Raw genomic sequence first — 57,671 nt, 5'->3', positions numbered from 1 at the left:
ATTATTAAATAAGGCTCAAGATGTAATTAAATGTCGCAAAGCTCAAATCGATTTATTAGATCAATTAACGCAAAGCATATTTTTCGAGATGTTTGGGGATCTGGAAACAAACCCTAATGGATGGGAATCTAAAAAGTTAAGTGAGATTTGTCAAAATTTAGATAGCAAGAGGGTTCCAATTACTTCATCAGAACGCAAAAAAGGTATTTATCCATATTATGGAGCTTCAGGTATCGTAGATTATGTTGATGATTATATTTTTGATGACGATTTATTACTAGTTTCAGAAGATGGAGCCAATCTGTTATCTAGAGTAACGCCAATAGCATTTGAAGTGAAGGGAAAAATTTGGGTTAATAATCATGCCCACGTATTGAAGTTTGAACATTTATCCACCCAGCGTTTTATTAAATATGTTATCAATTTACAAGATATTTCACATTTGATTACTGGATCTGCCCAACCTAAACTAAATCAAAAAAATTTAAATTCATTTATGGTTCCATATCCACCGCTAGAATTACAAAATGAGTTTTATGAAAAAGTGGAAAAAATTGAAGAACAAAGGAAGGTATTTGAATCTCAATGTCAGAAACTTATACAACCAATAATTTACAGTTAGTAGGCAACCATCTGGTTGTCTACTTTTAAAAATACTATTCAACCTACAAAGTGTTGATAATTTTCTAAAATCGGCTAAAAAAGGCAATAGGATGCCCGGGGCTTAAATTTTTATGGCTCTATAATATTTGGTGTTGGTGAGTATAAACCAGCACCAATTTTTTTGAACAAAAAAAATGAGACAGTGACAAAACTCTGGTAAAATGTAATCGCCAAAACACATTTTCCAAAGGAGTTGTGTCACATGTCTCACCATCATTCTATACGAAACCTACTCAATATAAAAGACAAAAATATCACATTTGATGAAAATTTTTGTTCTACCGAAACAATCAAAAAAGTAAAAGCGAAAGTCTTTCATGGGACGTTAACGTATCAACCAAAAGCTTGTTATGCTTGTGGACATGTCTTCGATGATCAAATCATTAAACACGGTTTTAAAACGTCTCTCATTAAAATGCCTAGCATTTCAGGTTTTCATACCTACTTAAAATTGCGTAAACAGCGTTATTTCTGTAAACATTGTCATTCCACGTTTACTTTAAAAACGAGCGTCGTGGCTAAAAACTGTTGTATTTCCAACAATACCAAAGTATCGATTGCTTTAAACGCCAAAGATAAAATATCCGAAAAAGATATTGCGATGAAACATAATGTTTCTCATGCCACTGTCAGTCGTGTCATTGACAGCTTTTATAGCTACTATCAACCAAATGTTCACTACCTTCCAAAGCATTTGTGTTTTGATGAGTTTAAATCAGTGAAATCCGCAGCTGGAGCGATGTCCTTTATTTTCTGCGACTCTGAAACGGGGGAGATTGTGGATATCGTGGAGGACCGGAGATTATCTGTCCTCAAAGAGTATTTCTTACGGTATTCCAAGAAGGCGAGAGATGCGGTAAAAACGATTGTCATCGATATGTATAGCCCTTATATTTCCTTAATCCAAGAAGTTTTCCCTAAAGCGGAAATCGTACTCGACAAATTCCATATCCTCCAACTATTTAGCAGAGCTTTAAACAAAACGCGCATCAACGTCATGAATCGGGATAAAAAGAATTACAATAAATTGAAAAAATACTGGAAGCTCCTTCTGAAAGATCAAACAAAACTTGATTATAAGAACTATACATATCATCGTTGCTTTAAAAAGCATATGTGTGAGGTGGAGATTCTCCACTATCTCATTGATTTAGATTCTGAATTAAAAGCGTCCTATGAGTTATACCAATACGTTCGACATTACATCAAAACCAAAGACTTTGAGCTCCTAAAGAAAACATTAGAGAATAAACAAAATATCGTTTCCAGCTATATGAAAACCGCCATCAAGACAATCAACAAATACATCAATTATGTCGAGAATACGCTAAAGTACGATTATAATAACGGCATTTTAGAGGGGATTAATAACAAAATCAAAGTGATTAAACGCATTTCTTTCGGTTATCGATCCTTCTATCACTTTAGAAACCGAATATTCATTACCCAAAACTTAGCGAAAATAAAAACAGCTTAGGGGAACCTCGAATTTCCCCTAAGCCATCCGATTACATATTACCAAATAATGTCACTAAAATTTATTCACCAACACCATTTGACAAAGAACCATTTTTATTTTTTTAAGCCCCTAATTTATTTACATTTAATAAACAAATAGGATATATTTATCCTATGTATTGTTTATAGACACCTTTTTTGGTTTAGGGGATACTTTGTTGAGGACAGACCATTCCTTCGTGGGTAGCTTCTCCCAAACCGAATAGGTGTCTTATTTCTTATAATCACTTTCATGATTTTTGTAAACATTCTCTCTCTTTTGATTGGACAATCTTCTAATAATAAGTGAACCATCCTATCTTTTAATTTTCCTATTAAGATATTTGTGTTTACTTGATAATCATGTTTTCGTCTTTTTTTCTTACTCTCCTCATTAATTGTTTCATTGGCATCATTTCTCAATAAACTGACCATATTCGATAAATATATTGATGCATAGAAATCTTGTTCAATTGCGATTTTCGAACTACCCGTGAAATTTTCTATTTCGATTTTATTTTTCACATCATTATATTCTGTTTCAATTCCCCAGCGTTTAAAATAAAGAGATTTAAACTCAGAGATATCAAACTCTTCCTCGGTTAAATTTGTGACAAGTATTTCTTCCGTGCCAGAATCCAGTGGGAATCTAACTACACGAGCAGTAATCACTTGTTTCCTATGTATTATATGAATGTTTTGATCAGCATCTTTCGCTTCGACAATTTCCTTTATCGTATTTTTTTGACATCGCATCACATATTTGATACCAAGGGCATCTAAATAGGCAATAAAATCTCTCGATGGATACCCTCGATCAAATAAAAAAAGATCATTTTTTAATCCAATTTGTACGAGTTCTTCAATCATATCCTTTGCACTATCTCGCTCAGCTACCTTATATGGATTGATTCTAGAAGTAATAATGATTCCATTCTCAAGATCGTAAATACAAGAGGCACTAGCTCTTGCATAACTTGTCTTATGATTTTTTCCATACCCAAAATAATTTCGAAGCTCCTCAGTATCAGGGATTTGGAGCACACTTCCATCGATTGCGCAAAGTCTAAATCCACGATAAGTTTTAAAGGAATTTTCTTCATAATACCAATTCACAATCGCTTTTGTAAGTTTTACAAAAGCGAGAGGAGAAATCTTTTTTCGTGCGGCTGAATAGCCTTGTTTGGAAATACTAATTTCTGATAAATTAAATTTGTCGAAAAAGTCGTCAAGTTCAATTTGGAGGCTCTTTTTAACAAAGTTTAAGCTAAATAGAATAGTATTTTTAAAATTTAACTTCTTTTCTTTTCGTGTAAAATACGTTTCTTTTGTCCGAGATTCAAGCATAAACATCACATCATTCAGCAACTTTCGAGTAATCTCAATTGCCCCTAAAAAAGTACTTTTTGTTTTCAAAAAAACCACCATCCTCGTTTTATTAACCAAAAATTGGATTCTAAAACGATTTTGGTGGCCTTTTTAAAATTACAAGAGGCTTATTACCTAATTTTATAAAAGTTAAATTAAATATTATTTTCCATTAAATGTAACGTTAAGTTGATGACATTGATTTGAATCTAGCTTACTAGAATTAGAAAATTTATATCAGGCATTGTTGCAAAAATCATTTAGAGGCGAATTATTTTCAGAAGAAGAATTGTCAATTATTTAATAAAAGGGAAGTGCCAACATGTCCAATTTTGGCTTTTTAAAAGATAAGAAACAGTATCAAAGTTTTGCAGAGGCTTGTTTTGAAGCAGAAAAAGGATTGGTTGTAAGCCCTGCTGTCAGCGCCATTCAATCTCGACGGGCATTGGAGCTTGCGGTGAAATGGGTTTATAGCTTTGACAGTGCGGTAAAAGTTCCTTATCAAGATAATCTATCCAGTTTAATTCATGATCGAGAATTTTTAGGGATTATTGATGATGACTTATTACCAATGATGAAGTATGTAGTGAAGCTCGGCAATCAAGCGGTTCATACGAATGCACCGATAACGCGTGATGAAGCGGTTTTGTCCCTACATCATCTATTCCAATTTGTTGCGTGGATTGATTACTGCTATTCCGATGAATTTACTGCAGGGGACTTTGATGAATCTTTACTTCCTGTTGGTGAAGAACAACAGGTTCGACCGAAAGAATTACAAGATTTATATGAACAATTAAGTGCAAAAGATCGCAAACTAGATGAAATTATCAAAGAAAATCAACATCTACGCAAACAAGTGACGGAAAAACGAATCCGTAATACAAAAGAATACGATTTCCATGTGGATGAACTCAATGAAATTGAAACAAGATTGAAATATATTGATTTAGATTTGAAACTTGCAGGTTGGGATTTGAATAAGGATATTTTACGAGAATATCCTGTTGTAGGTATGCCAAACAGCCAAGGCAAAGGATTTGTTGATTACGTATTATTCGGAGATAACGGTAAACCATTAGCTGTAGTTGAAGCAAAGCGCACATCAAAGGATCCGAAAATGGGTAGACAACAAGCGAAACTATACGCTGACTGTCTTGAACAAATGACAGGTACTCGCCCAGTGATTTTCTATACGAATGGTTTTGAAACGTTTATTTGGTGCGATCCTTATCCGCCACGAAAAGTTTCTGGCTTCTATAATAAAGAAGAATTAAGTTTATTAATAGAACGCCGTCAAATGAAACGGCCGTTTGATCAAGTTCAAATCAATGATTCAATTTCCAATCGTTATTATCAAAAAGAAGCAATTTTATCGGTTTGTGAAGCATTGTCTCGCAATCAAAGAAAAGCGCTTCTTGTGATGGCTACAGGTAGCGGGAAAACGAGAACGGCCATTTCCATAGTGGATGTGTTAACTCGTCACAATTGGGTGAAAAATATTCTCTTTTTAGCGGATCGGAAAGCATTAGTAAATCAAGCATATCGAAATTTTAACAAACTATTACCTAGCATACCGTTATGCAATCTATTAGATAACAAAGATAATCCGGAAGAAAGTCGCATTGTCTTTTCCACCTATCCAACGATGATGAACGCCATCGATGAGGCGAAACGAAAAGATGGGAAAAAATTATTTACGGTTGGACATTTTGATCTCATCATCATCGATGAATCACATCGAAGTATTTATAAAAAATACCGTAGTATATTTGAGTATTTTGATGGGATATTGCTCGGTTTGACTGCCACCCCAAAAGATGAAATCGATAAAAATACGTATGAAGTATTTGACCTGGAAAATGGTGTTCCAACTTACGCTTATGAACTTGAACAAGCTGTAAAAGACGGATTTTTAGTGGACTATCGAACAATTGAGACAAAGACGAAATTTTTAGAAGAAGGCATTCACTATGATGATTTGTCTGAAGAAGATAAGGAAAAATACGAAGAAACATTTGAGGAAGAAGAGTTTTTAGATGATATTGACAGTTCTGCCTTAAATGAATGGTTATTTAACGACCATACGATCGATATGGTATTACAAGATTTAATGGAAAAAGGCATTCGGGTGGAAGGAGGAGACAAGCTAGGTAAAACGATTATTTTTGCAAAAAATCATCGCCATGCGGAACGGATTGTGGAGCGTTTTGACGCATTATTTCCAGAATACGGTGGACAATTTGCAAGAGTAATTGATTACAGTATAAAATATGTTCAATCATTAATCGATGACTTTTCAGATAAAAATAAAATGCCACAAATTGCGGTGTCAGTTGATATGCTTGATACGGGTGTGGACATCCCTGAAGTAGTTAATCTTGTATTCTTTAAAAAAGTTCGTTCGAAAACTAAGTTTTGGCAAATGATTGGTCGTGGCACAAGGCCTTGTTCAGATTTAATAGGAATTGGGCAAGATAAAACCCATTTCTTAATCTTTGACTATTGTGGGAATTTTGAGTTTTTCCGTGAAAATCCAAAAGGAATGGAAACGCAAATCGGAAAAAGCCTAACGGAAAAACTATTTAATGTGAAAGTCGATATTATTCGTGCATTACAAGAAATTCAATATCAAACAGAAGAATATATCAGTCATCGAAATGAATTAGTCCATGAAGCAACTCGAGAAGTTATGGCCCTTGATAATGAAAACTTCCGAGTTCGTCAACATTTGCAGTACGTAGAAAAATTCAAGAATAAAGATAACTGGTTGTCGCTATCTGTTCTAGATACGAATGAAATTAAAGAACACATTTCACCAATTATTCTTCCAGTGCAAGATGATGAATTTGCTAAACGTTTCGATTTATTAATGTATACGATTGAATTGGCGAAATTACAATCAAATAATGCAACAAAACCGATTCGCAGTGTCATCCAAACGGCGGAAGCTTTATCGAAACTAGGTACGATTCCACAAGTCATGGAGCAAAAGTACATTATTGAGAAAGTCATGACGGAGGAGTTTTGGGAAAGTGCGGATATTTTTGAGTTAGATGCAGTACGTGAAGCACTGCGAGATTTAATTAAATTTATCGAAAAGGAAACACAAAAGATATATTATACAAATTTCCAAGATGAAGTCATTGATGTGAAAGAACATGGCTCAATGTTCTATGTAAATGATTTACAAAATTATCGGAAGAAAGTCGAACATTATTTGAACGAGCATAAAGATCAAATGGCCATTTATAAACTTTATCATAATAAACCATTAACAGCACAAGATGTGGAAAGACTAGAAGAAATACTATGGAAAGAACTTGGCACAAGGGAAGAGTATGAAAAAGATTTTGGAGACACACCGATTACAAAACTTGTTCGCCAAATTGTAGGTTTGGATCCGAAATCCGCTAACGAAGCATTTTCAGAATTTCTTTCTGATGAACGGTTAAACTTAAATCAAATTCGATTTGTGAAACATATTGTTGATTATGTCATTAAAAACGGAACGCTTGATAAAAAAGTTTTACAGCAGGAACCATTCAGATCTGTTGGAAGCATTGTCGATTTATTTAAAAATAATATGGATGATGCTAGAAAAATCATCAGCATTATTGACGAGATTAACCGCAATGCGGAAGAGATTGTAGGTGCATAGTCTGTCTCAGAGCGGTTTTTTTTCAGCAACTTTTATGATTCCAATACAATGTATATACAAAAGAAGAACGAATTCCATGTTGAATTCGTTCTTTCTTTTAGTGCGCCTGGCATGGGTGTAATCTATAGGGTGTAAGTCCCGAACTGTGAAGGCAGAAGTAACAGTTAGCTTAACGCAAGGGTGTCCGTGGTGACGCGGAATCTGAAGGAAGCGAGCGGCAAACTTCCGGTCTGAGGAACACGAACTTCATACAAGGCTAGGTATCATTGGATGAGTTTGCTCAACAAAACAAAGTCCTTTCTGCCGAAGGTGATACAGAGTAAATGAAGCAGATAGATGGAAGGAAAGATTACATTCTTACCCAGGGAGGTCTGATGGATACGTGAAGTACACTTCATAACCTACTTAGTGATAAGTAGCTGAACCGTCAGAAGTCAGCAGAGGTCATAGTATTAGTTGGTTTAGAACTACTAAGAAGGACCGAACAATTAAGAGAGAATAGCCCTTGGCATTCAGTGAGTCATGATGAACACAGAAAACGTAGTACCTCACTTGAGGAAGGAAGCGGTGAATCCCGTGGGAGACCTCTTGGAGGGTGGAGTGACCACTGGCATAAAGAGAACAGCTATTCACGGAAGTTATAAAGACTTGCGTCAATCATCTTAATTGAACCGCCGTATACGGAACCGTACGTACGGTGGTGTGAGAGGACGGGAGTTAATCGCTCCCTCCTACTCGATTGGTTGCAATTGGAGTGTTATTTCTGGTTGTTCTTAGATATCGCTACAGGAAACTAACGTACTGCATTCATTTATTGATCTAAAGCATATAGTCCTCGCTTAATTGGTTACAGAAACTTTTTTTCCCAATGCTGTCTCTTTTTATGATTTTTTATTGTAACCACGCTCTCCATAAGGTTGTAATTTTTCCAACCATTTTTCTTCAAGTTTGAGTAGTGCTTCTTTTTCGTTGTAATATGGGTCATCATCTTTCTTTTTTAATATTTCTAGAATTTCAAATGTGAAAGCATCTTTTCCATATTGGTTCCAATCTTTCTGAAGTTCTTTGTTTGTTGTATAGGTATTCATTTCGAGCATAAATTTTATTCCATTTAGTGTTTTGATATTTTTCGTACTTCCAATTAATATTTTGTTGTTGATTGTATTCTTAATTTGAAAAATCCCAGCTTCTACTTTTGTTTCTTTGAATTGTTGTTTGAGTGCTTTTTTTCGGTCCATATTTTTCACCTTCTGATTCGTTTATTTGTTTAACCAATAACTGCTTCCGTCAGATTTGCGATTTAAAAATCCGTAATCTACCAAATACCTTCTGATTAGAGCATAGTCCTCATAAATCCCTTTTAAAATCTCGTTTAATTCTTTTTCCTCATAATGGTTATCCGGTTTTAAACGATTCGCGATTTCTCTAAGAATGACGAGTCTTTGTTTTTCTTTATTAGGAAATTTCGTCAAAACCCCATTGGAAAAGTATTTTTGAATTATTTGCTCTTGCTCTTCTTGTGTAACGTTATATCGTTCATCTACCATTGTGGCTGTTTTATGCACTGGAACAAAAGCGGGTGCATGTTGATCTTTTTCCTTCAACAATTCCATTAAAGCTAGAAAAATCTTCGCCTGACGCTCTTTTTCTTTTAATGCAAAACGATGATGGCGAATTGTTGAGGTGCTTCCAATTCCCAGTTCTTTCTGAATTTCTTTATCGCTTTTCCCTTCATAAAAAAGAGATAATAATTTCTTTTGATGTTCTGTAAGACCCGTGAGTTTCTTATCCATTGAAAGTAGATAGTCAAATACGGAAATGTGTGTATTTTCAATATGAATTCGCATATATTTTTCAGCTTCATAAAGTCTATTTTCGTAAGGATAAATTATTCCTTTTTCAATTCTTTCTCCACATAAAAGACAAGTAAATGAATCTTTGTCTTGGATATAACCATTTTTCAAATCTTCTATTGAAGCATTCCAAAAAATTTTTGATAATTCCAATGTTCGTTGCACTTCCTATCTATTTTGAATAAAACAAACAAAAATTCATTTTGTTTATTATTTCATTGAATATTTTATATAAAAGTTTGAAATTGTTCAACTTATATACCAAACGTTTTATTGGATTGTTTGTTTTGGTATAAACGAATTTAATTTTTGTTTATTACATTAACAACCATTCATAATAGGAATAAAATGGCTAGGTTTTACCTTCTAGTAAGACCTAGCCAGTAGATTGTTTACGATGACGATTTACAGACGCGAAAACTCTTTTGAAAGGCATTATGTTATAATTTTTGAAAAATAAAATAATGAAGGTTGTTATAACATGAATCATATCAAAGGTATCATATCTTATCTACTGATGTTACCTGCAATAATGATTGGAATCTATACAATGGTATGTTATGATGTGCCACGAAGTATTTGGGTTCAAAATATAATTATTTGGATTATTGGATTTTTAATAGGTTCTATTTTTATTAGTCGAAGCAAGGTAAAGTATAAAATGGGTGTTCATAGCAGACAAACTATTATAATTGTCATTTTGTTAGTACTACCTTTTTTCTTTAGTGGTATAGATGGTATTCATCGATGGGTGACTGTTGGACCTATTAATATATATATTACAAGTATTATTTTACCTGTACTAATTTTTTACATATGGAAATTAGCAATAAACAATCGGCAACGTAATGTATTGGTTCTAACATTCATCACATTATTAATATTGTTGCTCCAACCCGATGCAGGTCAGCTTTCTGCATTTGCAAGCGCCACAGCAATCATTTTTTGGAAAATGATTAGAAGTAAAACTATCAAAATAATAAGTATAGCAACAATCTTACTTTTTGTTATGGTATCATGGGTATTCTTAGATGATTTGGAACCAGTTTCTTATGTTGAGGATATCATCTTCTTAGTTGCAGGTTTGGGGAATGTTTGGCTAATTGCAGGTATTTTGTCTCTTGATTTATTATTCATTCCATTCTTTATTTACGGAAAAAACAATGTCATTTCTTATTCATTAGGAGTTTATTACTTTACGATGATGATTGTAACCTTTATCGGAAATTTCCCTTTGCCGATTATGGGGTATGGAATATCACCAATTATTGGTTACTTCATTGCGATATCCTTGCTTCATAAAGACAATTTAGTGCGCTTATAAATTAAACCGGCAACATGATGACAGATTATTAAAATAGCGAAGGAAAGGAGGGCGTTAATGAATACAATTAACAAAGAAACTAAAGTTTTGTCCATTCAATCTTTAGAATCAACATTACTTAAGCTTACCAATGCATTAAACAGTATGAAAGAAAAAGGTTCAAATACAACGCTAGTTGAAAAGAGAATGAATGCGGTGAAAGTGGGTTTAAAGAGTCTCAAAAATGATTGGAATGGCGAGGCTTTTTCTTATGATGAAGAAATAATATACTCAGCAAAGGAAGCCCTACTAAATATCATTCCATCTATTGAAAAACAAATTGCAAAAGCAAAAGAAGGAAGTTCTCAAAAGACACTAAATGAACGCCGTTTAACTGCAATGAAGTTGGCAATTCAATCATTGGAGAACCGATTGACGAGTGCTTCTTAGGTGTAGCAATTTGAATGTAGAGAATTTTGTAATTCGAAAGTAGAAAATCTTTCATCTATAAACTGAAATAGAGAGGTTGATTAAAATAGAAATTTTAGAACTACCGATTGAATTTGAGTTTAATGGTCAGATGCAGAGAATTTATCCTAGCTTAATTGTGCTGAATGATCAACTTACATTGGTGGATACTGGTTATCCTAATTTCCTGCCATTAATTGAGAAAGAAATAATTAAAAATGGATTTGATCTGAAGAAGTTAAGAAATATCATCATTACCCATTATGATGATGACCATATAGGCTCATTATTTGATTTTAAAGTAAAATATCCTTGGATAAATGTAATAGCAAGTGAAGTGGAATCAAAGTTCATAAGCGTTGAAGAGAAATCAGAACGATTAGTTCAAGCAGAGGAAATGTTGGAAGTATTGCCGAATGAGGAAAAAGAATTTGGTGAATGGTTTATACAACAATTGAAGAGTTTAAAACATGTGTCGGTAGATTACAAAGTTAAGGATGGCGACAAAATCCTCGACGGAGCATGTATAGTTGTTGAAACCCCAGGCCATACTTCTGGCCATATTTCATTATACATTCCTTCTTTAAATAGCGTTATTACTGGAGATGCTGCAGTAAATGAAAATGAGAAACTAGCGATTGCAAATCCTCATTTTTGTTTAAATATTGAAAAGGCAGAGGAATCCTTAAAAAAATTACAAAATTTGAATGCTGAAAACTATTATTGTTATCATGGTGGGAAGTTGACTTTGAACACGAGGTAGTAAACATGTTCCTTATAATTTTAAAGGAGATATAGATACTTTGCTGAAGTTTTTAGGCAAGGAATGATAAGTGGGAAATCCTTTTTCTGAGGGTTTCCCATTTTTTATTGATGAGTAAAATTTTCATTATTACTTATTTCCGAAAAGGTTTCTTCTTCACTCTTACATGGTAACTAACTTTAGCAACTATGAAGAGTTGTACGTTTATAAGCGCATTATAGGACAAAAAGTATATAATTTCCACTTCGAATCTTGTTGTGATTCAAACTATTTTCCTTATTATATAAATTTACATAAAAAATTAATAAAATATACCTGATTTTCTAAACAAAAGAATAAGGTAAAAAGTTATAATAAAGAAAAGACTTTAGAATCATATATTAGAATTATTTACTAATCATAAGCGAATTATTTAGTAATTCTTGTTTGCATTACCAACATGATGCTAGATAAGTTAAAGGAGTTGGTATGAATTGTTTTTGGCAAGTAGAAAATGTATGAAATGGCAATTAAAAATGCATACATACACTTGCCAAATTCCATGGTTAACGTTGAGAGATTGAGTCTTTGTATCGGTGACTTTCACCATTGAAGATGATTAAATGAGAATGATGAATCAGCCGATCAATGACGGCCTCTGTTAAAATGGGATCGCCAAAGACATTATTCCATTGGCTAAATGGTAAATTGGTTGTCACAATGATGCTTTTGGTTTCATAACACATGGAAATAACTTGAAATAATAACTCTGCCCCCTGTTTATGCAATGGAATATAGCCCAATTCATCAAGAATCAAGAGATCCAACTTTTCGATTTGATTGAGAAATTTACCAAGGTCACCTTTTTCATTGGCCTCCAATAAAGCATTGACAATGGAGGCGGCCGTATAGAACTTCACTCTTTTTCCTTGTTTTTTCATCAAATTGAGGGCGATGAGAGTGGAAAGGAATGTTTTACCGGTTCCCACTCCGCCATAGAAGATAAGGTTTTCCTGATTTTTCGTAAACTCACCTTCTAAAATATAATCTTTTGTGATGCCTGGGGCTAGTTGAATCTCCCGCCAATCATAAGGTTTATTTGGAATTTTCGGCAATGTCGCCTGTTTTAGTAGTAAATTTATCCTTCTCTCATCTCGATGCTGCACTTCTCGTTCAAACAGCTTCAGTAAAAATTCCTCATTTGTTTCCGCATGGATGGTATGGTAATTGGCTGGAATCCAGCTTAATTTTAGTCTTTTGGCATATTCCTTAATCATTTGTTCCATGATGCCACATCTCCTTGGGATTCGAATAGGCGGTCATAATGCCTTACTCCTCGGATGGCTTCCGGCATATCTGGAACGTGTTTTTTCGGTTGAATTGGCTCTCGTATACCTCTTCCATTGATTAATTGATAAAATACCTGTTTAATCGATTCTACTTTCGGATGACCATACTGGGAGGCAATCCTCAAAGCCTGTGTCGAAACTTCGAAATCATGTTCTTTTAGTAAAACAGCTAGTAGTTGTAATGCTTCCTTCTTTTCTTGAACGGTACAATTGGAAAAATAATTTTTCCATTCTTCCGGCATCTTTTCATAGAAATCCGTATATTTTAATGCATTTGGCCTTTTGGCCATTAACGTAAGATATGGTTGCCATTTCATTGATTTTTGTTTTGTGCCATATAAACGCTCGTGCTTGATAATCAGCTCATGCTCTTCTGTTAAAATGGCAATCTCATGATAAGAGATCTTTGCCAAAACCTTTTGTTTGGCAAAACGGGGAGACGTGGAATATAAATTGTTTTCTAAATGGATGAAACCGTACTTATCAGCCGTGACCTGCTCATATCGGACACATTCAAATTCTTTGGCTGGCAATTGAAGAAATAACGCTTGTTCTTCTTCAAATAATTCAGCGATGAGTCGCTCCTTCTCATAATGCGGACGATTCCAGTCCTTCTCACATTTCTCCCATAAAGATTCATTAAAACTTTCTAGTTGATAGATTGTTTGTTCAGGTAAAAAGAAATTGTTTCGAATATATTTCACCTTTGATTCGACATTCCCTTTTTCATTTCCGCTGGCTGGGTTGCAGAACTCGCATTCAAAGCCATAATGTAAAACGAATCGTTGAAATGTCTCTGTCAATTCTCTTTCTCCGTTTGGCAAGATCGTTTTTACGGCAGGGGAGAGATTATCAAAACGAATGACCCTTGGAACCCTTCCCATATAGTGAAAGATTCGTTTTAATCCTTCCAAGAAACATTCTTGATTTTGAGCTGGCATGACTTGCACATAGGCCGCATTACTGTAAGGGAATGAAACGACCAGGTAAGGAAAATCGACGTATTTCCCCTGATAGAGAAAAGGAGCTTCTCCAAAATCAACTTGAGCCGTTGCAGGTTTCGATTCTAAAGGTAACGCAGCTGGTTCACTTTGTTCGAGCAGTTCTTGTTTTCTTTTTGATACATAGAGCCGAACAGAACGATCTGAACCTGTAAATCCATATTCTTCTTTTAAGATTTCATACATTCGTTTCGCAGTTCTTCGATATTTTTTCTTCTTTGTCAAGTCCTCTTTAATCCATTGATCCAATATCGGTCTCACTGGATCCATCACTTTCGCTTTTCTCGTTTGTTTAACTTTTGAGGGATTGAAGTCTTCCATTTCCGCATACTTCTTCACTGTTCTTGGATCACGATTCATTCTTTTGGCAATATCGGAATAGGAACATCCTTTTTGGTTTGCTTCATATCTGATATAATGAATTTCAGCCACTGCTAACATCTCCTTGAATACCTCCCGTTGAACTGTTTTGTCCAACTAGGAGGGTAGTGTATTTGGGGAATGTTGGCAAGTGGTTTTTTGTTTTATAGGACCTGCATAAATTAATTGCCAAACGTTACATTTTTAGTTTGCCATAAACAGTATGAATGGCATTCAATCTTTATTATTACGAAAGTAAGATGGTATGTAATTACTGTAAAAAGGAGTATACAACTTACAAAGTACGTCCTGGTCGATATAAAGTCATAGCACAAGATACAGATTTTATGCCAATTTACGAAGGAATCAATCCGCTATTATACGAAGTAGCTGTTTGCCCGCACTGTGGTTATGCATATCATAAATCAATGGCAAGAACATATGGACCGTTCATGCTACTAATTGGGGAAATTTATATCAACCAATTACAAAAAATTATGAATCTCTGTAAAGAACGGTCGATTGATGAAGCAATTGCAAGCTATAAATTAGCTTATTTAGTTGCGAGAGCATCAATGGAAGAAACGATTATTTTGGCTAACTTTGCTCTGAAGATTGCTTGGCTGTATCGATTAAAACAAGATAAGGAATTAGAAATGCGTTACCTTCGATCGGCAAGGGAATTATTCAATAAATCCCATGCAAACAATAAAGAAGGGGAAGAAAGGATGCAATATTTAATTGCAGAAATCAGTCTACGGTTAGGAGATATTGAAGAAGCGAAAAGAGGATTTTCACGATTAATTACAAGTAGGGAAGTTTCGAATAAGTATCGCAACTATGCGCGGAAACGTTGGGAAGATTACAAATATGAAAATCAAGCTGTTAAGGAGCAGGAGGGATAACATCTCGTTATTAAGGGGGGATTAAAATGAATCTAAGGATAGGGAGAAAATTGGATTTAACAGAAGAAGAAGTATTTGCTGAACTGCACCACTTTTTATTAAGAAAGAACAATCGTGTACTTAGTAATGATGAAGTAATTGAAAAAACGGGCATCTCTCCTGAACTTCTTTATAAATGGGTGAAATCAGGGAAATTAAAACGATCGTTGTTTCCAAACCTTGGAGCTCCTTGTGAAAGATGTGGAAAATTTACAAACTACTCTAAAATATGTTTCGAATGTTCCACTTCGATTACGACTCTTTTAGAAAAAGAAGAAAAAGATAAAGAATGGTTCAAACAAATTCAACAAATGAATAGATTAAATACGTACCATCATAAATAAGAAAATTAATGGATGCTGCATTTTTTCAAGTTGTACAAAGTTTTACCTTTCCAATTTGGTTGGTTCATCGTTATAGAAGAGATTTAGACACTTTTCCATCTTAGAAAAGTGTCTTTTTTGTAATGAAGAAGACTAGAAGTAGGAAAAATGTTAAAGTGATGAAACGAAAAAAGTAATGAAGTCGTCTTAATGTTATATAAATAATTTAGAGGTGTGGCGATGTTTAAATATTGGTTACAAATGATAGTGGGGGTTGCGATCTTTATTATTTCAACATTTTGTGCATGGTATGAAGGTAGTGAAATTGTTGAAAATTCGTTTGAATGGAACTATTCAACACCATTTACGAATGTATTTATTCAAGTGATTACAAATGGACGCGATATTAGTCAACTAGACTATTTCGTGTACGCTGTAAAATTTCACCCCTTGTTTCCCACTATGATGATGATTAGCCTGCTTTATATTCTAGCTGTTGCAGGTATTTATCTAATAAAAGTTAAATCAAAATGGGTTATTAGTTTTTGGGGAATCGTGGGACTCATTTGTGTATTATCAAGTGCTTTCATTTCAATTTCATACACAATAGGAAGTAGTATTTTCTTCTGGATTACTTCTATTAGTGGACTGCTATTTATTGTGATAGCAGGTTTAATGTCGTTTACAAAATACAAAAATCAACAGAACGGTATTACAAATGAAGTGTAACAGAAAGCAGTGGTATGAGTTTTAAAAGGGATGGTAAAAACATACTAAGATTAGTAGTACAAACCAAGGCCAAGGTTTGTGCTACTATTTTTTAGAAAAGTCGACCAGTCTCAGGGATCTTTGAATCCGTATTAAAAACTGGCTAACTTCACACCCTTATGCGAATCAGTTTAGTATGTTGGGTCCATAGAGATCGTGTATAAGAAAGTGGAATCGATAAGGTAATGTGAAGACTTCTATGAATTGGCAAAGAAAGAGTAATGGAATGAAACAGGTTATTGGATTAGATGTTAGTAAAGGAAAGAGTACAGTAACAATCTATGATAGTTATCGTCAGTGCAAATATGAAGGTGAAATCAATCATACACGAAGAAATTTTGAACAATTACATAAGCGAATAGTAGATATTACATCACTTGATGACCAAGCACCAGACATTGTATTTGAAGCAACAGGTGTTTATTCAAAACCGATTGAAGCATTTTTAAAAGATTACGGTTATGCATATTATCCCCTTGAAGCGAACTGACAAATGGCGAAGATGCGTCGACATAAAACCGATATAAGCGATGCTCATGAATTAGCCAAAACACATTTTAAAATGGAGAGAGAACCAACCTATATCCAAGATGATTATTATGAGCAGATGCGTGCATTGACACGTTATGATGATGAAATTGATGAAGAAATGATTTTATTAAAAAATCGTATGCATTCCATTTTACAATTGAGTTTTCCAGAATTAGAAAAAATACTGACACCAAATTCTGCACTATTTTTAAATATAGTACAACTATACCCTCACCCAACACTTGTTTTAGCTCACTCTAAAACTGTCATTAAGAATCGTCTAAAAGCGAATACAAGAAAGAACCTTTCTTTAGAACGTGCAGAGAAAAAAGCAATTGCTTTATTAGAAGCTGCTCAAAATAGTTATCCAGCGATTAGATCTACCGATGTGCGATGTGAACAAGTCCGTGATTACGCAAATCGAATAGCAGAATTAAAGGATAAAAAAGAAGCACTTGTCCAACAAATGATTACTTTATCAAAAGATCGAAAAGAGTATATTGTTTTACGTTCCATCCCTGGTATCGGTGATTCTACTGCTTGTAGATTAATTGGGGAAATGGGTGATATTCGTCGCTTTCAAAATGCTAAACAATTGAATGCTTATGCGGGAATTGATATTATGCGCTATCAATCGGGGAATACACAGTATCATGATCGTATTAATAAAAGAGGTAACAAACACTTGCGAAAGCTTTTATATTTTATGGTGTGTGCCATGATTATGAAGAAGAAAGATAAACCGAATCATTTTGTAGATTACTATTATAAATTAAAAACACAACCTCAGAGAAAGCCTCATAAGGTTGCGATTATCGCCTGTATCAATAAATTTTTAAAAGTGACGTTCCAGTTACTGACACATGGCATTTTATACGATTATGAAACTGCCTTAAGTTAAATAATCGATTAACTAAAGTTATTCCAAAACAGACTTAGATGCGACGTTCATGCTAATGAAAGACGACTATATGAAAAACGGTCAATTGAAGGCTGGATACAACGTACAAATCGTAACAGAAGGTCAATATGCACTGGCTTATAGCATTTTTCCAAATCCTACCGATACACGTACATTGATTCCGTTCTTGAATGAGATTGAGAAGCATTATTTTCCATTGCCAAAGTATATTGTCGCAGATGCTGGTTATGGTAGTGAACAGAACTATGAGGACATCCTTTCGAATCGAAAATGTGAGGCACTTATTCCATATACCATGTATGAGAAAGAACAAAAGAAGAAATATAAACAAAACCCATTTCATCCAGACAATTGGACGTACGACGAAGAAAGTGATACCTACACGTGTCCGAATCAGCAGCGGGTAACCTTCCGATATCGTTCTGTACGTACCGATAAGACCGGTTTCAAACGAGAATTGAAAATCTATGAATGTGAAAACTGTTCGGGATGTCCATTCCGTTCTTCATGTACAAAAGCAAAGGAAGGCAACCACCGAAAAGTCATGGTGAATGAAAAATGGGACGACAAAAAGAATATGTAAGAGCGAAGCTTTCAGAAGAAAAAGCAGGTTCTATTTTCCGTCAACGTAAAATGGACGTAGAACCAGTTTTTAGATTCTTGAAGGCTAATTTGCGTTTCACTCGATTTTCCGTCCGAGGCAAATCGAAGGTGGAAAATGAAATGGGGATTGCCTTAATGGCCGTGAATTTTCGGAAATACACGGCCAACAAAGATCAACTGACCAAAAATAATGGAGAGAAATGGAAGAGGGAGAATTTGAGTTGGCTCAAATTCTCCTTTTTCGTGCGCCCGGCATGTACATGAACTATAGGGTGTAAGTCCCGAACCCCGAAGACAGAAGTAGAGGTTAGCCAAGAGCAAGGGTGTCCGTGGTGACGCGGAATCTGAAGGAAGCTGGAGGCAAAACACCGGTCCGAGGAACACGAACCTCATATAAGGCTAGGTATGATTGAGTGAGTTTGCGAAACAAAACAAAGCTCTTTCTGTCGAAGGTCATATCGAGTAAATGAGGCGGATAGATGGTGTGAAAGTGCATGTACTTACCCGGGGAGGTCTGATGGATACGTGAAGTACACTTCATAACCTACTTAGTGATAAGTAGCTGAACCATCAGAAGTCAGCAGAGGTCATAGTATTAGTTGGTCTAGAACAACTGAGAAGGACCGAACAATTAAGAGAGAATAGCCCTTGGCATTCAGTGAGTCATGATGAACACAGAAAACGTAGTACCTCACTTGAGGGAGGAAGCGGTGAATCCCGTGGGGGACCTCTTGGAGGGTGGAGTGACCACTGGCATAAGAAGACAAGCTATTCACGGAAGGAGAATAACGATGCTTTTGAATCAAATCCTGTCACGGGAGAACATGCTTCAAGCATTAAAACGTGTAGAACAGAATAAAGGAAGCCACGGAGTAGATGTGATGCCCGTACAAAACCTACGACAGCACATAGTTGAAAACTGGCTATCGATTAAAGAAGCAATTCTCAAGGGAACTTATGAACCGATGCCAGTCCGCAGAGTCGAAATCCCGAAACCTGATGGCGGTGTTCGTTTACTAGGAATCCCTACCGTAACAGACCGTTTGATTCAACAAGCAATCGCCCAAGTACTTTCAAAAGTGTATGACCCTACATTCTCTGAAAACAGCTACGGATTTCGACCAAACCGAAGTGCTCATGATGCGGTGAGGAAAGCGAAAGAATATATAAGAGATGGATATCGATGGGTTGTAGATATGGACTTGGAGAAATTCTTTGATAAGGTCAACCATGACAGATTAATGGGTACACTCGCGAAGAGAATCCAAGATAAACCATTACTGAAATTGATTCGTAAGTATTTACAATCGGGCGTCATGATTAATGGTGTGGTGTCAAGCACATTAGAAGGAACTCCACAAGGAGGACCATTAAGTCCGCTACTATCTAACATTGTACTAGATGAACTAGATAAAGAATTGGAAAGAAGAGGACACAAATTCGTTCGATATGCGGATGACTGTAACATTTACGTGAAAAGTAAACGAGCAGGACTTCGCACAATGGCAAGTATCCAGCGATTTATTGAAGGAAAACTACGACTGAAAGTAAATGAAAAGAAATCAGCGGTCGACCGTCCATGGAAACGTAAGTTTCTAGGATTTAGCTTTACCTATCATAAAGAGCCAAAGGTTCGTATCGCAAAAGAAAGCCTTAAACGAATGAAGAATAAAGTTCGTGAAATCACATCACGCAAGATGCCCTACCCGATGGAATACCGCATTCAGAAACTGAATCAATATCTAATGGGATGGTGTGGATATTTTGCGTTAGCAGACACCAAATCTATATTCCCTGAATTAGATAAATGGATTCGTAGAAGACTTCGAATGTGTCTATGGAAGAACTGGAAGAAACCGAAAACAAAGATACGCAACCTTATTCAACTTGGCGTACCACAATGGCAAGCGTATGAATGGGGAAATACTCGGAAGAGTTATTGGCGTATTTCAAATAGTCCAATATTACACAGAACCCTTGGTAACTCCTATTGGAGAAACCAAGGGCTGAAAAGTCTTGAAGCTCGTTATGAAAACTTGCGTCAATTATCTTAATTGAACCGCCGTATACGGAACCGTACGTACGGTGGTGTGAGAGGACGGGAGTTAATCGCTCCCTCCTACTCGATCTATCTTGAAGCTAGTTTTTTTTTGTTGAAAAATTTAATTGTGTAAACGATGAAATACAAAATAATGTATGGAACAATAATGTACAAAGTAATTACCAACATATCATCTTTATATTCAGCAATTTCTTCTAATAGAGTTAAAGGTCTACCATCGTATACAATATCTTTAAAAGAAAATATGAAATGATCAACAGTCAAATCAGCGAGCATGATTATAATCAAATATGCAATGTAGATGAGTGTATTGATAACGAATTTGAATCTTCTTTTTGAATTTATAGATTCTATCAAAATAACAAAAAATACAAAGGAAATAGCCAGCATTATGATTTCATTAAATTCAACATACCCTGAATTATCAATCAATAATGCAAAGACTATAATAAAATTTATAACTGCCAGTATAATCAAATTTTTCTTTTTCATCCTTTTTTCCCCTCTCCCAATATAGTAGTTTCAATTTTAACAAAAAAAATAATTTTTAAAAAATAAAATTAGATTTTTTCAAACAATTTAAATATTTTTTACAAAATTAAGAATTTTTGGATATTATTCTTTACATATAACCTAATCATTGGTATATATTGATATTTATGGAATTATTTCAAAGGAATAGGGGGTATTTTGGTGAAGAAAAAAACATTTTTTACTGTAGCAGTGACTGTCATCATGTTATTCAGTTTAGCTACAAATCATGCTTTTGCATGGAGTTACAGTAATTATAATTACGGATCTTATGTTCCAAAGTCGGGAACTGGTACAGCAACTACGTATTACGACTCAAGAAATTTCTTACAAACGAGAATTGATTTCAAGTTTGATAGTTATAATGTCAGCTCCATAATCAGTTACAACAAAGGCAATGGCACTGGCGGAAGCTGTCCAGGATATAATGCATATGTGACTTTGGATCAAACTGCTATTCCTGATGGTTCATCCTTAAAAATTTCCGCATGGGAGGTGCTTACTAATCTGCCAAATCCCAAAGTGGACATTGAAGATAATAATCTCTGGGGAGCTGATGATGAATCAGAAGTGGTTGCACTAGGGACTGTCGTTGCTGATAAAGCTTATTATATGACAACTAAATGGCTTGATAATCGTGGAGGTAAATCAACAGATAGCGGCAGAATTCAAGCTCAATTTGCCATGAGCAAAAAAGGTATTTTGGACTATAACAACTGCACTCAATCTTCAACAGTACAGCACACATTCACTTATGGTGATAACCAAGGTAAAGTTGCTTCTATTCAACCTCAAATAACAAAAAGTCTAAAAGCAGTAGCTAGTACAACTGTGCCGGTATCTAATACAACAAGTACTACAAATTCTCAATCTGACTCTCAAGTCATTACTGAATATAAAGCTATTGAACCAACAGAAGATGGGATTACAAAATATAAATCAAAACACTAGCGTCGCATTAAAATAATTTAACACCTTCAAATAAACCGAATTTTCTGAAATATAATCTAAACACAAAAAAATCCTTTATAATGGTTGGGTGGTAGTAAACCATCCAAATCCAATACAAAGGACAAAACCATGGATAAGTTTACACGAAAAACATCATTTGAACAATGGTTTTCACCGATTAATCGTCCATTATTTGACGACCTAGTGAAAACACATCAATTAAATCACTATACCAAGAAGCTTTATATGGCTTCATTTATGAAACTGCTTTTGTATGCCCAACTCCATGAAACCGAGAGTTTACGGGCGTTGAGTGACGCTGTCTTTTTAGAAGAATTACAACGAGCAACGGGATTGGAATCGATTAGTTTTTCACAGTTAGGGAGACGAATCAATACCATCCCAACTGAGTTCTTTCAAACGATTTTTCTCGATTTAGTGGCACAAATTCATCGGAAAACCAATTTCCAAACAAGAAGAAAAGTGACAACGCCTTTGAAAATCATTGATTCGAGTACATTACCGCTTAATTTGACCAATCATAAGTGGGCAGAGTTTCGAAAAACAAAATCAGGAGTAAAGCTTCACTTACGACTTGTTTTTATGGAAAAAGGACTCTCCTATCCAGATCAAGCCGTACTCACGAATGCCAACGAACATGATCGTGGTCAACTAGAAGTATTCGTGGATGACAAAGAATGCATGTACGTGTTTGATCGTGGTTACTTGGATTATGGGCGCTTTGATCAAATGACGGAAGATGGCTATTTCTTTGTGACCCGTTTGCGTAAAAACGCTGTTGTCCGAGTGTTAGAATCCTTTTCGTTACCAGAAGATTCACCCGTATTCTCTGATGAAATGGTTGTCATTGGAACACCACAAAATCGTTCTGAAAACGTGTTTCGCTTACTCAAATTGCATGATACAAAAGGAAATGAGCTTCATTTACTGACAAATCGGTTTGACATTGACGCAGATGAAATTGCAGAAATCTACCAATCACGTTGGGCAATCGAACTTTTTTTCAAATGGATGAAACAACATCTGAACATTAAAAAGTTTTTTGGTCACAGTGAACAAGCTGTACATAATCAAGTGTACGTAGCCATGATAGTGTACTGTCTGAATGTTTTAGCTCAGCTGAACACGAATAGCGAACGCAGTTACTTACAAATTAGTCGCTATTTGAAGGCTTCTTTGTGGAAATCCGCTCACATTTGGTTACGAAAAATCGAAGGAAACGGCGTCCCATAAAGGTTTGCCAGTCGTTGTTGCACAAGTCATAGGTTATAGTAAAAAAATGGATGTTTACTACCCTCGCTTAGGTGTTTTCGTTTTTTCTCTAAAGTCCAGAAAAAATAAAACTGAAAATTCAGACATCATTTATGCGACGGTAGTGAAATCAAAACAAAAAGAGATAACTAAGAAATTAAAATCAAATAAAAAAATCAATGACATTGCAGTCACAGTTACTTTTGCTGAACCATTAAGTTTTGATGAAGTTAAAACAATTACTGAAAAATACAATGTTAATATTGAAGAATTGGAAGCAAGATCAATAGACAGTAATGGCGACAGAATCACTCATGCTATTAAAGGATTGAACAAGTCATTATCTCAAGATGGAAGTAATTTCATAGGATATACTAGTTTACAGGGATATGTTTCATCAGAAAATATTTTTGGTTTAGAATCAGAGGAAAAAATTTTCTTAGTTGATGCCAGTGGAGACAATAATGTAACAGAATTAGAGAAAGACAATTTCGCAGTTCCTCTTACATGGTATTTAGAAGATTTGAATCCTGAAAAACATTTAAAGAAAATTTAAAATAAGATTGGTTTCGACAGTTTCATTCTGTTATTTTATTTATTAAATGTGCAAAAGGACCGGATTCTTGAAGGCTAATTTGCGTTTCACTCGATTTTCCGTACTAGGAAAATCGAAGGTGGAAAATGAAATCGGAATTGCCTTAATGGCTGTGAATTTACGAAAATACACGGCCAACAAAGATCAACTGACCAAAAATAATGGGGATAAATGGAAAAAGGAGAATTTGAGTTGGATCAAATTCTCGTTTTCCTATCTTGAAGCTAGTTTTGTCCCAGCCTGTTTTTAGTTTTTGCTATTCCTCATAAATCATTTTTCTTGTCATTCCACCATCCACAACAAGGTTAATGCCTGTCACGAAATCATTTTCCTTCGCTGTTAAATAGAGACAAGCGCGCGCAATATCGTCTGGTCTTCCGACACGTTTTGATAAATGCTGCTCGTGATCAATTTTACGTAATTTGGAATAATCGCCTGTTTCAATCCAACCTGGGGAAATCGCGTTCACGGTAATTCGATCTGCACTAAATGATGCTGCAAGCGCATGAGTTAATGCAACAATTCCACCTTTTGTTGCTGCATAGGCTTCTGAATTCGGTTCAGACATAATGGCCCGTGTGGAAGCAATATTAACGATGGAGCCGCCTTCTTTATTATTTCGCATATATTTTGCGGCTTCCCTTGATGCTAAGAAAACACTTCGTAAATTGGTGTTGATAATATCGTCCCATTCTTCGATTGACAATTCATAAGGGGACTTAAATACTGATTTCCCTGCATTATTGATTAAAATATCAATTTGACCGAATGTAAGGTTTGCAATTTCCATTAAGCGGATGATGTCATCCTCAACTTTTACATCGGTTTTTACAAAAAGCGCGTTTCCCTCTTTTTCTTTAATTACATCAACTGTTTTTGATCCGGCTATTTCATCAATATCCGCTATCACAACATTTGCACCTTTTTCTGCATAAAGCAAAGCGATTCCTTTTCCAATGCCCTGTCCAGCGCCGGTTACAATCACCGTCTTATTTAAAAAATCCATGTTTTTTACACATCCTTAATGAAAAATTCTCCATATTTAAGGTAGCACAAAAAGTGAACACCGTAGAACTCCCAATAATAAAAACAATTAGTCACATGTAGAATGCTTTAATTTAAACAAACATATTTATATGAATGAGGCTTTTACAGAGGAGGGAAATATTGTCGATTGTCAATCCTCAATATGGATTTTTAAAGGCTGATTATCTAAATCCTAATTTAAGGCAAAGGAACAAGACTGTTGATGCTGCTTCATCGAAGACACCAATTAAAGATGAATCTGTATTAACAACGGATATAAATGCAAAGTTAATCTTTATTTATAATTGGTTGATGATTATATCAGCTGATTTATATTGTGCAATTATTTTTGTTTTAGCCAATTTCTTTTGAAACTTTTACATGGTTTAAAGAGTCCAATTTATAAAATGGCACTATTGGAATTTATTAACTTAAAGTTTCAAGTCCAAACGTGTGGATTTGAAGCTTTATTATTTTGAAATTCATCTAATACATAAGTTGGGGGTGGTCTTATGAAAAAAGAATGAGTTTTCGTGGTTAGATTTAAATTATAGCAAGGAAATATGGAGCTGTTTTGATTTTATTACCGGTTATTTTAAGGTGTTTAAGGAGGAAACATTTTGGGACTATCTGAAATTCATCCATTTTTTTATCATGCAAGAATCGAGCAAAAAAGACTTTTTAGAACATTAACAGATTTAAAAGACAGAAATCGATTTGCAAAGCAAAGGGACTTAACGAATACATTTCCATTCACTTGTAAAAAACATCAATCCTTATTGAGAAGGAAATTAGGAAATAGCGATCCTCAGTTACAAGAAAATAAAATTACAAACTTAAAAATTGCAACAGGTGAAATTGATGGTGTGATTATTAAACCGGGTGAAATTTTTTCTTTTTGGAAACTAGTTGGTCGAACATCAAAAGAAAAGGGCTATATTGAAGGTATGCAGCTCAAAATGGGAGAAGTGAAAACGGGTATTGGCGGTGGAATTTGCCAGCTTGCTAATTTACTTTATTGGATGGTTTTACATACTCCTCTCGTTGTTATTGAAAGACATCACCATAGTTTTGACCCGTTTCCTGACTCCGGGAGGACACTGCCTTTTGGAAGCGGAGCAAGTGTTTTTTATAACTACGTAGATTTACGTTTTTATAATCCAACTAACCAATCTTTCCAAATAAAAGTATGGGTAACAGATAAACATTTAAAAGGTGCTATTTTTAGTAATGAAGAAATGCCATATTCCTACCATATCGAAGAAAGAAACCATCAATTTTTACAAAAGGACGGAAAAAACTATCGTCAAAATGAAATTTGGAAAAAGACATATGATAAAGTAACCGGACAAATGGTCAAAGAGGAACTACTAATCAAAAACTTTTCTGAGGTTAAGTATCCAATACCTATAAATAATGAAGAAATTTCAATGAATAACTAAGGAATTCAAAATAATAAATATATGGACATTGAAAACGATAATAAAACTGCATAACAATCCCCGCTGCGATATAATCTGACATAGTTAAAATTTCCCCTTCAATTTCATCGAAAATTTCGATATCCATTTGATAGTTTTTTTGAATCATCGTCACAGCTTCGTTTTTCGTTAACTTTAAATGAGAATAAAACATTTCTTGCAGAATTTCTTGAGAACAATGATTTTTAAAAAATATTAAAAAAATTTAACATTCTATCCACAGATAATCATAGGAATGTTTTGTAAAATATAATTACTACTTTTTGGTAGTGAATATTTTAATTGGAGTGTGATACTCGTGAAAGCGGCACTTTGGTACAATGCAAAAGACATTCGTGTAGAAGACATTAATGAACCTAAAGTAACACCAGGACGTGTAAAAATCGAAGTTGCGTGGACAGGCATTTGTGGAAGTGATCTTCATGAATATGTGGCGGGTCCAATTTTCATTCCTGTTGAAAAACCTCATCCGATAAGTAAAGAAATGGCTACAATTATAATGGGACATGAATTTTCAGGAACAGTTGTTGAAGTAGGTGAAGGAGTTACAAAGGTAAAAGTAGGAGACCAAGTGGTAGTAGAACCCATTTTAGCTTGTGGTCAATGTCCAGCATGTTTAAAAGGAAAATATAATATTTGTAAACATTTGGGGTTCCATGGTCTATCCGGAGGCGGTGGAGGCTTCTCAGAATATACTGTAGTGGATGAACGTTGGGTGCACAAAATGCCAGAAGGGTTATCACTTGAGCAAGGTGCTTTAGTAGAACCAGCTGCAGTAGCGTTACATGCAGTTCGTATGAGTAAATTGAAAGCGGGAGATAAAGCGGTTGTATTTGGTGCGGGACCAATTGGTTTATTAGTAATTGAAGCATTAAAAGTGGCAGGAGCATCAGAGGTATATGCAGTTGAACTTTCAAAAGAGCGCAGAGAGAAAGCTTTGGAACTCGGAGCAACTGCTGTAATGAATCCTGCTGAAGAAGAAGATGTAGTAGATAAAATTAAAGCGCTTACAAATGGTGGAGTAGATGTTGCCTTTGAAGTAACAGGTGTACCAGCAGTATTAAAACAAGCCATTGATTCAACAACATTTGAGGGTGAAACAGTAATTGTTTCTATTTGGGAAAAAGAAGCATCACTCCAACCAAATAACATTGTGTTATCAGAACGCACTGTAAAAGGAATTATCGCATATCGAGACATTTTCCCGGCAGTGATGCATTTAATGACAAAAGGATACTTCCCTGCTGAACAATTAGTTACAAAACGTATAAAAATTGATGATATTGTGAAAGAAGGATTTGAAACATTGGTTAACGATAAACAGCAAATAAAAATTCTTGTTTCTCCAAAATAAGAGAGTGAGATAACATCATTTTCTCCTTTAGATAATGAGAAAATGATGTTTTTTTGATATACACATGTTTATATACGGAATTTACTACTATTTTTTTTACAAAAAAAGCTGAATATATTCATAACTTATATAGTAAACATTTTCTATTGAAAGATTAATTGAGAATGATTTTCATTTGTTGTATATTTAAAATAGCAAACATTTTATGAGTAAGGAGAATTTAAATGCAAATTCATTGGATCAAAATTAAAAAAATCGTTGATGAAACACCTGATATAAAAACCTACTTCCTTGAAATTCCTGAAGGATATTCTTGGGAAGAAGGGGCTCATCTTCACTTAGCTCTTGATGGTTTTAATGTCGGAGAAAAGCCAAACAAAAGTCTAGTCCGTCATATGTCAATATCTACTTTGCCGAATGAAAATGCGATTGGTATTACAACACGTATTAGACAACAGTGCTCAGAGTTTAAAGCGATTTTAAGAAATCTACAAGTTGGAGATCAAGTGGCGATTTTTAAAACTCATTCCAATGTGCCGCTTAGACGAGAAAATAAAAACATTTACCTATTGTCATCAGGGGTAGGTTTAGCAACTTTCAGACCAATCGTGTTGAAATATTTTGAGCAACCAGAAAATGTTCCGCAAATTCATTCCTTGAACATTGACTCTTCAAAAAACTATTTATTTACTAATATTTTTAAAACAAATCATGATAAAAATTTCACCGCTCATTTTGTAGATAACCGTGAAGAATATTATGATAGAATAAAAAAGCTTTCTACAGATAAAAATGGCCTATACTATGTTGTCGGCAGTGATGATTTCCTTAAACAAAACATTCAGGTGTTGTTAGAGGAAGGTATTAAACCGGAACAGATTATGCTCGACAAACCTCCACGTAGATTGCCTGATTTTTTACCAATTGAATTATCGAATTAAATCGACTAAACGACGACTCTCCAAGCAGATTCGTCGTTATTATTTTTGGGGAAAAATGTATTATTAGGAAAAAAGAAGATTGGGAAAATTTAGAAGTTAGTAAAAATTGAAAATATAATATTATAACTCAACTTTCGCAGAGGAATATCTTATTGCAACTCTTGATATGACTGTTTTATATCGTCTTTCATTATTTCTCTTGTTTTTTATTGATTTTATTTTTTTAAAAGAAAAAGACACCTATCTTTTGGTAAAATTATGGTGAACAAACCAAATACCAAAGAAGGTGTCACCATTATGATAACGAAAAAAGATACTTTTGCACAACTACCAAAAGAACTTGAACGAAGATTTTCTGAATTAAATATAGGCAAACATTTGAGAAAAGCGAGAATTACTAAGGGATTTGGTTATTCATGCTTATCTATTTTCCGTCTTATTTTTTTGCTTGTTTTCCAATATAAAAATTGGTTTCAAGCACTTCAAAGTAAGAAAGCCGTGGACTTACCTAAAAAAGATACGATCTACCGTTTTCTAAATTCATCTACTTATGCTTGGCGAACTTTTTTACTTTCCTTATGTCAAGATCTTACTGGACGTATAAAAAAGCTTACATCAAACAACAGAGTGAAGGTGTTTATTGTTGATGATTCACTCTTTTCACGCAACCGAAGCAAGTCTGTTGAACTTCTTTCACGAGTATTTGATCATACAGAGAAACGATTCTATAAGGGGTTTCAGTTGCTTACTCTTGGTTGGTCTGATGGATATTCTTTTCTACCTGTAGACTTTGCTTTATTGAGTTCAGCGAAAAAGGAAAATCAACTTAACGGGGTCGATGAATCCATTGATAAACGCACTTCCGGCTACAAGCGTCGTCTTGAAGCACAACAAGATAAGCCAAGCGTTGTCTCTGCTTTATTGGATCATGCCTTAAATGCAGGAATTACAGCTGATTATGTGTTAATGGATACTTGGTTTACGCATGAGCCTTTGATTGAAAAAATCACGGATAAAGGTTTATTTGTCATTGGTATGGTCAAGCAGCTAAAACAACGTTATTTCATAGATGGTGAAGCCCATACTCTGGATGAACTCTTTAAAAAAGCAAAGCGTACCATGGAAAAGAAAGACCTACTCGGTTCGATCCATGTTCATCTTGCAAAAGGACGACAAGTCAAGATTGTATTCGTGCGTAACCGCAATAAAAAGAGTGAATGGTTAGCCATTTTGAGTACAGATACCACACTTTCAGATGAAGAAATTGTGCGTATTTACGGGATGCGCTGGGACATCGAAACATTTTTCAAGTGTACCAAATCATTGCTTAACCTAGCAAAAGAATTTCAAGGTCGTTCGTATGATCTGTTGATTAGTCATACAACGATTGTGTTTACTCGCTTTATACTCTTAGAGTGGGAGCGTAGACAAAACAACGATCCTAAAACGATTGGAAATCTCTTTTTTCTATTATGTGAAGATGTAAAAGATATGAATCTAGAGAGTGCATTGAATCAATTATTAGCGATCTTCCAAACATTAGCAGAAGCTAATGTTTGTTTGAACATGGAATTATTTAAAAGTAAAGTACAAGAATGGATTGCGTCTTTACCCAATTACATCAAGGGATGTCTGACAATATCTGTGTGCGAAAGTTGAGTTATAACTAAATAATTTTATTGTTTTGTCGAAATAATGAGTGAGATTAATTTGAATAGGGTGTGCTAATTTTGGAGGCTACTGTTTACTAACTGTGACCTTATTTAAATTAATCTTTTTTTGGTTCATTATAGGGATTTAAGTTAGATAACTTTATTGGAGGTTAAGCAAATGAAGAAAAATTTCTATCTTTATGTTGCTTTATTTGTAGCAGCTATTGTTGCAATCTCTGCTATTGCATCTAGTTTTTCTGCAAAAGCAAATAACGAAAATGTAACAGTCAATAATGAAAATAATAATGAACAAAAAGAAGAACTTCCAAATGTCGTGATTCTTGCAACTGGGGGAACGATTGCAGGTACAGGTTCTTCATCAACACAGACGACTGGATATAAATCTGGTGATTTAGGTATTGAAACTTTAATTGAAGCAGTTCCTGAAATGAAGGAGCTTGCAAATATTACAGGTGAACAAATTGTAAAAGTTGACAGCACAGATATCACAAATGAGATTCTTCTTAAATTAGGTAAGAGAGTGAATGAATTATTAGCTTCCGATGATGTAGATGGAATCGTAATTACGCATGGTACTGATACACTAGAAGAAACTGCTTACTTCTTAAACTTAGTAGTAAAAAGTGATAAACCAGTAGTTTTAACAGCTGCTATGCGTCCTGCAACAGCAATGAGTGCAGACGGTCCTTTCAACTTGTATAATGCTGTTTTATTAGCTAGTCATGAAAGTTCAAAAGGAAAAGGTGTTCTTGTAACACTTAACGATCGTATTGCTTCTGCAAGAAATATTACGAAAACAAATACGACAGCAACTGACGCATTTAAATCTTTTGAAAACGGATATTTAGGAGCAATCGTTGCTGGAAAACCTTATTACTATAATAATGTAGAACGTCTACATACAACTGAAACACCATTCGATATTTCAAAAATTAAAAAATTGCCACAAGTTGATATTATTTATGGATATCAAAACAGCCCAACTTACATGTACAAAGCTGCTGTACAAAACGGAGCAAAAGGGATTATTGTTGCAGCACCTGGAGATGGAACATTATCAGCAAAGTCCGTTGAAGGTGTAAAATATGCAATGAATAAAGGTGTAAAAGTAGTACTATCTTCTCGTGTTGGTACAGGAACGGTTTCACCAAAAGAAGGATATATTACTTCTGACTCTTTAAATCCTCAAAAAGCACGTATTTTATTAATGCTTGCTTTAACTGTGACGAATGATCCTCAAGAGATTCAATCCTTCTTTGACAAATACTAATACGGTATTTGTAGGTTTTAATAAATCCAATTGAGCCAATATTTGCATTGGGACAAGGAACCATTACCTTGTCCCAGTTTACGTGCGCCCGGCATGTACATGAACTATAGGGTGTAAGTCCCGAACCCCGAAGACAGAAGTAGAGGTTAGCTCAACGCAAGGGTGTCCGTGGTGACGCGGAATCTGAAGGAAGCTGGAGGCAAAACACCGGTCCGAGGAACACGAACCTCATATAAGGCTAGGTATGATTGAGTGAGTTTGCGTAACAAAACAAAGCTCTTTCTGTCGAAGGTCATATCGAGTAAATGAGGCGGATAGATGGTGTGAAAGTGCATGTACTTACCCGGGGAGGTCTGGCGGATAGGTGAAGTTCGCTTCATAACCTACTTAGTGATAAGTAGCTGAACCGTCAGAAGTCAGCAGAGGTCATAGTATTAGTTGGTTTAGAACTACTAAGAAGGACCGAACAATTAAGAGAGAATAGCCCTTGGCATTCAGTGAGTCATGATGAACACAGAAAACGTAGTACCTCACTTGAGGAAGGAAGCGGTGAATCCCGTGGGAGACCTCTTGGAGGGTGGAGTGACCACTGGCATAAGAAGACAAGCTATTCACGGAAGTTATGAAAACTTGCGTCAATTATCTTAATTGAACCGCCGTATACGGAACCGTACGTACGGTGGTGTGAGAGGACGGGAGCTAATCACTCCCTCCTACTCGATTATTTCGTTTATTTTTTTTATTAAAAATATCCAATTTTTATAAAGTTTGTTTACACATGGTAGATATCAAGAATTATTTTAATAAAATAATTTAATTATTACAGCTCTAAGTGATTATTTCCTCCCAGTTCTACTAAATGAGTTCATAATGTGATGGATAGCCTTGATAGGTTTAAATACATGGAATAAGTTTAGTGATTTCAAAACCTATTCTGCTTTCCTTATTTTTTTAAATAAATATAAAGGAGGTAGCAAAGTGAAAGATATTTCAAAAATAAGTAAGTTTAGTATTCGCAATTTTCATGTGAAATTACTTACTTCTTTTACTACAATATTAATCATTTCAGTCTTATTGATTGGATTATTTTCTTTTAAAACTGCTAAGGATGAGTTGGAACATCAAATATTAAATAGTGTGAATGAAAATGTAGAAATACTGAATAGTGCAATTGAAGATGCAATTCAACCGAAAATCCTTGATATCGAAGCATTGGCTGATCGCATTACAGCTAATCAATACGGGGAAACAAGTAGCCCTGAAATTCAAAAATTATTAAAATTTTATCAAGTGACACATCCAGAAGTAGATATTGTCTATACAGGTAATGAAGATGGAGTATATGTAATGGAGCCGGCTGAGCTAGGGGTGCCTGAAGGGTACGATGCTAGAGAAAGAGATTGGTATAAGCAGGCAATGGAACGGAAAGGGGAAGTAATAATTTCTGAACCATACGTTGCTGCAAGTACTGGTGAAATGGTAATCACTCTTTCAAAAACAATAGATGATGGTACCGGCGTTGTAGGGATTGATATTAACCTAAATAAACTGCAAGAAGTAGTGCAGAATATTCGAATTGGTAAAGAAGGATATGGATTTATATTAGACCAAAATAAAAAATATTTAGCACATCCTACCGCTGAATTAGGCAGCGTAGCAGAAGGCACAATGTATGACAACTTATACAAAGAAAGTAAAGGGCAGTTAAATGAAGTTTTTAATGGAAAATCCATTATTTTGGACTACATAACTAATGATTTGACTGGATGGAAAATAGGCGGAGTTATCTATACAGAAGAGATTAACGAAGCAAACTCACCTATTTTACATACGTCGTTGATTGTGGGGATCCTTACCGTATTATTTGGGCAAGTTGCTTTAATGTTGGTTATTAAATCAATTGCAAAACCGATTAAACAATTAGGCCAATTAGCTGTTAATGTTAGTCGCGGAGATTTAACACAGTACGCAGAAATACAAACCAATGATATTGTCGGAAAGTTAGGAAATGCTTTTAACGAAATGATAGATGGTCTTCGTACACTAACTCAAAAAATAGATGATACGGCTGGAAATGTTGCGGCCACTGCAGAACAACTATCTGCATGTTCACAAGAAACAAATGCAGCGTCAGAGCAAGTATCTGTTTCCATTCAAGATGTAGCAAAAAATGCGGAAGTACAGACAAATTCCGTTGATAAGGTATCCCTTATTTTTAAGGAAGTATCGAACGGAGTTAGTAACATTGCTGAACGTTCATCAAAAGTAACAGATCTTTCCCGCCAAGCAATTGTTGAGGCAGATGAAGGCGGTAAGGCGGTAGCGAAAACCGTTTCACAAATGAAATCGATTCATTCATCTGTAAGTGAATCACAAGATACAATTCAATCTTTATATGAAAGCTCGAAAGAAATAAGTGAAATTTTGAACGTCATTACAAATATTGCGGACCAAACGAATTTATTAGCATTAAATGCTGCCATTGAAGCGGCTCGTGCAGGTGAGCATGGTAAAGGATTTGCAGTTGTAGCGGAAGAAGTAAGGAGTCTTGCTGAACAGACACAAGCTTCAACGAAGGAAATATATACAATTATTAAGAAGATTCAAGATGATACAGATAATACCGTAAAAATGATGGAGCGAATTACGACTGACGTAGAGAACGGAGTAGAGATTACAAGCGAAGCAGTTGAGAAATTTAATCATATACTCCAAACAACGAAAGATATTTCGCCACAAATGGAGGAAGTTTCTGTGGCAGTTGAAGAAATGTCAAGTGCTATACAAGATGTAACGGCACAATTAGATGATATTGTACTTGTGGCACAAAACAACACTGCAACATCAGAAGAAGTAGTAGCTTCAGTAGAAGAGCAATTGGCTTCAATGGAGGAAATTTCGGCTTCAGCCCAATCCCTTTCATCAATGGCAGAAGAATTAAAAAATGCTATATCTACATTTAAATATTAAAAATTAAGGGGAGTTTCTCGTAGTGTTGCACTATGAGAAGCTCTTTTTTCAATTGCTTTGCATGAAAGGTTAAATAGACAGACTTTTTTCTTTCATGTAATTTATATTATATTTATATAACAGAGATGTATTAAGAGTTATATTTTTATATGAATCCATTTATATATTGAACGTTTAATTATATTCTTATGTTTGTTAAACAGTTTAAAATCATGATATAAGAGTAAATAAATGATTAAATAACTATTTAAAGATTATTCATCATGAGAGGAATTGAGTATTAAATGAAAGAAAATTTCTGGTTGGATTTACCTCGGCCATTTTTTGTGTTAGCTCCAATGGAAGATGTAACGGACGTTGTGTTTCGCCACGTTATTATTAAAGCAGGTAGACCGGATGTATTTTTCACAGAGTTTGCAAACACAGATAGCTATTGTCATCCAGATGGTCAAAAAAGCGTACGTGGGCGTTTATTATTCACCGAAGATGAGCAACCAATCGTTGCACATATTTGGGGAGATAAGCCTGAATACTTCCGACAAATGAGTATAGGTATGGCGGAACAAGGATTTAAAGGTGTTGATATTAACATGGGATGTCCTGTCCCGAATGTAGCTTCCCGAGGAAAAGGAAGCGGACTGATTTTACGTCCAGATGTGGCGAGTCAGGTAATCGAAGCTGCTAAAGCGGGAGGACTTCCTGTTAGTGTTAAAACAAGACTAGGATATACAAATGTGAACGAGTGGGAAGAATGGCTAACTCATGTCCTCAAACAAAATATTGCAAACCTTTCGATTCATTTGCGGACAAGAAAGGAAATGAGTCAAGTTCCTGCCCATTGGGAACTTATTCCTGAAATTAAGAAGCTTCGTGATCGCATTGCTCCTGAGACGCTCTTAACAATCAATGGAGATATTCCTGATCGTCAAACAGGCCTTGAACTCGTTGAACGCTACGGAGTAGACGGGGTGATGATTGGGAGAGGAGTCTTTAAAAATCCTTTTGCGTTTGAAAAAGAGCCGAGAGATCATAGTGTGCAGGAATATTTAGATTTACTAAGATACCACTTAGATCTTCATGATCAATACATTGAAGAAATTCCGCGCTCCATTACAGCTCTTCATCGCTTCTTTAAAATTTATGTAAAAAGTTTCCGTGGAGCAAGTGAATTAAGAAATCGGTTAATGAACACGAAATCCTCAAATGAGGTTCGGCAATTGCTGGATGAATTTGAAAAACAAATCGATTTGACAGATATTGTGAAATAATGAAGGTTATGAATGGTTTGGGCAATACAATCCCCTTCTGATGGGAATTTGTTGAAAGATGTATTGAAAATAAATAAACTGAAGTAAAGATGTAAAGAGGCAAGGATTCTATTCATTCTTGCCTTTTTCTTTTAGTGGGGAATGTCAGATTTATCTGTAAATTCTAGGTGTTTATATTATAAATGATTATGAGGAAGTGTTGGCTTTGCCTAAATGGAATTGTCCAAAATGCAATCATTCTAATAATAGTCATGCGACATATTGCCTTAAATGTGGTTTTTTTAAAAAGGATATCAAAAATTATAAAATGTATTGGATATGCCCTTCTTGTCATGAAGAAAATAGCAATCATGTTTTTTATTGTATAAAATGTGGCCATCGATACCAAGATAGTCAATCAACGACACTTAATATGAACAATAATGGTGCTTCTAAATGGAAGAAGTTTATTGAAAATGTAAAAGTTATTGTAATCCTAGAACTTATCATAATGGGAATTGCATGTTTTATTTCTATTGGAGGAGAAGAAGGAAGTGTCAATGGGGTCATCACAACCATCTTTTTGATTCATTTATTTTTTGGAATGTATTATATCATGTTGACATTTTCAAAAAGTGGTTTCGGAGAGGCAATGAAATCTATTTTAATTCAAGGTGGACTATTGATAGGAATGCTAATGATGATTGCATTGACGAATGAGTCGAGTGATCATACAGTTATTGATTCGTACTCTCTTAACTTTTTAAAAAATAATGCCATTGAAGTAGATTATGACAAGTTGTATCACATTGCTTTTGAACGTTATGGTAACCAAAGGAATCAATTAGTTAAATTCTCTGGAAAAGTGTTTCTTTTAGATGGCAGTGATTATATTTTGATCGACATGTCACCGGAACCATACAAAAATCAAGTGGTTTATGTAAAAAGAAAAGAACAGGATCATATGGTCAGTATAAACGATCAGGTGGAGATTTACGGTAAAGTATTAGGTACTGCTTCAGTTGCAAAACATCTTGATAAACAATTAAATGTTCCAGTCATAGAAAGCTATTCACTCACATTGCGTTAATATATCAATTTGTTTTTCGGGTTTATCCCGATTTTTTTTTACATAATTTCAGGCAACAATTGATTTCTCTCAATCGTTGAAAAAGTCATACTTATAGGTGTTGAAAGCATATCTATTATAAAATATAGCTTTTTCTATTAATTGTTGATGGTAATTAATTTTTGTAGTGTTTGGCAATTAAGGTTATGCATAAATTTTTGCATATTTGACGCTTTACATGGAGTGGCGGGCATGATAGGCTACTCTGCCTTGCAAAGTCCAAATATAATTATGGCTTGCTCCCTTTGCAAGAAATCATGCCCGCAGAGGCTCCATGTCAAGCGATTATAGATACGAATAATTATTCAAGATATCGAATAAATTTAATTGCCATTTCATGCATTTTTTAATTGCCAAAAACAATTAATAGAAAGTTTTAGATGAAAGAATGAAGAGCAGTTTTTTGGGGGGATGAATATGGAAGTTTCCTTATTTGCTACTTGCCTTGTCGATATGTTTCAAGGAAATGTTGGGAAATCGACAGTGGAATTGTTAGAAAGACTTGGTTGTAAAGTAAAATTTCCGACTGAACAAGTATGCTGTGGTCAACCTGCTTATAATAGCGGTTATGTTGAACAATCCAAGAATGCAATGAAAAATATGATTAAAGCTTTTGAGCAAGCTGAGTATGTCGTTGCCCCATCCGGTTCGTGTGCATACATGTTTAAAGAGTATCCCCACATTTTTAAAGGAGATGAAGAGTGGGAAGAAAAAGCTCAACAATTAGCCAATAAAACCTTTGAATTAACGGAATTTATTGTCAATGTGTTAAAAGTTGAAAATGTCGGTGCACGATTGAAAGGTAAAGCTACATATCATACTTCTTGTCATATGACTCGATTGCTTGGTGTTAGAGAAGAACCTATCAAACTGTTAAAAAATGTAGAGGGATTGGAGTATATTGAGCTTTCTGGAAAAGAGCGATGTTGTGGTTTTGGCGGGACATTTTCAGTGAAAATGGGGAACATTTCTACACAAATGGTAGATGAAAAAGTACGTGACATTGAAGAAACAGAAGTAAATATATTAGTCGGTGCAGATGCTGGTTGCCTTATGAATATTGGTGGTCGTATGAGTCGCCTAGGAAAACCGATTCGCATTATGCACATAGCAGAAGTATTAAATAGTCGATAGGGGGATTTAGAAATGGCAATGAAAACAAGCGCTGAACAATTTAAAGATCGGGTAGCAAACAATTTAAATGATTCATTTATGCGCGGGGCAATTTCATCTGCACAAAATAGATTTCAATCCCGTCGACAAGAACGAGTGAATGAATTAGAAAATTGGGAAGAATGGCGAGCTCATGGTGAAGAAATACGAAAACATGTGCTTGATAATTTAGATGCTTATCTATATGAATTAAGTGAAAATGTCTTGAAACGTGGTGGACATGTATTTTTTGCTCAAACAGCTGAAGAGGCATCCCAATATATAAAGAATATTGCAATTCAAAAACAGGCTAAAAAAATTGTAAAATCGAAATCCATGGTGACTGAGGAGATTCATTTAAATGCGGCACTTGAAGAAGCAGGTTGTGAAGTAATTGAAACGGATCTTGGAGAGTATATTATTCAATTAAATCATGAACCTCCTTCCCATATTATTGCGCCATCACTACACAAAAACCGATATCAAATTCGAGACATCTTTGCTGAAAAAATCGGTTATAAAAATTCCGAAAAACCTGAAGAAATGGCTCTTTACGTTCGTGAAAAGTTACGTAAAGAATTTTTAACTGCTGATATCGGGATCACCGGCTGCAATTTTGCAGTAGCGGAAAGTGGAACGGTGACCCTTGTGACAAATGAAGGGAATGCCGATTTAGTTACGGCTTTACCAAAAATCCAAATTACTGTTATGGGAATGGAAAGAATTGTACCTACTTTTGAAGAATTAGATGTGTTAGTCAGTTTATTAACAAGGAGTGCAGTTGGCCAAAAAATATCCAGTTATGTAACAATGATTACCGGCGTAAAAGGGGAAGAAGAATCTGATGGACCAGAAGAATTTCATTTGGTCATTGTTGATAATGGACGTTCCAAAATATTAGGTACAGATTTTCAACCGATTTTACAGTGCATTCGATGTGCAGCCTGTGTCAATGTTTGCCCTGTATATCGACATATTGGAGGGCATAGTTATGGTTCAATTTACTCAGGTCCAATTGGAGCTGTATTAACACCGCTTCTTGGAGGCTATGCCGATTTCAAAGAATTGCCATATGCTTCAACTCTTTGTGGAGCTTGTACGGAAGTATGTCCAGTAAAAATTCCATTACACAAACTATTGCATTTACATCGTCAGAAAATAGTAGAACAAGAAGGAAAGGCTCCCATCTCGGAACGATTATTAATGAGAGCGTTTGGTTTTAGTGCTTCTAGCCCTCATCTCTTTAGTACAGCAACAAAAATTGCATCGTCAATGATGTCTCCCTTTGTAAAGGAAGATAAAATTCCTAGCGGCCCTAGACCATTGAAAGCATGGACAGAAGATCGGGATTTTCCTGCACCAAATAAAGAAAGCTTTCGCAATTGGCTAAAAGAAAGACAAAAGGGGGAGCAAGGATGACTATAACTAATCGAAAATCATTTTTAATGAATATTGCTAAACATCTTGGCCGTCCTATGAAAACGAAAGTAGAACGGCCAGTATGGAAACACTTGTCACAATTTCAAATCTTAAATCATGCAACTCAAGAAGAACTAATAGATGTGTTAAAACAACAATGCCATAATATCCATACAGTTTGTTTGCAAACGACGACTGCGAATTTAGCAAGCACATTGCAACAAGTAGTAGAGGATTATGGTGGTATTTCAGTAATTATCCCAAAAGATGACCGACTCAAATATTTTGGTTTAACAGAAGTGTTTAAGTCATGGCAGTCTAAGGGAATCGAAATATACGAATGGCATCCTCAAAATCGCGAACAAAATATCCAACTAGCAGAAAAAGCGAATATAGCGATATTAATTAGTGAAATGACGTTAGCTGAAAGCGCATCTGTCGTACTATATAGTCATCCAAATAGAGGACGTTCATTAAATTTATTGCCAGAAAAAACAATCGTGCTTATACCAAAAAGTACAATTGTTCCACGGATAACACAAGCGGCACAAATTTTTCATAAACAAGTTGAACAGGGAGAACAAATTCCTTCGTGTATATTGTTTATGTCGGGCCCAAGCAATTCAGCCGATATTGAAATGGTGTTAATTGTTGGTGTACACGGACCTATAAAAGCAACTTATATCATAATTGAAGATCAGTAAACCCGTTTTTAACTTCACCCATTTGAAGTAAATTCTTTCTATTCACTTGCAATAAATAAGTGCAGCTTTTGCGGATGTTAGCAAAGTGCTGCACTTTCATTTTATAAATGTTTTATTTCATATTTAACTTTGCTACTTCCTTATTTTAGAAATTAGAGAACATCAATTCTTACTAGTAAAGCAATTAAAATTTGTAGTAATAATTGAATGTTAACAATTAAATCATTATCAGTAGTTGTAATTCTTACACCTCTAGAATTTTCAACATAAGTTTGTTGTCTATTGATTTGTTTTGATTTTACATTGGCAATTAATTCTTGTGTGATTCTTTCAGCATCTCTGCTGCTGCCACCTATTGAAATGCTAATAACTAAGCTAATTGCAGCTTGCAATGCAACTTGAAGAGATAATGCTGCTTGCGTATCTGTTGTAGTGATTTCTACATCAGCTGAATCAATGACAATAATTTGCTCATATGATTCTTGGATATTTTCGATTGCACCTTCCAAATTATTCATATCACGATCTAATGGATGTGCAGAGGAAGGGTCTAAAGCACTCCATCTTCTATGTTCATTTCTTCTCGTCATATCAATACCTTCAACAGAAGGCATATTTCCACGCCATACTTTGCTGTTACCCATTCATTCATTCCTCCTTTTTGACAGTAGATTGCTATTTTTTAATTGTTTTTACTAGTTTGTTCACATTACTTTCTAAATCCATTAGTAAATTTTTTAACTTTCTTTTTTCTTGTGCGCTTAATCTTGGCTTTCTTAGTTTTACTCCGTGTCTTTTTAGGACACTATCTATTAAAAGATTCACACTCTGGTTAGTAATGGAGTCTAAACTTCGATTACGCCGACTCAAAAATACTCCTCCTTTCTATTTATCTGAAAATAGAATATGTAAGGAATGAAATGATACTTGGGTAAATATTACGAGTTTTTGTTTATTTTCATAATTGAAAGTTAATTGACTTCTTATAGAAATTACTAGAAGAGAAAAAAAACATCATTTTCTAAAAGAGAAAGGTTCTGCATCCAAAAGTTAGATTTTGACTCTAACTTTTAGGGGTCACTACCCTTCTCAAAAGAGAAAATGATGTTTTTAAGTTTTGTCCCAGCTTCTTTAATTAATTTGAATTTGTTTTGTCAGATTTACATGTTCTTTCATACAATAACATAACGCAAATCCTCAATAAATTAACGATGTTTAGGCGGATAACTAATTACCTTTTTACGTTTACACGTATAAATAATAATGAATTTTATAATGGGAGGAACAAGAATGAATAGGGAGTTAATGCTTTCTTTATTGAACAAAGTGGTTAGAGTAGATCGCGGTGGGCCTGAGTCTAGGGTTGGTAAAGTATTTTCTGCTCAATCTGATTATTTCGCATTGTTGACAGAAGAAGATGGAATAGTATTTTACAAATATCAACATATCAAGAGTATTACTCAAGATTCAAGAAATGGCATGAAGTTGAATGTTGAAGTTCCTGAAGATTATCCATTTGCTAGTTTCATGGATTTCAGATCCGTATTAAATGAATTACGTCATAAATGGGTTAAAATTAACCGCGGTGGACCTGAGTCAGTGGAAGGTGTATTAGAAGAAGTATTTGATGATTTTATAACAATTGTAAAAAATGAAGAAGTAATCCGCGTGGCAATGTTCCATATTCGAAATGTGAGTTATGGACCAAAACCAGAAAAGAAACCTGAAAAGCAAGATGAAGAAAATAACTAATAACAAATTAAAAGGGGAGACTTCGTGCGGATTGCATTAAAAAGGAGGCCCTAATGTTGAATGCTGAATTTTTGTTAGATACAATAAAAGGTCTTGAAGGTTTAGAGATTGGCTTATTTTTAGCTGAAAATCAATCCATTCAAGGTACTTTATTAAGTGTTCAAGAAGACCATTTAATTGTTAAAGTCAACGAAAATGTAATATATTTCCCTATCACCCAAATCAAAGCATTATCGAAAAACGCAAAAGAATCAAGTGTCATAAATAAGGGATTTAGTAACACTTCACTTAACAGATTTAAGTTGGAAGAAATATTAAAAATAATGTATTTACAATGGATTACTGTTAATAGTTTTGGCAATAAAAGCTTTTCAGGAGTGCTCAGCAATGTTTATGAAGATTATATCGTGTTGATTAACGGAGAGAATCAATACTATATTTTAAAGTCACAGATTACAAGTATTCTCAATGAACAAATCGATGAAAACCAAATTATAAATCTAGAGGCTAATGGAATTGCCAATACAGCATTGACTAATTTACCAACATCCAATTTGACTTCAGAGGATGGGCAACTAACTGAGGAGCAAAAGAAAGCTATATCAGATGCAATTAAAGAAAAGGTAAAACAGCTTTTTCCAAAGACAAATGAAGATGAACAGCAAGATACAACATCAGATATGAATATAGACGATTTAACGGCGACAATAACACAAGAAAATCAACTTGAAGAATCATCTCCATCACAAAATGAAGAAACCCTCCAAGACGAAAGGTTAGCACAAATCACTGCAACATCGAAAAATATCCTCCAAGAACCACCATCAAAACTAGAAGCGACCCTCCAAAATATCGAAAACAATCCAACAAAACAGCAAGAAAACACATTAGCTATTTCAAGCAAAAACTCCAAAAAAACCCAAAAAAGACCATTCTTCCATGAGGTAAAATTCAATTCTCCAATACAAGAATGTACTTGGGAAGATATGACGATGGAATCGCATAGTCCAAGTAAAGAGAAGGAACAAACTGAATTATTTTATGAAGATCAAGAATTAAAAAAAACAGAAATGAGTTTAATCGAAAATACTGTAAAGATTGCAGAAAAAGAAGATTTCGAAATCAAAAATTTATTAGAACCGTCAGAAGAAATACAACAATTATCTGAAGATGTGTATGAAATTCAACCAGTATCCGGAAAGATAATTGCAGCCCAACAAATAGATGATGCAGAAGAAATCGTTGAAGAAATCATGGAACCAATTGAGTGTACATCTTCCAGTGAAGAATCAGAATTCATACACGAACCTGTAAAAATGTTAATGGAAGATAATAAGCGACTTTTAAAATATCAGTACTATGCATTAATGAAATTTGCAGAAAGAATGTATCACATCGAAAACCAATATCGAGCGATCATGAAACATGCTGAGAAGATGTATTTGCAGTTAAAGGAGAGAAGTTATTATTAAGGTTGATAGGAGAAGGAGGGAAAACGAATATGATGCTCCTTTACTTCTCAATTGTGGGTGTCTTATTTTATAAATTATTTTTGCAACCACCTTCGCCAGTAAAAGAAGAAACAGTGATAGAAACAGATCAATCAACTTATGAACAATCTAAGGCGGCTGTTTAAATGGTAGATTATTCTACAATATTAATGTTAACCATTTTTTTAATCTCCATAGGTATAATGCTATGGAGACCTAAAGGAATCAATGAAACGATTCCCATTACAATAGGGGCTGCGATTATTGTCATACTAGGATTTGTAAGCTATGAGGATCTTAAAAGTATACTAAGTATTGTAAGTGGCCCCTCACTTACAATACTTTCTACTATTATGATGTCCATTGTATTGGAGAGTATTGGTTTTTTTAAGTGGATTGCTCAAAATATCATATTAAAATCGAATAATTCAGGGCTTAGGCTTTATATATATACCAATTTGTTATGTTTTTTTATGACTATGTTATTTAATAATGATGGAAGCATACTCATAACAACTCCTATCATTATCCACATCATCAAGTATTTAGCACTTAAACCACCTCAGTATATCCCCTATTTAATTTCTGGGGCGCTGATTGCAACAGCATCTAGTGCGCCGATTGCTGTAAGCAATATTTCGAATTTAATCGCATTAAAAATAGTTGGTTTAGATTTAAATAGCTACGTAAAAATTATGTTTATTCCATCGATGATAGGCATTTTAACAATGAGTTTATTATTGTATTTACTTTTTAGAAACCATATTCCGAAACAATTAGGATTACTAACTTTCAATGATAAACCGTCGAATATCTTTACTCATCCCCTTGATCCATCAGCTCAATCTGAATTAGACAAAAATTTATTTAAAATATGCATTGCCGTAGTCGTCATTACAAGAGGGGCATTTTTTGTTCTTTCACCATTTGGTATTCCATTAGAGTTGATTGGATTATTTGGAGCATTCATATTAATTACGATTCGTTGGTTAAAAATGAGAGTCGGAATAAAAGATGTAATTATCAATTCTCCGTGGCATATATTAATTTTTGCCTTTAGCATGTATGTACTCGTATATGGATTGAAAAATGTAGGATTAAACACATTGATTATTTTAAATTTTAAAGAGTTTATTGAACAAGGTACATTTAATGCAACAATGATTATGGGATTATTAACTACTGCTCTTTCCAATATTTTTAATAATTTGCCTGCCGTGATGATTGGAACACTTTCGATTACAGAAATGGAATTGAATCCATTATTAATGCAAGTTGCATATCTAGCTAATGTTATGGGAAGCGACATTGGTGCATTATTAACTCCAATCGGTACATTAGCTACACTTCTTTGGATGTTTTTATTAAAAAAACATCGAATTAAAATAACTTGGGGAAAATATATTAGCGTTACAATTTTAATCATACCAGTTACACTCATGGTGAGCTTGCTCAGTTTATATTTGTGGATACTTCTTATCTTATAATAGCGTTCTGAATGAAATGATGAGGTGTAGGAAATTAAAAATTACACTCATATTCATGCTCCTCCTCTAGTTGCTAAGGAATTCATCCTAATTAGAGGAGGAGAAATGCTTATAATAGTGATTCAAGTTGGTCCGATAAAAATTGATTACGCTTTTCAATAAATTGTAGAATATATTCTTTTTCACTCATGAAAATTTTTTCGTTATGTTTTATATATGGATCTTTTTCGATATAGGGCAGAATTAGAGCTTGCAGTTGTTCAATTTGGGGTTTAATTGCAGAAGGAATAAATTGTTTGTGTAGTATGCTTTCTAAAATCCGACGATACTTTTGTTTAAAATGCTCGTTTTCTAATATACGAGCAGTTAATGTGTTGTATCCCCAAATTGGTACATATTCAAGTTCAAGGGGCTCTCCGTGTAAGTTCCTTCCCCATGAACCATCATAATCCCATGGGGAGATTTCAAATAGTTGAGTTTCACTATTATGATATAAAGCATAATTATGAATAAATCCATCAAAATTTTGCGTGCAAACTGCCCCAGCAAGCCACAGTAAATATTTTTCAATATCTAATACTTTCACTATTTCTTCATTAAATTTATCTTTAGGATAAGTGTTAATAATGACTAACATTTTTATTAGATGTTCTTCTTCCTGAAAGGAATATTTTGTTGTATAACCATCCATTAATGATTTTTTTATATATCCTTCAGGCGTATATAAAGAGAAATTGGCATCATCATTCGTAGCATAATAGATTGAACCATCCGGCAAATTTCTCTTCTTTAAGAAGTACTCATCAAAAGACTCAATGGCTAGATATACTCCTTCACTTTTCCCATTGATGAACAATTGAATATGGTTGGAATTTGGAGAGAGAACACCGATTTTTTGAAAGAAATCAAAAGATAATTTATTTCGAATCAAAGAAGGATCATTAAACTCCGCATTTAAATGGATTTCATGGTGACCGTCCATTAGATGGGGATGTTCAAATATGATATGATAAGACTTTTTTTTATGTTTTCGAAGTTGATTTCCTCTCAAACTAATTTGAATGTCATAACTTTGGCTATTGATTGTTAGTTGGGCAAAAAAATAATGTTCTGTCCAAATATTTTTATATAGTTTTTTCAAATCGCTTTTTGATATTTCAATAAAATAAGTTTCCACACAAATGCCTCCTGAAAATGCCTCTTTATATTGGTAAATCACCTAAAGTGTTTGAAATAAATTACATAAACTATAAAGAACAAATCATTGTGTTTGGAGGGGATTATCATTAGTACTTTAATTGTTGATGATGTTAGGAAACTAGTTGAAATTGCTAAAGAGAATGATTTAATTCAATATATGTATAACAATCCAATTGAAGACCCAGAGTTAATTCAAACAACAATCGCGGTAAAAAATAAGAAATCGAATGGCAGCAAAGGTGGATCCAAAGGAAATAAAAAAGGAAGTAAAGGTTCAAAAGGAAATAAAAGTGGAGGTTCTAAAGGAGATAAACAAAAAAGCAAAGGCTCAAAGGGGAATAAAAACGACTCTAAAGGAGATAAGCAAAGAGAGAAAGGTTCAAAGGGAAATAAACAACAAGGAAGCAAAGGCTCAAAAGGGAACAAAAGCGGCGGATCAAAAGGAGATAAGCAAAGAGAGAAAGGTTCAAAGGGAAATAAACAACAAGGAAGCAAAGGCTCAAAAGGGAACAAAAGCGGCGGATCAAAAGGAGATAAGCAAAGAGAGAAAGGTTCAAAAGGGAACAAAAAACAAGGAAGAAAAGGATCGAAGGGGAATAAAAACGGTTCTAAAGGAAAAAAGGAAGAAAATAATGCCCTTTCATCATTAGTAGAAGAAATCCAAGATAAAGTAAAGGGATTTGTTCAAAAACAACAAATGAATTAACAATCTAAATAGATTGCAAGGAAATGAAGAATGCCAGGCATGTGCCTGGCATTTTTTAATAATGAAAACGATTAATTATGCGGCTAAGATGAATAGCTTCTTCCGCTAGTTTTGTAGCATTTTGAGCGAGTGCATTTATGCTTTCCATTTGAATATCTACGCTTTCATTTGTAGCTACAACCATATTTGTAAAATCTTCTGCAATTGTATTCACTTGCTGCATAATCTCCTGTAGTTTGTTTCCGTCTTCATGAACAAGATCAACAAATTTTCTATTATTTAATACTAAATTTTTTGTTGAAAGCGTTGTTTGAATTAATTGTTCTATGACTTGATCTGTTTGAGAAACGGCTTCCATCCCTTCATGAATAGCCTTCACATTATCTTCAACTTGAGCTACAGTAGTTTCTAAATCTTTATATGTTTTTTCTAATAATGTCATAATTTCTTCTGCAAATTCATTCGTTCCTTCAGCGAGTTTTCGAACTTCATTCGCAACAACTGCAAAACCGCTCCCCGCTTCACCAGCCCGAGAAGCTTCAATGGAAGCGTTAAGTGCAAGTAAATTTGTCTGTTTGGCAATTCTTGTAATGGAGGCAACTTTATCCTTCACAGCATTTGCTTCTTGAGTGATTTTGCGGATTTTCGCTGCAGAGTTAGCAACTTCAGTTTGAATTTTTGCCATTTGGCTGCGGGCAATTTGAATGGCTTCTTGTCCCTTACTCGCATCTTGTAATGCATCATCTGCACCTACCACAGCTTTCTCAACTTCTTCTTGCATTTCTTGTACTTGATTCATCATCATTTCTACCATTTCGTTGGCGTTAGTGATTGAGTAACGTTGGGTTTCTGCACCACTACGGAAAGTTTGGACAGCTGCTGATAATTCTTCAAAAGTTGTCGAAATGCGTTGTGTTTCTTCTTCTTGTTCTTTACTAATTCGTTCCACAGTTTCCGCGGCATGTTTAAATTCATCAATCATCGCACGAATCCCTAAAATAATTTTATTGATTTCATAACCGATTTGGTGAAATTCATTGCGAAGACCTACTTTTTCAATTTGTGCACTCAAGTTGCCAGAGGATATTTTTTTTGTAACGCTATACCATTCTCGCAAATTTTTCATTATGATAGTATAAAAAATTAAACTAAAAATAACCGTAACAATTGCTGTTCCAATGAGGACACTTGTTGTCATAGATAAATCATTGCTTAAAAAATAAGCAATGATAGCAGGAACTATACTGGACAAGGTAATTAAACTTCCAAATATTGCCCCAATAAAAGGTCGTTGAACTAGTCTACCCATTCTCAGATTAAAGCGTTTCCCATTCTTATCTGTTAACAGTGGGCACGATGCATCAATAAGTATTTCTCCCGTATCTCTTGGATAAATTTGCAATAGTCCTGTATTAGTTTTGGCAGCAGCCAAACCCACTTCATCGGTGAAGGATGAACCTTCTCTTAAGCGGTTCGTATGAATATAACCTAAACCATTTTCATCAACGATAACAAGGTATTCATCTCGGGCAAGTTCTTGATCCAATACAGTACGAATTTGATTTATTTGTTCTTCAATTGTTTTTTCATGGTCCCAGACGCTTCTAACTTTGGATGCGACATTTTGAACTTTCATCAGTGCCTTTTTTGCAACATTTGAACGTAATAATTTACTCATATTCACTCCCCCTGGATATATATCCTTGCATAATCCCCTTTGTATGTATTTTAAAATACCCCTTTTAGCATCTATACTTTGAACGAGTATAGATGTCATAAATTGTAATTCTATTATATCAGTAAATTAGACTAACTTTAAGGATATATATGAAAAATTTTGGATAATCTGTATTATTAAATGAGTATTATTGCATTAAATCAATTTAAATTGCTATGGTTTATTTGTACCAGAAAATAGTCATCTTCTCATAAGAATCGTTTACATTTTTCCTTCATAAATTCATTGTAACCTTCGTTTAATCATGTCACAATGAGTGGTAGTATTATAGATTTGAAAAATTCAGTAAATTTTCTGGAGTGAATTTGTGTGGAGATAGTTGAAAAAGTAATAACCTAGTAGGAAGAAATTTATATTAATGAAACCTATAATTTTGACTAATAAAAATTGATTCAAAAACTTTCATCCTTCTAACGAATTAATAACTTTTCTATGTTCTGGTTCGTAAGTAGTGAATCATCCTAAACCGTTTTTTTGTCTTACACATAAAATGATAAGAGGAATACTTTAGAGGTTTTACTCTATTAACTTTCAATAAGAAGAGGGATGAAAGATGGAAATTATTATATTAGAAAATTATATATATCCTGAGTCAGTTATTATCATTCCGGTACTTTATCTACTTGGATTGTTTTTGAATCGAACGCCAAAAGTTCCGCCATGGGTCACTCCTTGGGTACAAGTTGTTCTCGGAATTGCATTTTGTATCGGGTATTATGGATTTATTATTGAAGCGGTGATTCAAGGGATATTAGTAGCAGGAGCAGCTGCGATTGTAAAGGATTTATTCCATAAAGCCAATTATTTAACAAAGAGAGACCAAAACGGAAAAGAATAATCTATTTTATTAATATAAAGATGATTGGCTGAATCAATAAAGGTTCAGCTATTTTATTGCGGACAACTTGTAATGAAGGGACATGTTGGAAATTTATTGGTAGTAGCCTGTTGAAAAAAAGTTAATGATTATACAAAAAGAGGAATCAACAATTGAATAATGCAAAAAATAAGCAAGAACTCACTAAGGTTTGATTATTTATTAGGAGAAAATTCCTTTTAATATTGTTCATTTTCTCTTAAATTATCCATTCAAAAGTTTATTTTTGTGTGATAAAATTCTAAACGAAATTGATAATCATTATCGTTTTTAATTTCACCCAGGAGGATACATAATGGAAACACACAATTTATATGATGTGACAATTATTGGGGGAGGACCTAGTGGTTTATTTTCCGCATTTTACTGCGGTTTAAGAGAAATGAAAACGAAAATCATTGAATCCCAAAACTACTTAGGGGGTAAAATAAATGTTTATCCTGAAAAACTAATTTGGGATGTTGGTGCATTAACGCCAATTACAGGTGAGAAATTAATTCAACAATTGATAGAACAAGCAACGACTTTTGATCCAACTGTTGTGATAGGAGAAAAAGCAACGGAAATTTCTAAAAATGAAGTAGGTATATTCGAAATAAAAACAGATAAAGGACATACTCATTTTTCAAAAACGGTAATCGTAGCAATTGGAGGTGGCATAATCAACCCTCAGAAGCTTGAAGTGGAAGGGGCTTCTAAATTTTATAGTTCCAATTTAAATTATACAATTAAATCTTTAAAAAAATTTAAAGATAAGATTGTAATCGTTTCAGGTGGAGGACATACAGCAGTTGATTGGTGCAATGAGTTGGAGCCGATTGCGAAAAAAGTTTATTTAACATATAGAAAAGGTCAATTGAATGCCCATGAAGCACAAGTATCACAATTATTGAACAGCTCGGTTGAATGTTATTTCTATACAGAAATCACTAAATTAATTCCAAGCCAAGATGGTATGTCCATTGAGAAAGTGGAATTAACGAATAATCAGACAGGAGAAATTACTTATTTAAATGTAGATGAAGTGGTTGTGAATCATGGATATGTAAGAGAAAAAACTTTACTTGAAAATAGTCCGTTACAGATTGAATTCGCAAATGAGCACTACATTAAAGCGAATATATATTGTGAAACGAACATCCCAGGGCTTTATGCAGTGGGGGATGCAGTTGATTATGAAGGAAAAGTTCACATGATCGCTGGTGCATTTCAAGATGCAATCAACGCAGTAAATAAGGCGAAAGTGTTTGTTCAACCGGATGCAGAAGCTATTGGCATGGTATCTTCGCATAATGAGGTCTTCTATAAACGAAATCGGGAACTAATTGAAAAACTGATTTAATTTTTTAACTTCTGACTCAATATCGTCCGTTAAATGCAATGCTTCAAGGAGATGAAGATGAAACAACCATTTTCATTATGCGAGCGATAGGATTCATCTTCAGTCAAACAAGAGTAGAAATGGTTGATGAGTAGGAATTTGTCATCAAGCTGATGATATAAGGGAAAGAAGAGTTTTAGATTGTAAAGCCGAAACCTATTTATCCAGAACGTATGAAAGATAAGCTTCCTTCTGCTGTTGGAGGGGCGAAAAATTTTAACCAATTTATAGATATAGAATGCAATATCTTCATCAGTATGGAAGAAATGGTGTAATGGGGAATAAAATTATACAGAGGGCTTAGCTTTTTGGGGCTATGTCCTTTTTTTGTGATTATGATTGCGGTTTTGGCAATTGAGAAGGGTTAGCATTTTTGTAAAGTGACTTTCTAAAAAATACTTACCACATCACCCCTCTGTAACTCGTTATAACGAAATGTAACAAATGCCTATAGAATTGAAAAATTAGCCTGTTCACATCATTTTACTCAGTCATATACTAATATGAATTCTGTAAATGTGGAGGGTTGATGCATGGTTACAATAAGCTTGTGTATGATCGTCAAAAATGAAGAAAACGTACTAGAGCGTTGCTTAAATAGCGTAAAAGACCTTGTTGATGAGATCGTTATTGTTGATACGGGCTCGTCCGACAACACAAAGGAAATTGCAAAAAGATTCACTGATAAAGTATTAGATTTTGAGTGGTTTGATGATTTTTCAGCAGCGAGAAATTTTTCTTTTAAACATGCCACAATGGATTATATATTTTGGCTAGATGCCGATGATGTTATGTTAGAAGAAGACCGACAAAAATTTAAAAAATTAAAAGAACAATTAACAAGCGAGGTTGATGCGGTGTCAATGGTGTATCATCTTGCTTTTGATGAGTACAATAACCCTATCTATAGCTTTAGAAGATTTCGATTAGCCAAAAGAGAGAAAAATTTTGTTTGGAAAGGAGCTGTTCATGAATACTTAGAAGTTAGAGGGCGATTACTCCAATCTGATGTTGCGATTACTCATCGAAAAGAAAAAAAGGAAGAACGGAATGATCGGAATTTAAAAATTTATGAAAAACTTTTAGAAAAAGGAGAAAAATTCACACCAAGAGATCTATTTTATTATAGCAATGAATTAAAAGATCACGGCCAGTATGAAAAAGCAATTGAATATTACGAAAGATTTATAAATCATAAAGATGGTTGGGAAGAAGAAAAAATCCGTGCATGTATTAATATGGCTTTTTGTTATAGAAGCTTAGGAAACATAGAAAAAGAAATCGAGACGTTAATCCGTTCGATACAATACGATGTACCAAGACCAGAAGTATCTTGTCGAATGGGTGATTTGTATCTAGAAAGAAAACTCTACGATAAAGCGATTATGTGGTATCAGTTTGCTTTAATGGTAGACACATCAAACATACAAGGTATTGTACAAAAACCATATTCTACTTGGTATCCATACTTACAGCTTTGCGTTTGTCATTGGCATAAAGGGGATAAAGAATTGGCAGTCGAATATAATAAAAAAGCAAAAGAATATCGTCCGAATGATCCATCAGTGCTTTATAATGAAGAATTTTTCAAAAAGTATTTCGAAGAACAAAACAATGAAAAATAAAACAGGCTGTATCAAATCGATACAGCCTAAATTTTTTATTTATTGTTTTTGAGACGGTCTTAATTTTTCTATACAAAGTTGTTTATAATGTTCTGCTTTAAAGCTTCCAGTTCCTTTTAATATTAAATATTTAGAGTTATGTTCTCCAAGCTCGAGACATTTTTCAAAACATGCTAAAGCCTCTTCATAATTGTTGGTTTGATAAAATATTAATCCTCTTAAAAAATGTAAATCTACATAATCAGGATATAAAGCAATGGCTTTTTCTATTCCTTCTAATGCATTATCAAAACTATTTGTATCAACGAGAATTCCATATTTTAAACGGTAGAGAATAGATGGAGGCTTAATTCCGTTTAGTAAAAAACGCAAAATGGATTCATTTAAATAATCAAAAGCTTTATTATAATCTCCTCTACGATAATATTCATTTGCTAAATGGTATTCAATCCAGGGACTATGGTTTGGATTTTTATACTCCTCTTGAATAAGTTGTAGATTCCGTTCTGCTTTATTACGCTTGGTGGTTAATTTGTCAATATATCCATAATGATGAATTGGAATCTCTAAATAATCGGTTGTGTAACTGGAATCATGAGGATTAGGAAAAATAGGGGCTTCATGAATCCGATTATAGAATTGGATGCCTTTATGGTTTTGAAATAAACGTGGTTGATAATATATAAAAGCTTTTTCCCGATCAACTGGAAACGATTCACCGTAATAATTCATTACTGGCATTAAATACATTGTAGTAGTGGAATTCTTTAAAACTTCCATTAGCAATTGTTCATGGCCAGTTTCCAATTCCTCATCTGCATCGAGCCATAAAATCCAATTCCCTGTTGCCTTGGATAGGGCGAAGTTTCGCGCTTCTGCAAAATGATCATTCCATGCATATGAAAACACGGTCGCATTATATTTTTTACATATATCTATTGTCTTATCGGTTGAACCAGTATCAACAATAATTATTTCTTGCACAATCTTTTGAACACTTTTTAAACATTGTTCAATAAAATCCGCTTCATCTTTAACAATCATACAAAGGGAAATTGAAGGGGAAGACAATAAACCTACACTTCCTTTTTCCGAGGTATTTGCATATTGTTTGCCAACCAAGGTGGAGGTAAGGGTGACAAAATGATTGTTACGAGATTTGATTCGTCATCATTTGATTCTTCATAGGTTTCTTCATGAATACGAATGTAATAATAGTTCAAAATCTGAGCAACCGTTTTTTCTGAAATCATTTGATGTTCTTCAAGAAGAAAAGGATATTGTTGTAATAACATTTGCATTTTTTCAAATAGTTCTCTATTTGAGTCCGTAAACGAAGGTGTTATTACTTCGTAAGAAAAGTATGTTCGATAAATATAAAAGTGAAGAAAGAGCAGCATGTGTAATTTTTCAATTAATACTAATGATTGGATTACTTGTGTTTCACTTTGAAGTAGTTCTTCTTCCGATAGTTCTTGAGTTTGATTGCGACGTTCAAAATAGTTTATTAGGAATTGGGCAAAAGAATAAATGAATGTTGAAAAGTTTAGTGAAGATTGTAACAACTCAACTTGATGATTTTCTTGCATTGTTCACCCCCCTCGTAAAATGCATATCGATTAATGATCGTATTTTTTTTCGGATTTACACTTTGAACAATGACAATCCTTTTTCTTTTTGTTTGGGCAATAGCATAATGAAGAATCGAACGAGTCTTTACAGTGATGATGTTTACATTTACAATCTTTGTCTTCCTTGCATTCTTTACATTTATAGTGTTTTCGTGGATGACAGCAAGATTTTTGATTTAGTGTTACCACATCTTCAAGTTTAAATTGAAGTAAGATTTGTGATTTCACAACAGTACGTAATGTTTGATTAATACTTTCGTTGATTTTTAAGTAGCTATGAAAATCGCAAGGAGACTTTTTAATAAACATTTGAAGTTTTTCAGCTTCAGCATTCAAAATATGGGAAAGTCCAATTTCTTCTAATGCAATTGAAGAAAGCAATAAATTGATGGTTTTACATCGATCTAATGTAATCTCAGGAGTAATATCCGGAATGGTAGGCAAAGACATTCAAAGTGACCTCCTTAAAAATTTAACCATACAAAGTGGCTTAATGTACTCTCATACACTCTCTAGTGTATTGAACAGAAGTTAGATTTGTGCCTATTTTCAACGATTTCGTTGATGATGGAATTATTAATTAGTGAGTACCTATCACTAGTTTCTCAATTAAGTAAAATTGGTGTTGGAATGAGTGATTTCATAAAAAAACTGCAGATCACTTGAATGATTCAAGTGAGTCTGCAGTTTAAATGGATTGGCTTAAGCGATTCGGTGGATGGACCAAACGATTGGAGCGTCAGCACCGCCAAGGGTTATGCTAATTGTTAATCCATCATTTACATAGAATAGACCTATATTATCATTTGCAGTAAGTTCTACTTCTCCTGCTATTGTGACTGTTCCATTACCAAGAATAGCTCTTAAACCAACACCTAATGCAAGTTCAATGTTTAAAATTGGGAATAGTCCTACGATTAAATCATCGCCGGTAGTAATATTGCGTACTACAAATGCTGGGTCGCCACCAAAGATTCCTGTTAAAGTTGCAGTTGTACTATAGCTGATAGTTGCTGCGATTGAGTATCTTCCAGTAGCTGGAACTGTAAAGACACCAGTAGTAGGATCAAAGCTAGTTGTATTAAAGTATGGTGGAGCTACACTCCAGTTGCCAAGCTGAGTACCTGTGGATACACTAGCTGCTGTTCTAACTGCCGAGAATCCTTCATCTGCAAAGTTTGGTCCAGTCGGTCCCGTAGGTCCAGTCGGTCCAGTTGGTCCCGTAGGTCCAGTTGGTCCCGTAGGTCCAGTAGGTCCCGTAGGTCCAGTCGGTCCAGTTGGTCCAGTTGGTCCCGTAGGTCCAGTCGGCCCAGTCGGTCCAGTCGGTCCAGTCGGTCCAGTCGGTCCAGTCGGTCCCGTAGGTCCAGTCGGTCCCGTAGGTCCAGTCGGTCCAGTCGGTCCAGTCGGTCCAGTTGGTCCAGTTGGTCCAGTTGGTCCCGTAGGTCCCGTAGGTCCAGTTGGTCCCGTAGGTCCAGTCGGTCCAGTCGGCCCAGTCGGTCCAGTCGGCCCAGTCGGTCCCGTAGGTCCAGTTGGTCCAGTCGGTCCAATTGGTCCCGTAGGTCCAGTCGGCCCAGTCGGTCCAATCGGTCCAGTTGGTCCAGTAGCACCTTGAGGTCCCGTAGGTCCCGTAGGTCCCGTCGGTCCTTGAGGTCCCGTAGGTCCCGTCGGTCCCGTCGGTCCTTGAGGTCCCGTAGGTCCAGTAGGCCCTGTTGGTCCAGTAGCACCTTGAGGTCCCGTAGGCCCAGTAGGTCCAGTCGGTCCAATTGGTCCCGTAGGCCCAGTTGGTCCAGTCGGCCCAGTTGGTCCAGTCGGCCCAGTTGGTCCAGTCGGCCCAGTTGGTCCAGTAGCACCTTGAGGTCCCGTAGGCCCAGTAGGTCCAGTCGGTCCAATTGGTCCCGTAGGCCCAGTTGGTCCAGTAGCACCTTGAGGTCCCGTAGGCCCAGTAGGTCCAGTCGGTCCAATTGGTCCCGTAGGCCCAGTTGGTCCAGTAGCACCTTGAGGTCCCGTAGGCCCAGTAGGTCCAGTCGGTCCAATTGGTCCCGTAGGCCCAGTTGGTCCAGTAGCACCTTGAGGTCCCGTAGGCCCAGTAGGTCCAGTCGGTCCAATTGGTCCCGTAGGCCCAGTTGGTCCAGTAGCACCTTGAGGTCCCGTAGGCCCAGTAGGTCCAGTCGGTCCAATTGGTCCCGTAGGCCCAGTTGGTCCAGTAGCACCTTGAGGTCCCGTAGGCCCAGTAGGTCCAGTCGGTCCAATTGGTCCCGTAGGCCCAGTTGGTCCAGTAGCGCCCTGAGGTCCCGTAGGTCCAGTCGGTCCAATTGGTCCCGTAGGCCCAGTTGGTCCAGTAGCACCTTGAGGTCCCGTAGGTCCAGTTGGTCCAGTAGCACCTTGAGGTCCCGTAGGTCCAGTAGCGCCTTGAGGTCCTGTTGGCCCAGTAGGTCCAGTAGGTCCAGTAGGTCCAGGCGGTCCTGTAGGTCCCTCAGTTGAAATTAACTTTGTAACTTGCTTTAGTTTATTGTCCAATAATAATTCTTTCTTAATTGACATTGCGATTGTATCATGAACACTGCTATTAACTTGTAACAGATCATCAAGCGTTGCTGCTGGTGATAGCCCAGAAATACCCGGAATTGTTCCTAACGCATATTGGATTTTTTCACCCTCAGCATTAAGAATATGAGCTAAACTTAATTCTTCCATTGCAATGGAAGCAAGCAATAAGTTTATGACATCAGCTCTGCTAATGGTTATATTGGGGGTAATGTTTGGTAGATTGGGCTGAGACATTCCATAACTCCTTTCCTTTAAAATGTAAATGTCTCACCATGGCATTAACTAAGAACCTTAAATAGTTAATGACCATTGGTAATACAGTCGTTAATAATCTATTCTTTCTTGAAAAGGAGATAAGGAATAAAAGCCTATTTGCGTTGAAAAACCCAATTCTTAATTCAATAAACAAATTTCATAGATTTTATTACAATATAGTTGAAAAATTAATAACACCTATGCTTATTCTTCAGTAATTCGATTACTTGTTTTAATTTATTATCTAATAAAAGTTCCTTCTTGATTGCAGTAATTAAAGTATGATTAACACTGTCGTTAATTTTCAGGATTAATTCAGCAGTAGTTGGAAGATGAGAACATGATTCGTTCATCTTTTCAATTGCAAATTGAATTTTTTCACCTTCTGCATTAATGATGTGAGCTAAACCGATTTCTTCTAAAGCAATAGAAGCTAATAAAAGGTTGATGACATCTTCACGATCTATACGAATCTTAGGTGAGATGTCTGGAATGTTAGGCATTGACATAGAATACGCTCCCTCCACATAAACGCTAACGTACGTAAGATTAGGCATACATACAATAGTAATATATTCATGAATTGGTTAGGGGTTCATTTGTCGATATTAATGGAGTAATCGATTTATACGCACGAATAAAGGGGAAGTGGTGAGGCGAAAAGGCGAGGACTGGGACAACTCTGCTTAATCAATATAGTAATCTAAGTAACAGAATAAAATTGTAGAAAAAAGTAAACTGATTTATCTTGACCTCAAATATCAGAAGATTCAAAATAAAGATATCAATGAAAAGGGGTGGAGAAATGAGGTATCTACAATACCGCCAAACAGAGGAGATTGGCTATAT

General features: G+C 35.0%; 53 protein-coding genes and 3 pseudogenes (2 of these 56 running past the window's edge). 39 read left to right on the top strand and 17 right to left on the bottom strand.

All coding sequences use genetic code 11. From position 1 onward, the window contains the following. Positions 1–622, top strand: partial view of a restriction endonuclease subunit S gene (locus NST98_RS10050; protein ID WP_340715044.1) — the 3' portion only. Its footprint begins 494 nt before the window's first position; the window shows 622 of its 1,116 coding nt (coding positions 495–1,116); its start codon lies beyond the left edge, outside the window; the stop codon is at positions 620–622. A 243-nt stretch (positions 623–865) separates the two neighbouring features. After that, entirely contained in the window at positions 866–2,140 is a 1,275-nt protein-coding gene (locus NST98_RS10045; RefSeq protein ID WP_340715043.1) for an ISL3 family transposase, read from the top strand. 164 nt (positions 2,141–2,304) lie between these two features. On the opposite strand, the gene NST98_RS10040 is transcribed toward NST98_RS10045, so the two are convergent. Next, entirely contained in the window at positions 2,305–3,585 is a 1,281-nt protein-coding gene (locus tag NST98_RS10040) for an IS4 family transposase (RefSeq protein WP_340715701.1), read from the bottom strand. 265 nt (positions 3,586–3,850) lie between these two features. On the opposite strand from NST98_RS10040, the gene NST98_RS10035 reads away from it, so the two are divergent. Beyond that, on the top strand, positions 3,851–7,189 hold the full coding sequence (locus NST98_RS10035) for a DEAD/DEAH box helicase family protein (RefSeq protein ID WP_340715042.1): 3,339 nt from the start codon (positions 3,851–3,853) through the stop codon (positions 7,187–7,189). A gap of 522 nt (positions 7,190–7,711) precedes the next feature. After that, positions 7,712–7,855 carry a hypothetical protein gene (locus NST98_RS10030; protein ID WP_172597779.1) on the top strand — a complete coding sequence of 48 codons (144 nt, stop codon included), beginning with the start codon at positions 7,712–7,714 and terminating at the stop codon, positions 7,853–7,855. Between the two features lie 215 nt (positions 7,856–8,070). On the opposite strand, the gene NST98_RS10025 is transcribed toward NST98_RS10030, so the two are convergent. Then, complete coding sequence (locus NST98_RS10025) at positions 8,071–8,427, bottom strand: GIY-YIG nuclease family protein (protein WP_016839453.1); 357 nt, start codon at positions 8,425–8,427, stop codon at positions 8,071–8,073. Between the two features lie 21 nt (positions 8,428–8,448). Next, positions 8,449–9,195, bottom strand: coding sequence for a DUF2087 domain-containing protein (locus tag NST98_RS10020; protein WP_340715717.1), 747 nt, complete (start codon positions 9,193–9,195; stop codon positions 8,449–8,451). 328 nt (positions 9,196–9,523) lie between these two features. Here NST98_RS10020 and NST98_RS10015 point away from each other — a divergent pair, with 328 nt between their 5' ends. The 3 genes from NST98_RS10015 (at position 9,524) to NST98_RS10005 (ending at position 11,576) form a co-directional block, all read left to right on the top strand. Beyond that, positions 9,524–10,366 carry a hypothetical protein gene (locus tag NST98_RS10015; protein WP_340715041.1) on the top strand — a complete coding sequence of 281 codons (843 nt, stop codon included), beginning with the start codon at positions 9,524–9,526 and terminating at the stop codon, positions 10,364–10,366. 57 nt (positions 10,367–10,423) lie between these two features. Further along, positions 10,424–10,795 carry a hypothetical protein gene (locus NST98_RS10010; RefSeq protein ID WP_340715040.1) on the top strand — a complete coding sequence of 124 codons (372 nt, stop codon included), beginning with the start codon at positions 10,424–10,426 and terminating at the stop codon, positions 10,793–10,795. 85 nt (positions 10,796–10,880) lie between these two features. After that, complete coding sequence (locus NST98_RS10005; RefSeq protein ID WP_340715716.1) at positions 10,881–11,576, top strand: MBL fold metallo-hydrolase; 696 nt, start codon at positions 10,881–10,883, stop codon at positions 11,574–11,576. A 545-nt stretch (positions 11,577–12,121) separates the two neighbouring features. On the opposite strand, the gene istB is transcribed toward NST98_RS10005, so the two are convergent. After that, entirely contained in the window at positions 12,122–12,841 is a 720-nt protein-coding gene (gene istB / locus NST98_RS10000; protein WP_013399917.1) for an IS21-like element helper ATPase IstB, read from the bottom strand. Beyond that, positions 12,829–14,346, bottom strand: a complete 1,518-nt coding sequence (gene istA, locus NST98_RS09995; protein ID WP_340715039.1) for an IS21 family transposase — start codon at positions 14,344–14,346, stop codon at positions 12,829–12,831. The genes istB and istA overlap by 13 nt, the downstream gene beginning before the upstream one ends. A gap of 146 nt (positions 14,347–14,492) precedes the next feature. Between istA and NST98_RS09990 the strand changes: the two genes are divergently transcribed. From NST98_RS09990 to ltrA, 6 genes and pseudogenes are all read left to right on the top strand, one after another. Continuing rightward, positions 14,493–15,170: a DUF2225 domain-containing protein gene (locus tag NST98_RS09990; protein ID WP_016839448.1), complete on the top strand. Its 678-nt coding sequence runs from the start codon at positions 14,493–14,495 to the stop codon at positions 15,168–15,170. Positions 15,171–15,196: 26 nt separating this feature from the next. Beyond that, positions 15,197–15,553, top strand: coding sequence for a hypothetical protein (locus NST98_RS09985; RefSeq protein ID WP_016839447.1), 357 nt, complete (start codon positions 15,197–15,199; stop codon positions 15,551–15,553). 219 nt (positions 15,554–15,772) lie between these two features. Further along, entirely contained in the window at positions 15,773–16,261 is a 489-nt protein-coding gene (locus NST98_RS09980) for a YjdJ family protein (protein ID WP_016839446.1), read from the top strand. A gap of 265 nt (positions 16,262–16,526) precedes the next feature. Beyond that, positions 16,527–17,732, top strand: a pseudogene (locus NST98_RS09975) (IS110 family transposase). Positions 17,733–17,748: 16 nt separating this feature from the next. Then, positions 17,749–18,620 (top strand): annotated as a pseudogene (locus NST98_RS09970) (transposase); the annotation flags it as partial. A 527-nt stretch (positions 18,621–19,147) separates the two neighbouring features. Beyond that, positions 19,148–20,410 (top strand): group II intron reverse transcriptase/maturase, encoded by a 1,263-nt coding sequence (gene ltrA / locus NST98_RS09965; RefSeq protein WP_340715715.1) that lies wholly within the window; start codon positions 19,148–19,150, stop codon positions 20,408–20,410. Between the two features lie 74 nt (positions 20,411–20,484). On the opposite strand, the gene NST98_RS09960 is transcribed toward ltrA, so the two are convergent. Then, on the bottom strand, positions 20,485–20,910 hold the full coding sequence (locus tag NST98_RS09960) for a hypothetical protein (protein ID WP_141602958.1): 426 nt from the start codon (positions 20,908–20,910) through the stop codon (positions 20,485–20,487). 201 nt (positions 20,911–21,111) lie between these two features. Between NST98_RS09960 and NST98_RS09955 the strand changes: the two genes are divergently transcribed. The 4 genes and pseudogenes from NST98_RS09955 to NST98_RS17310 all read left to right on the top strand — a co-directional run. Further along, positions 21,112–21,900: a hypothetical protein gene (locus tag NST98_RS09955; protein WP_340715038.1), complete on the top strand. Its 789-nt coding sequence runs from the start codon at positions 21,112–21,114 to the stop codon at positions 21,898–21,900. A gap of 129 nt (positions 21,901–22,029) precedes the next feature. Beyond that, positions 22,030–23,154 (top strand): IS4 family transposase, encoded by a 1,125-nt coding sequence (locus NST98_RS09950; protein WP_340715037.1) that lies wholly within the window; start codon positions 22,030–22,032, stop codon positions 23,152–23,154. Between the two features lie 4 nt (positions 23,155–23,158). Next, positions 23,159–23,728, top strand: a complete 570-nt coding sequence (locus NST98_RS09945) for a hypothetical protein (protein WP_340715036.1) — start codon at positions 23,159–23,161, stop codon at positions 23,726–23,728. Between the two features lie 61 nt (positions 23,729–23,789). Beyond that, positions 23,790–24,017 (top strand): annotated as a pseudogene (locus NST98_RS17310) (IS5/IS1182 family transposase); the annotation flags it as partial. Between the two features lie 6 nt (positions 24,018–24,023). Here NST98_RS17310 and NST98_RS09940 read toward each other — a convergent pair. Further along, on the bottom strand, positions 24,024–24,773 hold the full coding sequence (locus tag NST98_RS09940; RefSeq protein WP_096549664.1) for a glucose 1-dehydrogenase: 750 nt from the start codon (positions 24,771–24,773) through the stop codon (positions 24,024–24,026). 161 nt (positions 24,774–24,934) lie between these two features. On the opposite strand from NST98_RS09940, the gene NST98_RS09935 reads away from it, so the two are divergent. Both NST98_RS09935 and NST98_RS09930 read left to right on the top strand, forming a co-directional pair. Beyond that, positions 24,935–25,165, top strand: coding sequence for a hypothetical protein (locus NST98_RS09935; RefSeq protein WP_340715035.1), 231 nt, complete (start codon positions 24,935–24,937; stop codon positions 25,163–25,165). A 407-nt stretch (positions 25,166–25,572) separates the two neighbouring features. Further along, entirely contained in the window at positions 25,573–26,235 is a 663-nt protein-coding gene (locus NST98_RS09930; protein WP_340715034.1) for a VanW family protein, read from the top strand. On the opposite strand, the gene NST98_RS09925 is transcribed toward NST98_RS09930, so the two are convergent. Then, a complete protein-coding gene (locus tag NST98_RS09925; protein WP_016839151.1) occupies positions 26,201–26,428 on the bottom strand; it encodes a hypothetical protein in 228 nt (75 codons plus the stop codon). The genes NST98_RS09930 and NST98_RS09925 overlap by 35 nt on opposite strands. A gap of 144 nt (positions 26,429–26,572) precedes the next feature. Between NST98_RS09925 and NST98_RS09920 the strand changes: the two genes are divergently transcribed. From NST98_RS09920 to NST98_RS09870, 11 genes are all read left to right on the top strand, one after another. After that, positions 26,573–27,628 (top strand): 2,3-butanediol dehydrogenase, encoded by a 1,056-nt coding sequence (locus NST98_RS09920; RefSeq protein WP_340715714.1) that lies wholly within the window; start codon positions 26,573–26,575, stop codon positions 27,626–27,628. A 224-nt stretch (positions 27,629–27,852) separates the two neighbouring features. Next, the gene (locus NST98_RS09915; protein ID WP_340715033.1) at positions 27,853–28,569 is read left to right on the top strand and encodes a dihydropteridine reductase; all 717 of its coding nucleotides are present in this window, start codon (positions 27,853–27,855) and stop codon (positions 28,567–28,569) included. A 297-nt stretch (positions 28,570–28,866) separates the two neighbouring features. Next, on the top strand, positions 28,867–30,228 hold the full coding sequence (locus NST98_RS09910; protein WP_096550531.1) for an IS4 family transposase: 1,362 nt from the start codon (positions 28,867–28,869) through the stop codon (positions 30,226–30,228). A 171-nt stretch (positions 30,229–30,399) separates the two neighbouring features. Beyond that, positions 30,400–31,512, top strand: coding sequence for a type II asparaginase (locus NST98_RS09905; RefSeq protein WP_016839154.1), 1,113 nt, complete (start codon positions 30,400–30,402; stop codon positions 31,510–31,512). Positions 31,513–32,016: 504 nt separating this feature from the next. After that, complete coding sequence (locus NST98_RS09900) at positions 32,017–32,160, top strand: hypothetical protein (RefSeq protein ID WP_172597780.1); 144 nt, start codon at positions 32,017–32,019, stop codon at positions 32,158–32,160. Between the two features lie 330 nt (positions 32,161–32,490). After that, a complete protein-coding gene (locus NST98_RS09895; RefSeq protein WP_340715032.1) occupies positions 32,491–34,482 on the top strand; it encodes a methyl-accepting chemotaxis protein in 1,992 nt (663 codons plus the stop codon). 284 nt (positions 34,483–34,766) lie between these two features. Next, positions 34,767–35,750, top strand: a complete 984-nt coding sequence (locus tag NST98_RS09890) for a tRNA dihydrouridine synthase (protein WP_340715031.1) — start codon at positions 34,767–34,769, stop codon at positions 35,748–35,750. 307 nt (positions 35,751–36,057) lie between these two features. Next, on the top strand, positions 36,058–36,819 hold the full coding sequence (locus NST98_RS09885) for a hypothetical protein (RefSeq protein ID WP_340715030.1): 762 nt from the start codon (positions 36,058–36,060) through the stop codon (positions 36,817–36,819). Positions 36,820–37,275: 456 nt separating this feature from the next. Next, positions 37,276–37,992, top strand: a complete 717-nt coding sequence (locus NST98_RS09880; protein WP_016839159.1) for a (Fe-S)-binding protein — start codon at positions 37,276–37,278, stop codon at positions 37,990–37,992. A gap of 12 nt (positions 37,993–38,004) precedes the next feature. After that, a complete protein-coding gene (locus NST98_RS09875) occupies positions 38,005–39,429 on the top strand; it encodes a LutB/LldF family L-lactate oxidation iron-sulfur protein (RefSeq protein WP_016839160.1) in 1,425 nt (474 codons plus the stop codon). Next, positions 39,426–40,133 carry a LutC/YkgG family protein gene (locus tag NST98_RS09870; RefSeq protein WP_340715029.1) on the top strand — a complete coding sequence of 236 codons (708 nt, stop codon included), beginning with the start codon at positions 39,426–39,428 and terminating at the stop codon, positions 40,131–40,133. Before NST98_RS09875 ends, NST98_RS09870 begins: the two co-directional genes overlap by 4 nt. 152 nt (positions 40,134–40,285) lie before the next feature. Here NST98_RS09870 and NST98_RS09865 read toward each other — a convergent pair whose 3' ends face one another. Then, positions 40,286–40,729 carry a spore coat protein gene (locus NST98_RS09865; RefSeq protein WP_408647331.1) on the bottom strand — a complete coding sequence of 148 codons (444 nt, stop codon included), beginning with the start codon at positions 40,727–40,729 and terminating at the stop codon, positions 40,286–40,288. Between the two features lie 79 nt (positions 40,730–40,808). Beyond that, positions 40,809–41,003: a hypothetical protein gene (locus NST98_RS09860; RefSeq protein WP_016839163.1), complete on the bottom strand. Its 195-nt coding sequence runs from the start codon at positions 41,001–41,003 to the stop codon at positions 40,809–40,811. Between the two features lie 420 nt (positions 41,004–41,423). Here NST98_RS09860 and NST98_RS09855 point away from each other — a divergent pair, with 420 nt between their 5' ends. Genes NST98_RS09855 through NST98_RS09840 form a run of 4 tightly spaced genes read left to right on the top strand, consistent with a single transcriptional unit; the run spans position 41,424 to position 44,862 of the window. Next, entirely contained in the window at positions 41,424–41,885 is a 462-nt protein-coding gene (locus tag NST98_RS09855) for a hypothetical protein (RefSeq protein ID WP_016839164.1), read from the top strand. Between the two features lie 53 nt (positions 41,886–41,938). Beyond that, a complete protein-coding gene (locus NST98_RS09850; protein WP_340715028.1) occupies positions 41,939–43,357 on the top strand; it encodes a hypothetical protein in 1,419 nt (472 codons plus the stop codon). Positions 43,358–43,386: 29 nt separating this feature from the next. Further along, the gene (locus tag NST98_RS09845; RefSeq protein ID WP_016839166.1) at positions 43,387–43,521 is read left to right on the top strand and encodes a hypothetical protein; all 135 of its coding nucleotides are present in this window, start codon (positions 43,387–43,389) and stop codon (positions 43,519–43,521) included. Then, positions 43,522–44,862 (top strand): ArsB/NhaD family transporter, encoded by a 1,341-nt coding sequence (locus NST98_RS09840; RefSeq protein WP_016839167.1) that lies wholly within the window; start codon positions 43,522–43,524, stop codon positions 44,860–44,862. A gap of 109 nt (positions 44,863–44,971) precedes the next feature. Here the strand turns inward: NST98_RS09840 and NST98_RS09835 are convergent, their stop codons facing one another. Continuing rightward, positions 44,972–46,039 carry a CotH kinase family protein gene (locus tag NST98_RS09835; protein ID WP_016839168.1) on the bottom strand — a complete coding sequence of 356 codons (1,068 nt, stop codon included), beginning with the start codon at positions 46,037–46,039 and terminating at the stop codon, positions 44,972–44,974. Positions 46,040–46,132: 93 nt separating this feature from the next. Here NST98_RS09835 and NST98_RS09830 point away from each other — a divergent pair, with 93 nt between their 5' ends. Further along, a complete protein-coding gene (locus NST98_RS09830) occupies positions 46,133–46,768 on the top strand; it encodes a hypothetical protein (protein ID WP_340715027.1) in 636 nt (211 codons plus the stop codon). Positions 46,769–46,823: 55 nt separating this feature from the next. On the opposite strand, the gene NST98_RS09825 is transcribed toward NST98_RS09830, so the two are convergent. Further along, a complete protein-coding gene (locus NST98_RS09825; RefSeq protein ID WP_340715026.1) occupies positions 46,824–48,446 on the bottom strand; it encodes a methyl-accepting chemotaxis protein in 1,623 nt (540 codons plus the stop codon). 613 nt (positions 48,447–49,059) lie between these two features. Here NST98_RS09825 and NST98_RS09820 point away from each other — a divergent pair. The 3 genes from NST98_RS09820 (at position 49,060) to NST98_RS09810 (ending at position 52,389) form a co-directional block, all read left to right on the top strand. Next, positions 49,060–49,344, top strand: a complete 285-nt coding sequence (locus NST98_RS09820; RefSeq protein WP_340715025.1) for a phage holin family protein — start codon at positions 49,060–49,062, stop codon at positions 49,342–49,344. 334 nt (positions 49,345–49,678) lie between these two features. After that, on the top strand, positions 49,679–50,725 hold the full coding sequence (locus NST98_RS09815) for an NAD(P)/FAD-dependent oxidoreductase (RefSeq protein ID WP_340715024.1): 1,047 nt from the start codon (positions 49,679–49,681) through the stop codon (positions 50,723–50,725). 572 nt (positions 50,726–51,297) lie between these two features. After that, positions 51,298–52,389, top strand: a complete 1,092-nt coding sequence (locus NST98_RS09810) for a tetratricopeptide repeat-containing glycosyltransferase family 2 protein (protein WP_340715023.1) — start codon at positions 51,298–51,300, stop codon at positions 52,387–52,389. 39 nt (positions 52,390–52,428) lie between these two features. On the opposite strand, the gene NST98_RS09805 is transcribed toward NST98_RS09810, so the two are convergent. The 5 genes from NST98_RS09805 to NST98_RS09785 form a co-directional block, all read right to left on the bottom strand. Next, positions 52,429–53,433 carry a glycosyltransferase gene (locus NST98_RS09805; protein WP_340715022.1) on the bottom strand — a complete coding sequence of 335 codons (1,005 nt, stop codon included), beginning with the start codon at positions 53,431–53,433 and terminating at the stop codon, positions 52,429–52,431. A gap of 32 nt (positions 53,434–53,465) precedes the next feature. Next, complete coding sequence (locus tag NST98_RS09800; protein WP_096549648.1) at positions 53,466–53,978, bottom strand: hypothetical protein; 513 nt, start codon at positions 53,976–53,978, stop codon at positions 53,466–53,468. A 30-nt stretch (positions 53,979–54,008) separates the two neighbouring features. After that, on the bottom strand, positions 54,009–54,470 hold the full coding sequence (locus NST98_RS09795) for a hypothetical protein (RefSeq protein WP_340715021.1): 462 nt from the start codon (positions 54,468–54,470) through the stop codon (positions 54,009–54,011). A 252-nt stretch (positions 54,471–54,722) separates the two neighbouring features. Further along, a complete protein-coding gene (locus tag NST98_RS17305) occupies positions 54,723–56,801 on the bottom strand; it encodes a collagen-like triple helix repeat-containing protein (RefSeq protein WP_445684039.1) in 2,079 nt (692 codons plus the stop codon). 209 nt (positions 56,802–57,010) lie between these two features. Continuing rightward, the gene (locus tag NST98_RS09785) at positions 57,011–57,331 is read right to left on the bottom strand and encodes a hypothetical protein (RefSeq protein ID WP_016839178.1); all 321 of its coding nucleotides are present in this window, start codon (positions 57,329–57,331) and stop codon (positions 57,011–57,013) included. A gap of 296 nt (positions 57,332–57,627) precedes the next feature. Between NST98_RS09785 and NST98_RS09780 the strand changes: the two genes are divergently transcribed. Continuing rightward, positions 57,628–57,671, top strand: partial view of an enoyl-CoA hydratase-related protein gene (locus tag NST98_RS09780; protein ID WP_340436701.1) — the 5' portion only. It continues 739 nt past the right edge of the window; only the first 44 of its 783 coding nucleotides appear in the window; the start codon lies at positions 57,628–57,630; its stop codon lies off the right edge, out of view.

The organism is Ureibacillus sp. FSL W8-0352, from assembly GCF_038004345.1.
In the GTDB taxonomy this organism is placed as follows: Bacteria; Bacillota; Bacilli; order Bacillales_A; family Planococcaceae; genus Ureibacillus; species Ureibacillus thermosphaericus.
The sequence above is the reverse complement of the archived record's forward strand: the minus strand, read 5'-3'. Positions and strand labels throughout refer to the sequence as shown.

Bases quoted from the DNA above. Each gene is read 5' to 3' on its own strand.
- NST98_RS09795 (WP_340715021.1), bottom strand. From the start codon at position 54,470: ATGTCTTTGCCTACCATTCCGGATATTACTCCTGAGATTACATTAGAT.
- NST98_RS09850 (WP_340715028.1), top strand. From the start codon at position 41,939: ATGTTGAATGCTGAATTTTTGTTAGATACAATAAAAGGTCTTGAAGGT.
- NST98_RS09925 (WP_016839151.1), bottom strand. From the start codon at position 26,428: ATGTTTTATTCTCATTTAAAGTTAACGAAAAACGAAGCTGTGACGATG.
- istB (WP_013399917.1), bottom strand. From the start codon at position 12,841: ATGGAACAAATGATTAAGGAATATGCCAAAAGACTAAAATTAAGCTGG.
- NST98_RS09855 (WP_016839164.1), top strand. From the start codon at position 41,424: ATGAATAGGGAGTTAATGCTTTCTTTATTGAACAAAGTGGTTAGAGTA.
- NST98_RS10025 (WP_016839453.1), bottom strand. From the start codon at position 8,427: ATGGACCGAAAAAAAGCACTCAAACAACAATTCAAAGAAACAAAAGTA.
- NST98_RS09940 (WP_096549664.1), bottom strand. From the start codon at position 24,773: ATGGATTTTTTAAATAAGACGGTGATTGTAACCGGCGCTGGACAGGGC.
- NST98_RS10015 (WP_340715041.1), top strand. From the start codon at position 9,524: ATGAATCATATCAAAGGTATCATATCTTATCTACTGATGTTACCTGCA.
- NST98_RS09805 (WP_340715022.1), bottom strand. From the start codon at position 53,433: ATGATTGTTAAAGATGAAGCGGATTTTATTGAACAATGTTTAAAAAGT.
- NST98_RS10010 (WP_340715040.1), top strand. From the start codon at position 10,424: ATGAATACAATTAACAAAGAAACTAAAGTTTTGTCCATTCAATCTTTA.
- NST98_RS17305 (WP_445684039.1), bottom strand. From the start codon at position 56,801: ATGTCTCAGCCCAATCTACCAAACATTACCCCCAATATAACCATTAGC.
- NST98_RS09900 (WP_172597780.1), top strand. From the start codon at position 32,017: ATGATGAACACAGAAAACGTAGTACCTCACTTGAGGAAGGAAGCGGTG.
- NST98_RS09820 (WP_340715025.1), top strand. From the start codon at position 49,060: ATGGAAATTATTATATTAGAAAATTATATATATCCTGAGTCAGTTATT.
- NST98_RS09800 (WP_096549648.1), bottom strand. From the start codon at position 53,978: ATGCAAGAAAATCATCAAGTTGAGTTGTTACAATCTTCACTAAACTTT.
- NST98_RS09825 (WP_340715026.1), bottom strand. From the start codon at position 48,446: ATGAGTAAATTATTACGTTCAAATGTTGCAAAAAAGGCACTGATGAAA.
- NST98_RS10045 (WP_340715043.1), top strand. From the start codon at position 866: ATGTCTCACCATCATTCTATACGAAACCTACTCAATATAAAAGACAAA.
- NST98_RS09885 (WP_340715030.1), top strand. From the start codon at position 36,058: ATGTATTGGATATGCCCTTCTTGTCATGAAGAAAATAGCAATCATGTT.
- NST98_RS09960 (WP_141602958.1), bottom strand. From the start codon at position 20,910: ATGAAAAAGAAAAATTTGATTATACTGGCAGTTATAAATTTTATTATA.
- NST98_RS09785 (WP_016839178.1), bottom strand. From the start codon at position 57,331: ATGTCAATGCCTAACATTCCAGACATCTCACCTAAGATTCGTATAGAT.
- NST98_RS10035 (WP_340715042.1), top strand. From the start codon at position 3,851: ATGTCCAATTTTGGCTTTTTAAAAGATAAGAAACAGTATCAAAGTTTT.
- NST98_RS09875 (WP_016839160.1), top strand. From the start codon at position 38,005: ATGGCAATGAAAACAAGCGCTGAACAATTTAAAGATCGGGTAGCAAAC.
- NST98_RS09815 (WP_340715024.1), top strand. From the start codon at position 49,679: ATGGAAACACACAATTTATATGATGTGACAATTATTGGGGGAGGACCT.
- NST98_RS09880 (WP_016839159.1), top strand. From the start codon at position 37,276: ATGGAAGTTTCCTTATTTGCTACTTGCCTTGTCGATATGTTTCAAGGA.
- ltrA (WP_340715715.1), top strand. From the start codon at position 19,148: ATGCTTTTGAATCAAATCCTGTCACGGGAGAACATGCTTCAAGCATTA.
- NST98_RS09985 (WP_016839447.1), top strand. From the start codon at position 15,197: ATGAATCTAAGGATAGGGAGAAAATTGGATTTAACAGAAGAAGAAGTA.
- NST98_RS09890 (WP_340715031.1), top strand. From the start codon at position 34,767: ATGAAAGAAAATTTCTGGTTGGATTTACCTCGGCCATTTTTTGTGTTA.
- NST98_RS09990 (WP_016839448.1), top strand. From the start codon at position 14,493: ATGGCATTCAATCTTTATTATTACGAAAGTAAGATGGTATGTAATTAC.
- NST98_RS09910 (WP_096550531.1), top strand. From the start codon at position 28,867: ATGATAACGAAAAAAGATACTTTTGCACAACTACCAAAAGAACTTGAA.
- NST98_RS09950 (WP_340715037.1), top strand. From the start codon at position 22,030: ATGGATAAGTTTACACGAAAAACATCATTTGAACAATGGTTTTCACCG.
- NST98_RS09980 (WP_016839446.1), top strand. From the start codon at position 15,773: ATGTTTAAATATTGGTTACAAATGATAGTGGGGGTTGCGATCTTTATT.
- NST98_RS10030 (WP_172597779.1), top strand. From the start codon at position 7,712: ATGATGAACACAGAAAACGTAGTACCTCACTTGAGGAAGGAAGCGGTG.
- NST98_RS09870 (WP_340715029.1), top strand. From the start codon at position 39,426: ATGACTATAACTAATCGAAAATCATTTTTAATGAATATTGCTAAACAT.
- istA (WP_340715039.1), bottom strand. From the start codon at position 14,346: ATGTTAGCAGTGGCTGAAATTCATTATATCAGATATGAAGCAAACCAA.
- NST98_RS09810 (WP_340715023.1), top strand. From the start codon at position 51,298: ATGGTTACAATAAGCTTGTGTATGATCGTCAAAAATGAAGAAAACGTA.
- NST98_RS09915 (WP_340715033.1), top strand. From the start codon at position 27,853: ATGCAAATTCATTGGATCAAAATTAAAAAAATCGTTGATGAAACACCT.
- NST98_RS09840 (WP_016839167.1), top strand. From the start codon at position 43,522: ATGGTAGATTATTCTACAATATTAATGTTAACCATTTTTTTAATCTCC.
- NST98_RS09905 (WP_016839154.1), top strand. From the start codon at position 30,400: ATGAAGAAAAATTTCTATCTTTATGTTGCTTTATTTGTAGCAGCTATT.
- NST98_RS09845 (WP_016839166.1), top strand. From the start codon at position 43,387: ATGATGCTCCTTTACTTCTCAATTGTGGGTGTCTTATTTTATAAATTA.